We start from the raw sequence: 56,516 nt of genomic DNA, 5'->3' as shown, positions 1-56,516 counted from the left end.
TTTGTGTAGGGTAGGTCGGATTCATCCTGACCCTAAAGGGTCAGGCATTCTCCTTGACTCTCTGTAACTGTTGAGGTCACCGATGTGAGCGAGTCAGTCGGCTTCGCAGATGTGGTTGAGCGAAAACCCTACTACGAATAACAGAGGCTGGACATCGGTCTTGGTACATTTGATTAGCGGTTAGAGAAACTCGCGTCCTGAGCGGGCGTGGAACCCAAGATCGTACTACACGGGCGGGATATAGACACTGGCTTCGCCCATGACTTCCCCGAGATGGTTCCGAGTGCGGTGCGTGAAGTGACACTCGTAACAGAAGTACCCACAAGCGTCCCCAGTATCGTACTCCGCGACGAGTGGGCCACGCGACCCCGTCCAGACGTCGTCTTCACACTCGACGCAGGCCGATGAGTGAAGATCTGCTGGCGTCGGAGGTTGATACTGTGTCTGGCTATTACACCCAGTCGGTCGCTCCGGCCAGACGCCTTGACTCTCCCAAAACGAGCGGACGTGACCAAGCCCGTGCCGGACCGTTGCTCGAACCGTCATATGGCTATAGCGTCGCGACCGCTGTCGTCCCATCCACTATCCGTCCAGAACTCGCCGAACTGCGCACCGCGATGGAGTCCGTTCCAATCGAGGCCGACGATGTCGGCAGGTGGGTCGCCCGCCAGCGTCGGTTGCGTCAGTTGGTGGATGGCAGTGAGTTGCTTGGGTGGACTGCCTCCGAGGATATGGACTCGACGGCCTCGCCAATCGACTGGGTCTGAGAACTCGTGCGCTAAGATGTCCGCGTAACCACGGGAGTAGCCGACGACGATGCCATCTGGTATCTCCTCGAGTGCCGCTTTGCATTTCGGGACGATGACGAACTCCGTGTCGGGAACACGCTCTTGGAGGTCTCGCACCGCCCGAACGTACGACTGAGCCTCTGCACTATCGTAGGCGTCTCCGATGATGCCGACGTCGGGTTCGTGGTCCAGGACTCGTTCCGTGTAGCGGTCGAGATCTGGATTTCTGAAGTCATTGTCGAGCATGCCGACTGGTAGGTCGAGATTGAGGAACTGCTGTTGTTGGTAGCTGCAGTCCTCTCGAAAGCCGGTGAGGAAGCTGAGGTTCAACGCGTCGATGGCGAATGGGACGCGATGGAGAAACGCCACATAGTCGGCCTGTCGAGCGTCGCCGTAGGTGTTTGTCGCGCTGTCGCTGGTTGCGCCGGAGAAGTCGTGAATGGACACAGGGAGTCACCTGCGAGGCACCGCCGCCCCGCAGCTCTCAGGGGCAATAAATATCGCCGCGGGATGCATTAACCAACAAGGCTGGAATCGGTCCCACTCTGTTGGTTAATCTTCAAACAAGCAGCGAGCGGCCGCCTCGGTGCCGGAGAGCGTTTGCTGATTCTCGTCGGTATTGAGGTGCTGTTGTTCTCTACAACAACATTCATCATGATGTGGTGCATAACAACACTAGATGGTCGGGAATGGCGCGAAACGAATCATCGGTCAAACAATCGACTATCCGGAATCGGATCGCTTCGCGCATATCTCGGTGTGGTCCGTTCCCGGGTCAGAAGCCTACCCTGAGGGAATCAAGTACAGTATGCACTACGGGAATAAGCCGGGAGACACGATTCTCGGTTACGACAATGCCCATCCGGAGACGAAAGGCCATGAACGTCACGATGGCGGGGACATCGACGGCGACTACGAGTATCCCGGCAGTTACGTCGAGGTCCTGCAGCGATTTCGACGCGAGGTGAATGAATATGAGCAAGACTGAACCAACCAATGATGGAGCGAACGACCGCCGGACGCTGACCGTTCGAGTCGGCACACCTGACAATGCTTTCGATGCGGTCGAAGCACAGCTCGCAGCCCTTGAGGCGGGCGATGAACCAGAGCCACTCTATGAGGTCGTCCTCCAGCGGGAGGAAGATCTTCAACGATTGCTGTCAGCGAGAAACGTCCAGCTCCTGCAAACCATTGCTCGCGAAGAGCCACAGAGCATTCGTGAAGCTGCACGATTCGTCGGTCGCGACGTCCGGCAGGTTCATGACAACCTCTCGGAGCTCGAAACACTTGGACTAGTTGAGTTCGAGCAGGTTGGTCGCTCGAAGAAGCCGACGGTGTGGTACGATGATATCAATATCGAACTCCCGGTTGCGATCACTGATACAGAACCAGTTGATGATAGCGCGAAGGCCTGAGATATCTGCTTGTCTCTCACCGATACGATTCATTCCTCCTGTGTCCGAATCTCCTGTGCTCGGTGTTCGAGCCGCCGGAGAATCCGCACGCGCTGTTGATTCGCGTTCTCGTAGGCGACACAGGCTCGAAGCGTCGCCATGTCGTGGATGGTCGAGATACCTGCGTCGACGAGGTGGGTGGTTGGTGCTTCGAGACGCTGCTCGGGTGTGAGGCCGGTCGATGCTGTTGGTTCGGCTGCGTCGTTGCTCATTGAGTTTCGCCTCCAGCCATTCTGGAGGCGCGAAAAACCAGCTCTCTTAGCACCCTGCTCTGCCTCGTCGTCGGGGTGAATCTGCCGAACGTCCTCGGCGAGGTTGTGCAGATACTGTGTCCAAGTCGTCATGAGTCTCTCCAAGTGTTCGTGTCTTGACTTTGGCCGTCAGCTCGTCTTGGTCTCTCGTCGCCGTTCCACGTTTCAGTTTCACCGTCAACGAGACACCAGCGTCACTGCGCTCAACGTATTCGGTCTGGGTTGCTTCCTCTCGATTCGACTTCGTCGCTGGTGGGTTGTCGTCAGTCATTGGTCTACTGCGACGGCTCTCTGTCCCCCGCACTCCTCTGGAGGTGAAAAACTCACTCGGCGCTCACCGAATTCGCAGGGCCGTCATCTCATTAACCAACAGAAACGGCGGTAGTTGCGCTCTGTTGGTTAAGACCATAGTGCCTGTTCAGTTGGGCGATTTCTGGCTCAGTAGTGGACGTCCGCCGGAATAATCCACACCTGCTCGTCGGACTCGAGGACACGATCGAGCTGGTCGCGATGGCGGATCGCCCCGCCGTACTCATCGTACAGGAAGAGCGACGGGCCATGGTACGCTCCGAGATTGTAACAGGCGTGTCGAGCGAGCTCTTTGTCGCGCATGAGTTCCTCAGTGTCGAACTCGTCGACGGCGGTTCGTACTCGTTCGAGATTCCGTTCGAACTCTTCGGTCGTTGCGTTCCATCCTCGTTCAAGAAGTTCCGATCCTTCGTCGGAGTCGACCGGTGCCACCACGGGTAGTTCACCCCACCGTGCCTTCCCGGCGACAGACGTTGTCTCGTCGTCGAACGTGACGTAGTAATCAAAGACGGCGTCGGTGTCGGGGCCGACGCCAACGAGACGGTCGAACGCTGCGTTACCTTTGGCGAGGGCATTGTCTCTATTCGGTGCTTCAACGAGCGCGTAGATGAGTTGGTGCATTGTGGTTCTCGGAACGCGATGTGTGTGACGCCCCGCAGCCTTCGGGGGCAGAAAAACGCTCTCCGGTGCGCTCCAGCTCGGTTGTGTTTCGTCGCTCTCGTTTACCCCTCAATCTGTGATAGGTTTCTGAAGCCGTGCTGAACTCAGCGCTCGAGTCGGTCACGAGTCAGTTGTCGTGTGGTGTCGGAACGCAGTGATAGACTCATATGAGGTAGTTCACGAGCGCCGGTTAAGTGACACACCCCACAGCAAGCACACAATACTTGCTATGAAATAAACGATAGCAGGAGGAGTGTACGTGAAAACATTCGTCCATTGGGCCACAGCATATACGGCGGAAAGGAGACCAAGACCTAATAGTAGTGCTATCTCCACTCGGCCCACGCCTTTCTTTTGTCCACTGTTCGTCATTTCATAGCCACCTACGTTAGTCCGGCATAAGAGTATACGTACGTACGTACTCCCTTTCCAACGGCTGGTTCAGCAGGAGGCGGGAGGTAATAAACAGACTCGTCGCGCTGACTACACCCTCTAAGTTCAGCACGCACCTTCTGTCACCACTTGGAGAAATACACCGATAGCTGCTCGCCTCGTGAGCCGTGAGCCGGTGCTACTCCGGCAGTGTTCGCTTCCCCGTTCGATAGCACTCCCAGCAGGGGAACCCGTCGCCAAGGTCTGCACAGTCGCACTCGTCTGTCTCGCCAGCGTCACCATCGCTCACGACGGTTCCGCCGTCGGCGACCGCCTGCGTTGCAGCGGCATCGAGGAGTGGAGTCCGAATCGCAACTGCAACACGGTGCTTACACGCCGACGAGTACTTCGCGTCGGCTGGACACTCACACGCCACCGGGATTCCGTCGTCGACGGTGACGTGGTACTCGTGATCCGCTGGCTCGGCGTGACTGCAGTTTTTGACGCGAATACCACCATCACAAAGTTCGAACTCGAATGCCTCATACTGGGCTCGTTTGACGACTCTCCAAGTACTGTCGAGGTTTGCAAATGCATTCGTCATGGGTCGACGAGGCACTTCTCGAGTGCCCCGCACCCTTCAGGGGATGAAAAAATCTCCGTGGCGTTTAGCGTTGCAGAGGTTTGACCCCGATAAGCCCCGTTGACCTCTCGAACATGTCCACTACACTTTCCTCCCGATTCTTGAGTTAGTCAGCGCTAGCGGGAGTACTGTCTGCGTCGACGTCGTCGAGGAGCGGATAGTCGATGTGCATCTCGATCTTATCGAAAGGAACGACTGGTTGGATTGCCCCACCGGGGCCACCTTCTTTGAGTTCGAGGATACCGAGTACCTCCAGATGTTTCAGGTCTGCATGGACATCAGAGACGTCGCGATCGACGAGTCGGGCTGCCTCACGCATACTCGAGGGCTGCTCTGTCGCAATTGCTTGAATGAGTTCGAGACGGAGTGGGGTGAGGCTATCGACGAGGTCGTCGTAGGATCCAAACTGAAGGACTGCTCGGTCATCCTCCGTCATTCCCTTGTCGGACTCTGTGCCCTGAACGAATTGCAGGGTGTCCTCACGGAGCTGTGCTCGGTCGCCGACGGTAATATGGAGTGTCGTCATGGTTGTTTCAGTTGGTGTTGTGATTTAGTATGACCGCGGTGGGCTGCCCCCGATGACATCCCAATATTCGTCAGCGCTGGCCCAGAACTCGACGAGGAGTTCTTCCATACCCTGGAACTCAACGTCAGTATCGCCGGCTGCGGTATGGAGTTCGTGGCCCTTCGTATCTTCGTTGGCGTTGTCGTACCGGATGAGCGTGAGGTCTTCGAGCGTTCCGAGGTGAAGCGTGTACTTCCATCCGGATGGGTAGGCATCTGTATCGGTTGTTCGCCGGATGACGACGTTTTCGACGAGTCCGGCTTCGACGTGTGTATAGCGACGCGTAAGTTCCTGACCCATCCGTTACCTGTTGGGATGATTCCCAACAGCAAAAGTGTGTTGGGCTAGACTCCAACACGCTTTGAGTGTACTCAAAGTCATAGTTCGCACACTAGGAGTCAAAATTTATAGGTCGCGACGTCGGCCGACTCACACACTGAACACGAGTCGTCGGTGCTGTTGAGTGTCGTTCCACAGTGACGACACTCGTGGATAACAGTCTCGTCAGTAGCGAATAGATGTGCGATTAGCCGTTTCATCGACCCACACCCTGCCGTGCGACGCATTTCATCTGACATCCGGTGTTGCTGAGGGCGGCACGGTGGCTGCTCTTGAGAGGTGTCTGACTGATGGTGTCTCTTGTTGTCATTGCTTAATCTTGGGACGAGTATTTCTGAGCGCCTCGCACCTCTCGGGGGCGGATAAATCTCTCAAAGAGCGACCGACAGCAACCAATATTCTCCCGACATCTCTCTGTGTGAGCTTACTGACTCGCTCCGGAATCAGGCCCAAAGCACGGAGTTCCACACAGATCGCACTTCCAGATTGGCTGTCCACTCCACGCCTCGTCGGGACTTTCCTTGAACGCTGAGAACCGATGTGTCGTCTCTCGGCCACACTCCCCACACTGCAGCGACGTCTTCGTTGGTATCGAGTGCTCTTGAGACTCAGAACGCGTCTCCATGGGAGAGCGTTGGAGTGCAATCGCTGGAACGAGCCAGCCGTCGTCGCCTGCGCTCTCGAGGAGCGTCGAGAGTTTCGCTTGATCTCGAATGGCGCTCCCACTCTCGTCGTAGAGGTACGTCGCGTGTTGATTCAATGAGCGAGCTGTGCTTCCCCAGGTCGTTCGCTGACGGGCAACTGCAAGCACCTCCGCACCATGCTTCGAAGCAACTCGAACCGCAGGAGAGAGCGCTGGCCACGCGTCGGTCAACCGTGCAGCCGGTTCTTCGTCGAAGTCGTAGATAAGCTGGCACTCGTCGACGGCGGGGTCAGACCCATTTGTCGCAAGCAGTCTCGCTGCAGCGGCTCCTTTTGCGATGGCGCCGTAGTACGTCGTCGACTCGACGAACAGGTGCACGACGTGCAGGAGCGACAGCTCGGTATCCGAGTGACGCTGCTCGTTCGATGGATCGAGATGGTGAGTGAGACAGAACCGGCACTTTGGCTGGCCGGGTGGAATCGACGTCCCACAAGAGGCACAGTTGATCTCTCGCTGTTGGGCCTCGGCTGGGTAACCTACGAGAGACTCTTCTCGATTTTGAGCGTCGAAATGAGCACCGAGTTCGCGATCCGGCATCCGGGTTGCTTCACCCACAGGACGAAGTGCTTCGTAGTCGGCGTAGTGGTCAGTCATCGGCTTGTCTCGATTTCGTCCGGCATCGTACTTCAATATCGAGACGGACCCCGACGAACCGCACTCGGGTTGCGTACAGTCGCAAAACCACTCGTCTTGTCTGTCGACGCCGAGCTCCCTCGAACCCTATGGCGATGCGACTTGGACCTCCCCGTCAATCAGCTCGGTAAGTTCTGCACGTCGCGCTCGAAGTGTCGTCGGCGTCGTTCCAGCGGCTTCAGCAACCTGTGTCTGTGTCAGCGACTGACCATGTTCACGACCGGCGAGATAAAGACAGGCTGCAGCAACCCCAGACGGCTGATAGCCGTTCGTAATGGACGTCTCATGCGCACGCTCGGCAAGCGTTCGCGCTCGACGACGAATCCGTTTCCCGACACCGAGTTCCGAAGCGAGTTTGGGAATCAGCGATTGTGGGGCGACGGGCTGTGTCGGGAGTCCCAACTCTTTATTGAGCGTTTTGTACGCGTTCGTGACACCCGAGTGGTCGACTCGAGCAACGTCGACGAAGTCATCACGGGCGACTGGCCGTCCGTGACACCGACAGACTCCATAGACGCTGGCGGCAGCGATTGCTTCAATCGACCGACCAAGCAAGAGGTCCTCGCGTTGGGCACTGCGAAAGAGCTGACACGCTTGCTCTCGAACCGAGTCAGCAAGTCCGAGGGCACTCGTGATTCTTCGGATCTCACCCAAGCCGTGTGCGAGGTTGCGCTCGGCTTTCGACTGGAACCGCCCCCGCGTCTGCTCACGTCGCAGTCGGGCAAGCTGACATCGTTTCGACCCAGAGAGCGTGCGTCCCTTCGCATCAGTTCTACGCCCGATCGTAGTCGATAAGCCCCGGTCGTGACGGGCCGCTGTGAGAGGAGCACCCGTCCGTTCGCGGTTGTTGTCGCCGTCTTCGAACGAGCGCCACTCGGGGCCGTGGTCGATCTGCTGGTCGGCGATGACCAGCCCACAGTCTTCACAGGCCGTTTCCACTGCGTTGGTCGCGACGTGCCCGTTGCATTCGGGACAGTAGTTCGAACTGGACTCACACTGGACGTCTTCGTCGAAGGCCGTTTCGTAGATATCTCTCGTTGCCATGGTACTCACGAGGGACACTAGACGAATCGCGAATCTCTTGCGCCCCTCACCCCTCAGGGGCAGAAAAACAACACTGCGGTCTCGTCTAATTCCTCGGAGTCTGACAGAAAGTGCGTGCTGAACTTAGAGGGTGTAGTCATCAAAGACTATCTTCCATGTCGAATGTGTATCCGGAAGCATGAATATCGAGAAGAAAACTCGGGAAGAGGTCTGCCGACGGATTGACCGGTTACAGGAAGGGTACGGCCCGTTCCCTGTTCACGAAGAGACTGTCGAGAATAACCCGGATTACTTCAAACAAGGGGAGGAGATGGCAGAAGAGGGATGGATTGGCGACGCTGGTGCGTGGATAACTGATGATGCGAATCGGGTGCTATTGATTCGACATGAAGGTTCACCGAACGAGTGGGGGATTCCGGGTGGCGGACACAAACCGGGGGAAACAATGGAAGAAACCACACGTCGGGAAGTACGTGAAGAGACTGGAGTCGAATGCACCATTACGGGCGTAAACTATGCCCGGCGGAAGACCATCGTGCTGGCACCCAATCCCGGTGAGCGGTACTGTATGCTGACGGTCATTTTCAATGCAGAGTACGACGGTGGTTCCATCTCGATCAGTGACGAGGAGGTGTTGGAGGCGAAATGGTTCTCAGAACTTCCAGAAAACGTTCTTGACTTCGTGGAGGAACACGTCTCAACGTGGGACAGTCACTGACCGACTCGCGCCCTGAGTTCAGCACGGCCTCAGAAACCTGTCACCACTCGATAACAATTCAAGACCGCCGATACGGAGCGAACTCGCTACCGAACGATAGCGAAAGCCCGGCGGCTCTGCGAGTTGCCCGGAACGTGGAGGTTGGGTGGGGCGGCGGGAAGTGGGCGAACGGGCACGTAGCAAAAAAGAAGGCCACGTCGTCCGGCTATTCCCACCACCGACCGCGCTCAGGGAAAGTGAGACTCGACCACCCGGTGACGGCCAGGGAGACACGTCCTTCGTACCAGTTCCGCGCCGCACCATCGATGCGCACCTGCTCGCCCTCGTCCATCAGGGGTGCATTCGACGCTTTCCAGACCGTCACTCTGGTTTTTCCACTATCGTCGGCGATGAGGCCCACTTGAGCGATACTCGGATGCGAGGGAACCCACAGTGTCTCGACACGCCCCGCAATACGCACCTCTTTGCGATTCACGTCCTCGAGCTTCCCGATGGGAACTACCTGTCCCGGCACCGTCTGCAACGCCTCGAACACACTGACGACCGCGCTCATCATGTCCTTCCCACCGACCACGGCCTCACCGAGTCGCCGCCCAATCGCCGCTCGCGACCAGCCATCGAGCTTCTCGCTCAATCGCACCGCCTGGGTGTTCACCGCCGCCAACTGCTCCTTCGTCAGTTCTTCACGCGGATCGCCTCTATCTGGATCTGCCCACACATCCACGCTCGCCGCTCGCTTCTGGAACGCCGTCCGTCGCTCCTCATTTCGTTTCGCCGCCACGTCTCGCGACCGCTCTTCTCGTCCCGCTTGCGTTCCGAACGTCGCTCGTGCACTGATGCGCTCCAGCTCTTCCTCGCGGCCCCGAATGCGCTCTTCCTGTTCGAGGGTTGCCCCGTAGATGCGCTCCTCGCTCGTGTCGACGATTCCGTCCGGGTGGTTCGCATCCACCTTCGCTTGCACTTCCATCTGCACCGTCGCTCTGAATTCCGGCGTCTCATCGACGACCTCGAAGCCGTCCTCGTCGACCGCTGCTTCGCTTTGTTTCTCGAACGCCTGTTCATCGACCGAAACTACATTACTCGTTGCGTTCTTACTTGACATTGGATCTCACTGATCCGAAGGCGCACACGCGCCCGACACCGCGATGCACCAACATCGCGGTTTTCCGACGACAACGCCCGACAGAACCTTCTACGCGCTCTCGCTCGCGCCTTCGTGAGCGCCCCCTGGGGCGCGAGCGAGAGCGCGCCAAAGGAAGGTCACCCAACCAGCACCGCGCGCCGACCCGCCCGGAGCGAGCGTCCAGCTTTAAGCCGTTTCTCGTGTCCGGCCCGGACTGCGAGTCCGTGTCCAGGGCGACGGTCGTGAGCACGGCGAGTCGTGGTATGACTCGCCGCGCGGAACGGCCCAAAGCGCTGGAACGCGAAAGCCCGCGAGGGGCGCAACCGAAAACGCGCTTAATGCTGGCGTCGAGACCAGATTCACTTTAGCCCGGAACGCCGAGCTTGCTCGGCGCAGCCCGGAATGGTCGGTCGCGAGCGACGCGGAGGGCGGAATGCGGCGAGCGGTGCGTGCCGTATAGTACCACACCAGTCAACCGATGGGGATCACGAGCCTAGCAACAGACTCCGGGCGGGACTGAAAGGGGCCGGACGCCCGACGTGCCCCGACGACGCAAGCACCGCAGGAACGAGGCGCACAGCGAGTCACGGCCGGCGAGCGTCCGGGGGCTTTCGAGGTGACCGCACCAAACGCTAGCAGCTGTTTGTCCCTCCAGAAGACGTTTGACACAGTGTTGTCCACTGTTCATATGGTCTCGCTGACGCGTCGGCACCTCCTCCGACAGACTGTGGCTGGCGGAAGTGTGCTGGCTCTGGCCGGGTGTACCGCCCCGAACGTCCCCGGCCTCTCAGGTGGGGAGTCGGTGCCGAAGCCGTTCACGAACGACGCGTACATCGCGAGCTACACGACGTCTGGTCGTTGGCTGATGGAGGGACACGATGGCGGCCGAACCGGCTACGCGGCCTCCACAGTCCCACACGGCGACGTCGACGTCGCTTGGCTTCGGCGGCCGGGGAACGACCCACATGGCGCAACGGCCCCGGTCGTCGGCCCGGAGCGTGTCTACCTCGCCTATGTCGAGTCACCGGATGACGCTGAGCATTCGGTCGTCTACCTTGCAGGGTTCGATGCTGAATCCGGCGAGCAGCAACTAGATGTGCAACTTGAAACGGGCCGTGCAGTCGGACTCGCACTCGCGGACGACACACTCCTGGCCGTCACGCGTGGTCCGGACTACGAGCAGGCGGCCTTGACTGCCCTCGCCCGCGACGACGGGTCGATCCAGTGGACGGAGACGATTCCGGACGTGACTGGCTCGCCAGCAGTCGTGGACAGAACCTGTTACTTGGCGACGCGAGACGAGGACAACGCGGTGTACGCCTACACGCTGGATGGCACCCAACAGTGGCGCACACCTATCGACGGGGAGTGCTACACAGCGATCTGTGCGGACCACGACGGCGTCTACGTCGGATTAACTGACGGACGTATTGCAGCACTTGATGCGACGACCAGTGAGAGACAGTGGAGCAAACAGATCGCCACACCTGACGAGTGTTGTCCGGATATTCAGGGCACACCGACGGTCGCCGAGGGCCGTCTGTACGTCCCGGGCATTGCCGAGGAACTCGTCGCCGCCGATACCGCTGATGGAACCGTACTGTGGCGGACAACCGTCGTCGACGAGGACTACGGGAACGCGATACCCTCACCAGCGGTCACAGGAGATACTGCGTACGTGAATACGTATCACGGAGGGCTCGTTGCAATCGATATCTCGGACGGGGCGATTCGCTGGCGGTCGGCCGAGAGTGGGGACAACCAACCCCCTGCCGCCGGTGACGGTGGCGTGGTCGTGCCGCGGAACGACTCCGTCGTTGCCTACGAGACGAGTGACAGCCAAGCGTGGAACCTCGAGATCACAGTCCCCGACATCGGGATGGCGGGCTACATCATGGATACTGAAGTCACACTGGCACACGGAATGTGCTACGTCGGAATCGCTGATGGACGGATCTACGCGATTGGTGCCAGCGAGTGAAATAATTCATTCTTAGCAATCCAAAATCGACTATTGATAGATACAGAGAGTGAGATCTGCACACAGGCCGATTTCACCCGCTGGGTTTTACAATTCGCCGAACAGCAACGCCGCCAGCAAATCCCAGAGTTCCGACTATTACGGCATAGACTAGACCGATCACGCCCGCCGATAGCACAGCATCGGCAACACGGTCGCTCGTTCCCGATTCAAGAAATCCTTCGAGATATACTGCGAAGGGGATACTGAATGCGATGAGCCACGCGATTACGAGCCCATCGTTCTGGTATGCGAACCACGCAATCCCCGAACAGATGACGAGCGAGACACCTCCAATGAGAATCTCAAACGGAATCTGTGTGAGGTATGGTTGGAGGTTCAGCACGCTGGAACTGACGAAGAACAAGACGAAGAGGCCGATCGAAATTCCGACCCCGGCTTTCGAATGGTTAGGTCGGGATCCAAAAAGCAATCTGTTGGCAGTGGAGGGCATGTTACGTGACGAGGGCTGGGAACGAAATAACGATTGAGTACGCTCATATCGAATTTTGAGCGTTCTCTCTGTTCGAGTACCAGTTCCACCCGATCCATAGACCCACCAGAAGAAGACTGAACAGGCCGCCGATAAGGAAACCAATCGCCAGCGGGAAGCCGGTTACTTGTCCAGCCGATGCGTTCATCTGGATTCCGAATAGCATTGAATCATCAACGACGATGCCGATGGCGAAGCTTGTCGCAATCACAACTCCAACAGCGGAGACGAGTTGCTTCAGCCGTGACAGGAGTCCAGCTTGACGTTCCTCGGTTCCGACAAACAGGACAATCGGCTCGTCTGAAGGTCCATAGATCCGCATCTCTTGACCCTTCTCCGAATATCTAGTATCAGCGACTTCGATCGCTCCTGCGTCTTCGAGCTTCGTGAGATGATACGAGACGTTCTGCACCGAACCGCCAGTCCGATCTGCGATCTCTGAGGGTGTCGCTGGTTCGGTGTACACCTCAGTGAGGATTTTACGGGCAGTCGTGGACGAGATCGCGCTCAAGACCTCGTTCGTTTCCTCATCGTCCATCCCAAGGACCTGAATCTCTCCTTTCTGGCGAGCGTCAACGTCTGTGTCAGAGTATGGTAGAAGAGACATATTTCAGTTTAGTCCGATGTGCTACTGAAACTCAATTGGGATGTCGGTCAGCAGTACCTACCGATTCGGCTGGCTTTGTTGAAATCCTGTCGGTCAGATGCTATCGCTCGTAAAACAGCCGCTACGTAGAGATTTCATTTCCTGCGCTGGGGAGCCCTATCGGACAGGACGGCGTGTCGTTCCCGAAGTGGCCAGTATCACGCGCTTGCGGCTCGTTGCTTACGGCGATATTCCAGCCTCCCTGTGACACCCGCAAGAGCGACGACGCCCACCCAGAGGAGGATATACAGAGCAAATGGTGTCGGCACAGCAGATGGTGGACGAACAGGGCCCGCTAGCCACGAGCCGAATCCTGAAAGGAGCAGGAATGCAGCGACGATGATGGCAGGTGAGATGACCTTCTCACCAACGTAAAACAGGACTGGAACGAATCCAAGGAGAAACATTCCAAGGAGGATATACGCTCCATTGAGTGGTTTGGTCATGAGCAGTTCCCACAGATTATCGAACCAACGATTCCAGAGCAAAACAGCCACACCTGCGTGGACCAGTCCACCAACCAAGCCGCCGATAATCGAGGTTCTTGTTACGATCGATTGCGTTGAGGTACGTGACATACACGTCAGTTGACCACCAGGGCCCTTAGTACGATGTTTGGGCCAAAATTAATTTTGACAGATGAGGATGTCGACCATCTACCTGTTCCGGGCCCACCACAGGACGACCAGTCCAAGGACGAACAGTCCCCCGAGGAGGAACTCCAGTCCCGGGAAGGAGAGGAGTTCCAGAATCGTCGGCGTATCACCTGCACCACCTGGCTGTCCAAATGCCTGAAAGACAAACAGGAAAGCAGAGACGAGGAACAGAAGCCCCGTCGCGCCGACGAGCCGCTTCAGTAGGTCGAGGAGTCCCGTTTTACGTTCCGTGGTGCCGACGAAGACGACGACGGGGTCGTCTGCGGGTGCATACACGTTCATCTCTTTGCCCTTCTCTGAGTACCGGGTATCAGCCACACGGACCACGCCTGCCTCTTCGAGATTGTCGAGGTGGTAGGAGACGTTCTGCAGGGACAGATCGAGTCGGGTAGCAAGTTCAGATGGAGGTGCCGGATCGTCGTAAATTGCAGTCAGGATACGCCGCGCCGTTTCCGACGAAAGGGCCTCAAACACGTTTGCTGTCTCATCTTCATCCACACCGAGAACTCGTATGTCGCCCTCTTGCTCGGCAGTCACGTCGTCAGTGGAGGGCAACAGAGACATGCTCTCTTGTCCATCTCGTACTGTCATAAGTCCATTGTGTCCGCGTGATACAGCCTTCTCTAGTCAGTAGCCTTATTCTGGAGATAGAGCTGTACTTGGAGTACGTCCGAGTAATGCAAGCGTCCAGCGGGTCGACATCCACTCCACACAATGGAAGCGTCCGCTCGCTAGCGTCAAGGACGCTACGGCGGCACCTCGCGGGTCTGTGCGCTATTCGTTGGGCGACACTGCGGCACCCTCAACGGGAAACCACTGGTGATCGTCCCACTGGAACCGCACGGGCCGTGCCGTCGGCCTGACTGTTGTGTTCGTTGCTCGTTCGAGTAATGTTCTCGAAGCAACGAGGTCGGCGTGGCCGTCGAAACCACACGGACAGGTGAGCGTCTCTCGATGCCGGCGTGTTCGGTCCCGTTCGCCACATTCTGGACAGGTCTGGGACGTCCACGCCTCCGAGATTGCTTCTACGTCGATTCCATACTCTTCACAGACTGATCCGAGTCTATCAATACACTGCCGATGCGCCCAGAAGGTCCGTGCTTTGAGATTCGCCTCCACCGACCAGTACTCACCGAGCACTCCGGTGAGATCGCCGTGGTAGAGCGTTGTAACACCAGCTTCGTCTAACCGTTCAACTACGTCACGGAGGAGCGCGTTCACCGCATGATCGCGCCGTCGAGAGCGCTTGCGATAGAGACGCTTGATTCGCTGACTGGAGTGTTGTCCGTCGGGGAGTTTCGCTTGGGCGTTGGCGATAGCGTTAGTCGTCTCTCGGAACCGATCGAACGGGGTTTGTCCACTGTAGAGATACTGCTCCCCGGTCGTTGTCGTACAGGCGACGAGCACATTCGCACCGAGATCGAGTGCAGCGGACTCGGAGCCATCTGATCTGCTCTCTTCGACGTCGTCGATGGTTACGGATTGATGCACACGGTACGTCTCTTCGACCGAGTCGTACGAGATTTCGAGGCGGCCAGCGTCTCCACACCACTTTGGATCGCCCCGAACCGGTAGCCGAAGCCGCTCGTACATCCCGAACCCGTACTCGTCTTTGAGGTCCATTCCGATGGGTATCTCCAGTCGTGAGCGCTCGTTCCACTGGAGCGTGTATGCGTCGTTTCGAATGTAGGTTCGCAGCTCTCGGCCATCGTCTCGATTTCCCCAGTAGCCGGGGGGACTCGGATCGTATTCTGGCTCGTCGAGAAGCTCGAAGAAGGACCGCCACGCGGTATCGTTCACGCGGGCAATCTGCTGGGTCGTCGCACCGCCGAGTACGTCGACATACTCGTCGTAGTAGCCATCGCACTCCCAGACACTCTCTCCTTCGAAGAACTGCTGTCGGCGGTCGTAGGTGAGTGTGTTCCAGAGGCTTGCCGAGGCGTCTAGCACCCGTACGAGAATCTCTTCTGTCGTCTCGGACCGGGGAACGATATCGAAGGTATTCGTTCGTCTCATGTGTGATTCCTCTCTGGTGAAGGCCCGATCACGTCGCGCCCCCGCCCGTTACGGGCGCAAAAAACACAGCACGAAAGTCGGGGTGTATCATCGGTCGTTGCGTCCCCACATCCGTGGGACGTACCCGAGCTGTTCGATGTCGTCGGCGTAGTCATGAAGGAGTCCGACGAGAACGATCTCGGGAACACCCGCTTCGGCTTGGTCGACCAACCACTGCTCCAGTTCGTCTTCCGCCTGCTCAACCCGGCCAAGGTCAACCGCCATCTTGTCGATCCTCCTCTGAGTGACGATACGCCTGTCGCTGGTGGTGTTGTTCCATCAGAAATCACCTAGCTCCTATGCAGGCGTGTTCAAGCCGCGCCTGCACCCATTGCAGGCGCTAAAAACTTACCGACGTTGTTGAGGGCAGGTCAGAGACTGATATGCTCGCTCGTGTCCGGCCCGATGCGCGGGACCGTGTCCAGGGCGACTGTCGTCGAGAACGCGCGCCGCCGTGTGGCGCGCGACAGCGCAGGCGGCACAAAGCGCTGGAACGCGAAAGCCCGCAAGGGGCGCAACCGACGGGGATACCCGCTGGCGTCGAGACCAGATTCATTTTAGCCCGGAACGGGCGCTCGCGGTGCGGAGAGCGCCCGCACGCCCGGAATGGTCGGTGGCGAGCGACGCGGAGGGCGGCAGCGGCGAGCGGGGCGTGCCGTAACATAGAACCTGTTCAACCGGGCTCGACGCTCAGTAACCCAGCCGACATCCTGGCGGACTCAGAAAGGGCGAGGCCGTCTCGGTCGTCCCCCGACCCTGCAAGCACCGCAGGCACGAGGAGCGCAGCGGTGGTCGCGGGATGCCGAGCGGCCAAGGGCTTTCAAACAGAATCTATGCTTGTGAGACGAGAATTGCTACTCACCGACAACCTCGGGTTATTCCCCGATCAGGACATCTACACCTGTCGGTGGTACATCGAGTCAATTCTACTGGCTGGCGAAAAATGACTCTCAACTAGCGGCTTGGGGAGCAAGATACTTCAGAATATGTGACAATGTACCTATCATCTCTATGGGGAGCGTCGATGGCGATTATGTTTCAGACATCGTGTTCCAGCGCTCAATCTCTGAGCAGTTTGGTGCAGAACTTGCGATTGGACCCGCACTTGCACTGGCTGTTGGGCAGATTCCATCATCAGGCTACAGACAGACCCTGCTTTCAGTAGCGATGGTGGTGCTGGTCTTCTCGTCTGTCTTCAGATTTCTTGCGTTCACAGATCGATTTGCCGACCCAGAACGTGTTTCTCGACTTACGGTTCGACCCCTCCAAATTAGCGCCATAATTTGTTTGGTACAGATTGTCCAGTTTGCTAGTATCGAACTCTCAGCGTTTGTCCCAAGTATAGAGACAGTTGGCCTGAGTTTATTGATTACGCTACTCGGGACCGTTTTGTTTATACTCGGGTACGAATCGGTATTTCAGACGTACCGGTTCAGTTGGGGCGTTCTGTACTACGTCAAGGTGGTTTCTATCACCCAATCTATTGGTATGGATTTGGGAGACGTTGATGCAGTCACCGAATTCATAAATTCTGAGGACTCGATTGGGGACTCGATGAAAACCGCGGTTTCCCTCCTTCTCATTCAAGTTCTTCGGGCAGTCTATGTTTCTGTGGCTTACTTTCTTCTACGAAACTCAATCCCAGAAGAAGAGGACAATCCGTACATCGATGAGCTTCAAACTTGGGTTGATACTCACCGTGACCAGAAACCGATCAGTGATCGAGCTTCTATAGGTTTTGCACTCGGAATTTCGGGTATGGTGGTCTTCCCGGTTTACTTCGTTTTATCGTGGACTCTTTCATGGATTCTTGGACCGGTCCTCACCGTTCTCGGGGTGGTGGTTGTAATGAGGCTTCTACAGCACGTAGTCAACGTCGCGTACATCTCCTTTGGCGGACTCCGATATGATCAGGTACTCACTACGAACGCAAGATCAGTGGCTATCGATGCCATGTATACGCTTGTTGTCTGGGTGATGCTAGTCTGGCTTCCATTCGGTTAATTGAGCTTACTCCCGGTTCGATTTACTACGTGCGCCCAGTCACCTACCTAACCAGCTGTTTCACAGAGAGATCTATGGGATATTGGGCGACAACATTAACTCAAATTGACGGTCGCGTGCGACATGGGGGGCGGCAGCGGCGCTGCATGGTGGGCCGTAACAAAGAACCTGTTCAACCGGGCCCGACGTTCAGTGATACAGCCGACATTCTGGCGAACTCAGAGTACGAAGCAACCTGTGGCGAATCAAGGTGGAATATCTAATCCAGGGCCGTCGCCACCTGCTTCAACCGCTATATTACAGGCTATCTCAAGTGATTCCACGAGTGCGTTTACATCCCCTTCGCTAGAAATCACGCTTCTGTTGCCGTGCATCACCTTGTTTCGATACTTCTCAACAGTGTCGAACGCCTTCTTACACTGAGTCTTTGAGGAGAACCCCAATTGATCGAGGAGGTCCTCGTTACCTCGAATAACTTCTTTCAGGTCTGCGATGGACATGAACTCAACGGGATGAAGATTCACGTTCTCATCGACAGCGTTACGCCATCGACCTATTGCGCCTCCTCTTGGACGGACATCCTCATAGACTTCCTGGAGCTCTTCAACGCTGTACTCAGCTTTGATTAGATCAGCAACTGCTTTCGCAGTCTCTGCATAATAGGTGAACAGGAACTCCTTCGCAGTTCTTGTATTCAAATCTGCAGCTGTGACGATTTTCCAGGAGTCCGGGTCGGGATGGGTAACTAGTGCAAATGGGTACTCAGTCAGGATATTGATACAGTGCAGCATTATCTCATTGTACCTGACGCACTGTTTCTTATTGGTAGAGCGGACTTCGCCGGTCTTCACCTCGTAGTATTCGAGTGAACGGTATGGCCTGAGAGGTGCATAGTCGTATCCGTTCTCTTCAAGCTCGTTGACGAGCTCCGCCATCACTTCATCTTGGTCAAGCTCATTCTGGGCAATGAAATAAATCTCAGAAGCAAGCTCCTCTGCGCTGCCTTCGCTGGGATAGCGAATGTAGTCCTTGACCTCCTCTTCGTTCCAATACATATGCAAGAACGGTGGGACAGGACATGAAAATACTATCTGTCGGTCTGCATTTAATCAAGCAGATTCTTCTTCAGCTCTGCGTTGATTATGCTTCATTCACATCATAGAAAAGCCGATGCCGAGCGGCCGAGGGCTTTCATTCGGTATGCCCACGTCCTCGACAGAGTCCGCTCTGTGTTGCAAAATACCGAACTCATTTATATATTGGTTCGCTAGTATGCAACAGTATGCTCACAGAAGGCGAGGTTCGCGCCCTTACAGCCCTCCACGGTGAGCAGACGGTCTCTGACTTTGCAACGAATCTCGATCGGAGTCTCAGCTACACGTCAGAACTCGTCGAGCGGCTCGAAACGGCTGGCCTCGTCGAGACACGTCGACAGGGGAAAACAAAGCGGATTCGACTGTCGGACGCAAAGGCCCTCGAGTTACTCACGAACCTCACACAGCAGTATTCACACATCGACTGGCCGGAGCTGTTGTCAGGGGCAGCCCTCCGTGTGTGCTACTACCTCGACACCCCACGGACCGCGACCGAACTCGCACGCCGCGCCGACGTCCACCGAAGTACCGTCCACCGTACGCTTGCCCCGCTTCAGCATCGCGGAATCGTCTACCAAACTGACGACGGGGCGTACGCACTGAACGACGGCTTCGAACAGTTGAGCGTATTCGCTCGTGAGCTTGCCCATCACGTCCACCGTCAGACTGTCGAAGCACAGACCGACACCTACACGATTCTGTGGGAGTCCCTCGACGAGTTCCTTGTCCAGACACCGACTGAGATCACCGACGAACACTTCATTCCGACAGGACCAGACCAATTCCAGCGATACGGTCTCCCGCTGTTGGCACGTGATCGTCGATACTACCTCTATTCGGAAGCGACGAGCGAGCTCTCCCCGGAGATGTTGTGCTGTCACATGCTCGTGATTGATTCCGGCCCACGAACGCAGTCATACTGCCTGCTCCTGCTCAGTCACGTCGACATCGACCGCGGCGAACTTCTAGCCCAAGCCACCAAGTACGGCGTCGACGACGTCGTCGACGACCTCTACACGTATCTCGACACCAGCGGTGCCCAGCGGACGTCCCGACTTCCCGAGTGGGAGGACTTCCAGGAACTGGCTGACGAGTACGAGGTGACGCCATGAGGCGGCGGTTCGATAGCTCATACATCCGGTCGGAACTCGAGCGCATCGGCCAGCAGCTGGACAACCCACTTACTGTCTTCTTGATTGGCGGTGGGTCGATGGCCTTTCGCGGACTCAAGGAAACGACCAAAGATATCGACCTCATCGTTTCCTCCGGCGACGATCTGAGCCAGTTACAAGCGGTGCTCCTCGAGTTGGGATACGATATCGTCCGGGAACCGGACGAAGAGTACGAAGAACTCGGTGCCCAGCGCATCTTCGAGAACGATGACGGGTGTCGTATCGACGTTTTCAACCAGCAGGTAATCGGCAAGCTGATTCTGTCTCCAGGCATCCGTGAGCGGAGCGAACGGTATCTCGATCCTGGGAATCTCGTGGTCGAGCTCGTGAGCCCAGAAGATATCTTCCTGTTCAAAGCGGTTGCCGGTCGGGTGGACGATATCGAGGATATGTTCTCGTTGATGCAGACCGGCCTCGAGTTCGATGTCGTCGAAGCGGAACTCGAGACGCAGGTCGAACTCTTGGAGCAAGAGCTGTTCGTGACGTACGTCAACGAAGCGTTGACCGATCTCACCGAACAACACAATGTGACGACGCCGTTGCACGGCCCAGTGGCGGAGATCACCGAACGCGTCTACGAAGAGCTCGAAATGCTGCACGCGCTTGACGAACCGAAGTCGGTGGCTGACCTGCAACAGGAGCTTGATCGGTCTACAGCGGACGTACAGGAGATCGTGATACGACTGGAAGAGAAAGACGCTGTTGCGGTAACCGATGGGCGCGTCGAACGTCACTCAATGACGATCTGACCACGGAGGGGAGGAAGTGAGGCCGTGACTACGCTGTGAGCAAGTCTACACGGCTCTGTTGAAACCTCCAGACCTTGGCAGAAAGTGCGTGACACATACAGAGGGTGTATTCAGCACGCGACTGCGATTCGTTTCACCCCGTTGGTTGCGAAACAGCCGTTCAGTAGAGACGTGTGAATTGACCGGTGCTTATTTGTTAGAACACTATAAAGTCGGTCGGACGATGGTTCTTGAGCTCATAATTCCGGCCTTGGTTGGATTCGCATTCGTCATGATTTCTGCCTATGCTGGGGCACTACGAGCGTTGGAAGTTTATTTTGACCCAAACCAAGACAGCATCTTCCTCTCAGACGATTCTGAACCACCAAATATGCAGTGAATCGCCTCCTCTGAGCAATTCGATTCTCTCATACTGTGCGTTGTGTCAGTTACCGACTCGCGCGCTGTATTCAGCACGAGCGCAGAAACCTCGCTGAGCCCTGTCAGAAGTCGCGTGTAACATACAGAGGGTAGGTTCAGCACACACTCATGGAACGTCATTCGTTCAACTCTCGGAAGTTCCGTACGGCTGAGTTTTCGACGGAGGCTGCTGACGTGGTACTATCGGGTGGCGATGATGACACCGACCGACTTAGTGATGATCTCGATATCGGTGATCGTGAAGCCTGCATCCACGAGGAGATCGGCGACGGTTCCCATCGGTGGTAACGTCTCGTAATCGCTTGGGGACTGCACCGGTGCGAAGCGCATCTTGTCGGCGATCACTATGCACCGCGAATTCAGCGACGCGAGACCGCCGATGGCGGCGCGTAATTCGTCCTCGCCCCCTTCGTCGTAGGCCATGTAGAGGGCATAGCTGGCGATGACGACGTCCACTGGTTCGTCAACGTTCGGTTCACGGAACGACCCGTGGCTGAACGAGACGTTCTCTATGCCACGCTGCTCGGCCTTCTCACGGGCGTACCGGGGCCACTCGTCGTAGATATCCCGCCCTATCACGTGGTCACACTTCGACGCAAGTTCGAAAGCGACGATACCGGTACCCGTACCGATGTCAAGCACGACGTCGTCGGGCTCGATAGGCGCGTGTGCAAGCAGATACGACAGACACCGCTGGTACACCTCGTCTGCCTCGCTGTCCGAGTCGTAGTCCATCGGGGTGTACCCGTGACAATCGCGTTCTGTGTCGGTCATCGGTAGGGCGAGTAGGCTGTACTGATGGATAAGGGTCTCACGAATCATCGCTGACACGTACGACCGACTACGACTCTGTATCAAGGCTCACTAACGAGATGGTCGCCTAGGTCCCGCGTCCAGTACGTCGCGGGCCCATCGGGACTACATCTCGCACACAGCTGTAGTGGACCTTCCAGGTGGCCGAGTTCGACACGGAACCGTGTGAGGGCTGCAAGCGCATCGACGACGAGGCCACAGCTATCGCAGGCGTGGTGGTCACGCTCGTCGGGATCGGGATTCGACTGGATCGCGCAGTCGACGCAGATCGGGTGTGTGACTCGTTCGTCTTTGCCCCAGGTATGTGCCTCTCCCACGTCTGTACCGGGAACCGCATCGCAGAAGGCACAGCCAGCAAGTGTCTGTTGCATCACTCTCCTCCCTCGTCGGTGTCGCGAGCGGCGGTCCAACCTCGATGGAAGACCGCGAGTTGGAGTATCGAGTCGAATGCCTCGTCGCTTGGCTCGTGGACGAGGACCCGTTCGTCGGGGATGGGAGTGATGACGTCGTCGTCGACGAGGTCATTGACCAGAGAATGGGCTCTCCTCTCGTCAATATCCGCTACCGAGACGCGGGCGGCATCTTGATCCTGTGCGATGAGATCTGCTTCAAACCGTTCGTGGTCGGCTGATGCATCGTCGAGTGCGTCTGTACCGGGCATGGGAATCACGTCGGCGCGAATCTACGCGCCTCGGCCTCTCAGGCGCGGACAAACTGCTCTCTGCTACGTGTTAACCAACGCTGCAAGGGGGCTATGATTCTGTGTTGGTTAACCTGCGGCGGAGTGCTAAAACGGTTCGCGATACAGGTTCACCTTTGGGACATCCCTTACTCACTCCACAGGGCCGCTATCCGGTCTTCAATTTCGCCGAGGACGAGCCGAAGCACGTCTCGATGGTCGGTCGGCCACGAAGCGTCGTCGCCGGGGGTGGGGGCAGCGGGTGGAGGGTGGAAATGGTCTCGGGTATTGTGGGGGTTTGGGTGGCGATCCCACCGACATTCCCAGGAGCGGTCTGACTGAACCTCCCGGTAGTGAATTTTGAAGTCGTCGTTCGTGTACCAGCGAACAGCCAGAGTCGCCTCCTCGACGGAGTCTGGATAGTACGATGGTGTGAGTGTCACACGAAGTTCGAGATGGCCGCCCGCGTCGGTGATGAGTGCTGTTGCGACCTGACCCGTTGCTCGAAGACGTGTTTGCAGGAACTCGAGTGTCGGGCGATCGATAGGTTCAGGGCTTCCGCCGTCCCCTGTTGGCGGCACCATCGATGTGGTTACCCGGATACCTGTTCGGTCTCAGTGCTCGCGCGTTGCTGACGGGCACGTTCGTAGCGTGTTCGCTCGTCCCGAGCGGTTGCCCAGTCGCCGAGGTCACCGTAGACGTCATCGATCGTCCGGTCGTCGCTCGATTCTGCGGTGTCGACTGCGTCGACGGCCGCTGGCGTCGGGGCACCGTACGTGTCCTCGTACTCCTCGATCCGTGAGCTCAGTTCCCGAACGCGCTGCTGGAGGTCTTCGACGGAGTGGTCGGCCGCTAGCTGGTTGATTCGCCGCCACTCGAAGTAGGCGTCGTTGCGCTCGTAGGTGGCCGGATGGCCGTTGTGGCGCGTGACGATACCGAGTTCACTGAACCAGCCCAGATATTTCCGAGCAGTTTTCGGGTCACAGTCGGCAACGTCGGCGATGGCGCTTGCTGTCGTCGGCTCGCGAGTCTGGAGAATGGTCCCGTAGATGCGTTGCTCAACGTCGTCGCCACGAAACGCATCCTCGAAAGAGGGCGGGCCGCCTGGAGACTCGCTGTTGGACATACTCGTTCTTGCGCGGCACGGGATATAGTTCTTACTTCGAGGAATAGTTTCTTGACTTTGTGCGGGGCGGAATCCACCAGCGGACCACAAACTTAACCAACAAGCGTTATTATCTTGTACTATTGTTGGTTAAGACGTCACTCCCGAATTCACAGCTCCCGAACGGGCATCACCTTGAATTTGTCTTGATCGTCGACGACGCCATGCTGACCCACACCACTGCCCAGTGACGACCGCTGTGTGAGTCGATTGACTAACTCCTCACGAACCGCTTCACGGCTGACTGTCGTTTCGTGCCAGCCGAGACGCTCGTCGAAATACCGCTTCTTGAACCGCTGACCGATGTCGTCGACGGCGATGAACTGTGTCCGCTTCACGCCTGCTACGCTCGTCGAGACGAACTCGGCTCCGACGTCTTCGTGGGTGAGTTCGACGAGTGCGCACTCGACAAATGAGACGATGCCAGTCGGACTTTTGCCGTGCGGGAGCGTCAGTTCGAGATCTGTCCACGGTTCTTCGCTCGGTTGCTCAGCCTGCTCGCTAGAGAGTCGTGATTGCTGTTGCTCGTGTTCGGAAGACATGATTGTTGAGTGGGTACCTACGACGGCCCCCTCGCCCCTCTCGGGGGCGACAAACCCCACCGCGGATCGCACTCCCATCTAGTGAGTTAATTCTGACATATTGGCTAGAGACGGTCGTCGTTTGATGGCCCTTCGGCCGGAGAGAGCCAGCGGCGTTTGCACCGGTGTACCCTAGCCTTCCTTTGGATGATTTGGAAGGTACAGAGTGGATTATGACCAGCCCAGATTGGCTTAAAGAGGTGTCGGGCAGTTCTCAGGCGGTAATAGGGTCCTCGACGAACCAGAAAATGCGGTGGTTGGGAAGAATTGTGCTTGACGGTGGGGTGAAAGACTCGATTTCGGGGGTATTGGTGCTCTAGTGTGAGCAGGCTTGGGCAGCATCTAACCAAGGAAATTGATGGCTCGTTTGATGCCTCTGCAGATGATCTCCCCGTCGCTCTCGAAATCAGGCGATACAAGCTCTGAAAAGTGCATGACGGGATTTTAGACAGGGTTGCGCACTTCTCTCAGAGAAATATAGATAATATGGTGGGTTTCTGTGGGACTATGGTCTGAGTCGTTGCTGAAATCCCAAACGAGCGCATTATGAGAAATGGTGCTGACTTGAAAATCTCAGTACCAGTGAACTCTGGTTTTCGTCGTACTATCGGTTGTCATGCCCTACAGCTGTCCGTGGGGATAGCCCCGGTGCATCGGATTCAAAGAAGTCTTTCTCTATGAGTTCAGATTTCACTTTTCGACCGAGCTTTATCTTCCCAGGAACGAGGCCAGCCGATCGAATGAGATATTTGAATCTGGGATTTTCGGCCATCCGACTAGCCTCTGCGTCTCGTCGTCGATATCGGCGCTCGTAATCGACTATCAGCTCAATCACCAGCAGCGCGATACCCTCGATTCGTTTCTGGTTGCCGAATACTGTGAGATCTAATAGTAACATCCCGCGAACTGCATCCGCTTGCAGGTGTCGTGGAACGTCCAGCTGATTACAGTAGGCCTGCGTAATCCGCTTCTTGTCGATTGTCGCTAACCGGGATGCTTGGTTTCCATCTGATGGGTGTCGTCCTTCTTGATGCAGTGCGAGTCGTGTCTCAGGAACTTTGAATCGAGCGAACCGGCTGGCCTTCCTTCGCTCTGCTTCGACCCCAATCGACGTTGCACCAATCGGCTCGTAGCCAACTGACCACGGACTGAGTTCCACGTCCCATGCCGGCGGAAGATCTGCAGCAGCGTCATCTGGCGCGTCTGATGCTCGGTAATCGAGTGGCGGGTGCTCATCGTTTGCCTTCGAGGTCTGCTGGCTGTGCGTTATGGATCTATCTCGATAAGCCGCTTCCTCGTCGTCCAGTTTCGGAACCCGAACCACCCGACGCATCTGCTACAGCGTTCCGTGTCACCTCTCTTTAATATACCTGCAAGTCATCGAGATTACCCCCCTTCTACCCTTCAAAATCATTCAGTAACTCACACATAACTTACAAATTGATTATCTTTTATATGTCCTTCAGCAACAATACCATCACGTGAGGGAGACGGTCGGTGACGGCCAGTGGCCGGAGCAGACCCTACAACTGCATCGAACCATTTGGTTCGGAGCGTATTCGACTGCTTTGAGAGCATTGTCGCCATTAGGCGACGAGAATTAGTACCATTGCAATTCGAAGCGATGCTCCTTCGCTTAGCGTATGGTATCGTGCGCGAATTCGCGCCCGCGTTCAACCCCTTTGGGCTTCCAGCCATAGCGGAGATGCAGACTCTTACTCGATTCAGGGACCTACGGTCCCACTGAGAACCCCTACAACGCGTCAACAGTGCTCCAGGAGAGCAATTAGTAGCGCGTGTTGAGTTGGGGTTTGAGGACCGACTTCCCCCTCGAGATTGATGCGCTGTTCGTCTACTGGTGAGTGGCAACGCTGTCCAGGCGACGAACGATGCATCAGAGCTAGATTATCATGAGTACGAAAAACCTGACCTTCGAGCACTGCCTACCGACGATTACGAACCACGCTGCTGAGCAGTGGGAAAAGCGAGTCCGCGTTGACGAGCCTGAACCACTGGCGGCCGCGATCCACGATACCTTTGAAGTTGATTCGCTGGTTGACGGCGATACGGCATTCTACCACGCTGAGTACGACATGCTGCTGGTGGTGAAGGCGTGGCACGTGGTGACCGTGCTGTATGCGGATCACGACCGGATGGACACGACGAGTATGCGACGGTGTGAGTGTGGGTGTCTGGTGGATCTGTTTGAGCACGATGCCTGCCCCCGCTGTGATGACCCGGTCGACGGAAAGATAACTGTCAGTGGGGGGTGGTTCTGATGGCAGTTCGACAGGGTCGGACACGGCTCAACGAGATGGACGGCTCCGGTGACAACGTGTTCGTCATCGCAACGGTGACCCACATTCAGGACCTGGCTAGCCACAAGCCGTACCAGAAGGGACTGCTTCGTGACGGATCGCTATCGAGTGACGATGTCCGGCCGTTCGTGGTGTACGATCCAGATATCAAGCTGGAAAAGGGTACCCGGTACAAGCTAAACGGTTTCGATCACCCGTATGAACGCTTCGACGAGATTCAGCTGCTGCTCGGCGAGGGTGCCTATGTGGAGGCATTCGAGAAGTGAGGGGTCACTACCCCCCTTTTCGTCAAAATAGAGGCGCGGGAGGTGGACGAGAACTCTTTTTCAACTAATTGCCAAATTGAACGCCAGAGATACCTCGCCTTGGACGCGAGTACCGATGCTCAAAGCTAGAATTCCTCTCCCGTAGGGCCGTCTTCATCCAGTTGGTCATACATCTCATCCGGGAAGGGAAGGCTCCCCCAGATCGAGTAGGGGCACTGCTCCTGGCCGATGCAGTACCGCTGCATATCGTCATTGTCGCAGTTCATCGGAAGCGGGGTGTCGCCTCCAATGGTGTTCGAGAACTCGTAGCGAATCTGGTAATCGGTGACCTGTTCGTCGTACCAGGGCCACCGCGAGAAGACGTCCTTGAGGTCTGCGACAATCGTCTCGAGGTCACTATCCTGGTACTGGGGCAGCCACATCACCATCCGGGCGAAGTTGTACAGGTCCTTTCGGACAGGCTTCTTCTCGTGGAGGCGCTCGGCCATATTCGCCATACAGGGAAGCTCGAACAGGTCTTCGATTGCCTCGACGTCGAGGGGCTGGACGCCACGCGAAGACTCCTGAATCCGATAGTGGTTCGTATTTCTGTGCTCTCGAATGGTCAGACTCCGGTGGTCCCGCTGGGATGCGAGAAGGTTCCCGAGACTCCGAGGACTCGAGATGCGATTACACACATCTCGCTTCCAGCTCGCTTCCGGATCGTACGCCTCTACTGCTTCAAACAGTTCTTTCGCCGAGTGGAACTCTCCCAGTGAGACGACCTCGTCTGGAGCGTCTCGAATCGCATCCCGGAGTACACGGAAGGTCCGTTCACCGGGATTCCAATCTCGCCAGATCCGTTCGTGGTGTCCCGTCTCGATGAAGCGGTCGATACGCTCTGTGATGGCCGACTCATTCGTCGTTAGCCACGTCAGCTGGTCTTCAGAGAGGTTCTCCTCCTGGACCCGCAGGAGCTTCTTGAACGCACGTCTGGCGTACTCGCGATACTTCGTGTCGAAATCACCGACGGGCACATAGAGGCAGTTGTTCTCGACGCGAGTGAGCAGTTCCTCGGCTTCTCCGGTCTCAGTATCGGCGTGAACAAGGCACTTCCTCGATGCTGCGGCCATCGGGATTTCGAGATACAATCCGTCACCGAACTCGGGCATCTCTTTGATCCCTGTACAAACGCGACCGGGGTGTGGTCCGTCCTCTCCGGGGTCTTTCGCGTACAGAACCTCTGCGATATCCTGTTGGAGACTCCCATCACCGAATTCTCGAAGGAGAGAGGCGAGATTGTTGACGTAGAGTTCGCGAATATCGTAGAGGACCTGCACCGTTCGCGGTGGGGCGTGTTCGAACTTCGGGTGTGCCTTGACGCAGATAGCACTCAACGTCGCGAGAACGGCGAGCGTTCCGGGCTCGTCGACGAAGGGTTCCTCTGTGGCGTTGGCTCTGACGTCTTCTTTGAACGCCGCCGTCCCGAATCGCTCGAGATCGTTCAACAAATCTTCTGGTTGCTCTTCGCCGTCGACGATGTAGCGATTGTAGCCGCGCGTGAACAGCTGGTTGATGCGGGTCGTCCCATATTCGAGCGGGAGCGTCGCAACGCGATAGGCGGTACGCTCGTCCTCGACAGGCGTCGACTGAGTCATTCCTTAACCACCTCCGGTGTCGCAGACCGAACGTCGAAGTTCGGGCTCTCGATGGGCGTGACGATACTACAGACGTCAGCGTGCAACGAGTAGGGGAGCCGGGCGACCCGACGCCGGTCGGCGGTGACCACTGGGTCGATGGGAATCTCGTAGGTGTCTTGCAGAAGGTCGTTCAGCACTTCTCGACTCTTGGCGTCGTACCGATGGGCGGGATCGCTGTCAAGGAGGTAGACGTGAACGCCCTGACCGGTGTACACTACCATCGTCTCTTCGGCGTTGAAGTCGTCCTCGAAGATGTCCCGCACCTCGAAACCGTACTCGATGGCCCGTTCGATATCCTCGAAGGAATACGGGTAGCCTGCTGGCTCTGCGTCGAGAATACCCGCGGCATCGAGTAATTCCTCGCTGTCTTCCGTAGCATCCTCATCTGAGACAGTTTGTGCTGCTCGCTCTCGGGCTATCGTTTTCGCGTCGATATCGATGAGGAGCACCCACGGTCGTTCCCAGTGATCGAGGGCGTAGTAGACCGCATCAGGACGCGGGTCTGGTTTGTCGAGCAGATCAGGATCGGCGAGTGCGAAGTCGTTCCGCCCGAGTGGGTCGTTCCGTGCTGGATGGTGGATGAACTCGAGGACGTCGCCGAAGTCGTGGAACGCTGCCGTGGTTCGGTCACCTGAGACGTTCGTCTGCCACGTGTCTCGACGGATGAAGTCCTTGTCTGGGACTCCGTCTTTCCGTACCGGGTGTGGCTCCTGAAACGCGAGTGCGTACTGTTTCGGCCCCTTCGCGGTGATGAACGACGGGAGTTCGTCGACGTACGAGGGGAACTCCTCTGTGTAGTACCTGTAGATCTCCTCGCGGGTTGCGTGGCGCCACGTCATGTGTTGAACTCCTGGTCGAGTTTGTTGAAGCTCCGAATCGTCGTCAGCCCAGCTGCATCGAACGATTCAACGGCCTCTCGAATGTCCGAGAACGAGCGGGCTGCACGCCCGCTCACGCTGCTTTCTATCCGGTCGGCCTCTGCGAGACGGTCCAACACCTCGACGGCCGTCTCGCGTCTGTTGAACGCCCAGACAGCGTTCGCGTCCACCGTGCTCTGCTTGTCGTAGTCGTCGACCGGCGCGTGTTTGTTGTTACTCGCGAGTTCGGCTTCACCGACCCACACGAGTTCCCCGTCAGCATCGAGACCGACAACGTCGAACACCGTCTCTTCATCGTACTCGTAGTACGGCTCGACCTGTGCGACGTCGTCGCGGGAGTCTAACCACAGTTCGAGCAGCTTCACACCGACCTTGTGCGGCGTCTTCTCACCGACATCTCCCTGACCAGGACCGACCTTGAGCTTCTGACCGAGGAGTTCACGCCCTGCCGGGAGGACAGTGTAGTACTTCCGACCACACGCTCGTCCTTCCTCCAGTAGGTCTTGCTCGACGAGCCGGTGCACATCCAGATCCTCAAAGTCGCTCTTGAACGAACTCATTGAATCCAAGAGTCTGTGATTTGGTGCGTCACCATTCATCACGTCGAGAATGCGGGTTAGGAATCGGATGTCGTCGTGCGTGAGCCCGCGCCGCTGGAGTTCGTCATCTGTAACGGTTACACCACCTGCCTGTACTGGTGACGACTCATTCTCTTCGACATCTGGCTCCACTTCTTCACTGACTGGTTCTTCCGGCTCAGTTGCCCCGGAATCGCCAAACAGCGAGGTGGTGGTGTCCGCGCTTTTCTCTTTCTTCTCTTCATCGGCTGCCGAACCACTGGTTGCCTGTCCGATGAACGACGACTGCGCCGAGTCCGTAGGGCAAGTCGAGTCTGCGGATGTCGAACCTTCGTCGTTCGGTCTACTTCCCCAGCCCTCGTCTTCGGCTGTCTCCGATTCGGTGGCCTCAGCAAGCCCATACTGGGCCTGTGTTCGCTCCGAAAGCCGTGGGAGGGCCACGGTCTCGAAGTGGTCCTCCTGTTCGACAGAGAGCGGCTCGTCGCTCTCTGGATGGCCGGCTGCTATCGGGAGCGGCTTCACCGAGAACGGGGCCGGACCTGTCTCCCCGAATGACGGACTCGGGAGTTGGGCGATCCACTCCCCGCTGGGGAGCGTGTTGATCCGATTTCTGAGGTCGGTCGGGCTCAAGTCTTCGTGGGCCAGCGACTCTGCGAGGTCGCGCTCGATGGAGATGTTCCCGATGAGCTTCGTCTTGATGTTGTTGAGGACCTCGTCGTAGGCGCGTTCGCTCCGATTTCGGACCTGGCCGGGGAACTGCATCACCAGTCCCATGCTCAGGCCGAAGGACCGTCCCTGTGGAAGCAACTGCTCGGAAACGAGTTTCGTTGATGCGACGGGGGCCGCCTCCTCGATGATGAGGTTGGTGAGATTCTCGTAGTCCGTGTTCCCGTCACGTCGACGCACCTGCACTGCGTCCCAGAGGTTACTCAACAGGAGGAGTGTGATCGCTCGCTGTGCCTCCGGACGGAGGTCTCCCAAGTCGAACAGAATCGTGGCGTCTTCGTCGAGGAAGTCGCGGAAGTCGAATCGGTTGTCAACGTACTCTCCGGTCTCGTCCTGCTCCGGAACGTGGCTGAAGATCCGTCGCAGGTGTGCGTCCTCTCTGAGCTTATCGAGGCGGTTCCCGACGGCGTCCATCGACACTTGAAACCGGTGGTCGTCCTTCGCGAAGTGCCGTGTGAGCGACTCCTCGACGTTCCTGTTGGCCGCCGAAACCGGCGGAACAGTCCGCTCTCGCTGCATCCGGAGGGCTGCCGCGAAGAGGTCGTCCAGGCCGAAAACGTCGCTCCCGTACTCCTCGTCGAAGAGGGCCTTGATAAGGTAGCTGAGGATCTCGTTCGCGACGAACGCTTGCCCGTACTGCTCACGGCCCATAATCATCCGCAGGATGTCGTGGAAGTGGTCGACCTTGTCCTGAATCGCGTCCTCACGGTTTCGCCCGGCTTCGAGCGCGGGCCGGATGTCGAAGAAGGAGAACGCGGGGACAGTCTCCGGGACGCGGAACTGGTAGACATCGTCCAACCCGCTGAAGCGTTCGTAGTGACAGCGAAGGTAGTTGGCACACATGCCGTCGCCTTTCGGATCGACGACCACGACGGGGCCACCGGTCGTCTCACGAAGGGACAGCGCATCGTTGATGATTGCCTTCGATTTCCCGCCGCCGGTCGAGGCGAACCGGCCGTAGTGCGTCGTCAAGAGCTTGGGCGGAATCCGAATCGGGTCCGGTTGGGGAGCTCCGTTCTCATCGAGCGCATACCCAATCGCCATCCCCTCCTGAAACTGTTGAACCAGGTCCGGATTGGGCCATGGAAGCGGGTTCCGGCTTTGCTGTTCAGCGCGAGTTCCGCGTGTCCCTTCTACTGTGAGTTGCTTGGAGGAAGGAACCAAGACGAAATTCGCGAGTTCCGTTCCACTGAGGACGAAATCAGGCCGGGTCTTGCCTCTCCCGGTCGTAATCTCTCGATCAAGTAGCCTCCGGAGGGCAGTCCGGGCGTTCTTGTCCTTCGTCTTTTCTCGGAAGCCACCAGCACGGAGTCGTTCTCCCTCGACTTCGTAATAGGGGCCGTCAACCGGGTCGAACACGGGACGAAGTGAGTTCATCTGGGCCGCGAGTTCGTCGTGCGATTCGTCGCCGGTCGGAACACCGATTGCCCTGATGTTGGCAGTGTACGACCGCTTAGGGTTCTTCGCGTCGATGTACTCGATGCGCTTGGCGACTGACTCGCTGAGCTGTTTCTCGTCGTGCTCGCTCCGCTGGTCTTCGACCTCGAGGAAAGAGCCCACGACCTCCTGGAAGAAAGTGTCCCGGCCGTCGACGAGATCCTCTTTTCTGACCTCTGCGTCGGACTGCCAGCTCGCCCGTCGCTGGAACACGACCTGAAACGCCACGGGTGAGGCTGCCTCCATCAGGTGGTCCACTAGTGACGCCAGTGTCGCACCGGGCTGGTCGACAGCCACTAACCCGTCGTCGCCATCGCCAGCGGCGAAGGGCGTCAACGACGTCATCCAGTCTTTCTTCCGGGTGGCTGAACCGGACCAGCGCACGCCAACTGGCGAGACGGCGTCGATGGTGGGCCGAGCGAGAATCGTTCCCTCATCCGTCTCGGTTGGTTTTTCGAGCGTCGTCAGTGGCTTCTCGTCCGGGATTGCGCTCGGTGGTGCGAGCTTGAGGGCGGTCTCACCGACCTCGACGAAGTGACCAGGGGAAGCATCGATTGTGGCACCTCCATCTGCAAATGGGGAGGCTTCAGTCGCCGCCGCTTGGTCTTGGTCACGGTCCTCACTGTCAAGTTCGTACTGCTCGTCGGGGCTGAATTCGTACTGCAGATGCCCTGTTTCGTAGTGTTCGATGAACTCAGCTCGTGTGAATTCGACTGGTTGGATGAGCCGAGCGGCCACGTCGACGTCGACACGCTCGATGTCGAACGTCTCGGGGTAGATCGAACGGAGCCGTTTTTCCAGTGTATCGAGATGCTCGTCGACGCCGTAGAAGAACTCGACAGGGTCGTCCGCTCCCTCACTTAATGCGAGAAACTCGAACCGTGGCGGTGTCTTACTGTGGAGTGGGTTCAGCTTCTGCGCGAGTCCCGTCGACTCTGCCGTCGTCAGTTTGTGCAGGCTTTCGAGGACTCGAGGGATTCCCTCGGGCTCAAGCTCTTCAGACGTTGGCGTGACTCGGAGATATTCACGCATCGTCCTCCCCCTCCATCGCCCCGCCATCTGGTTTCGCAGAGGCGGGTTCGGCTTCTTTCGACTGTCCGTTCGTGGCCTGCTGTTCCAGCTCCTCACGGAACTGCTGTACATCCGTGTCGACTGCTTCCTCGCCAGCGCCGGGGAGTGAAGACCGTACCTGTGTGGTTGGGTCGAAGTCGATGACTTGCTTCTCCTTGGGCATCGCCTCGACCTTGATGCCGCGCCATTCGCCGTCGACGCCGACGAGCGCCTCGGAGAAGCCAGCATCCTCGTTCCCGGGGACCGCGTCCTGCACGTAGCGCATCTGGGCGTAATTCAGCCCGAACTCGTCGGCCCACTGGTCGTCCATCCCGTCCAGACGATGGAACTGCTTGACTGCACACTGATCGAGGATGGCTTCGGATTCGGCGTGCTCGAAGAACTCGTCGACAGTCTGCGTGACGAGACGAATTGAGAGGTCGTGATGGCGGTGATGGCGGAACACCGTCTCGAGGAACGCCAGACTCGCGGCGTCCTGCATGATGTACCGCGCCTCGTCGATGACGAACACGACCTCCTTGTCAGTCTCCTTCGCCCGCTCGTACACGAGCGAGATGAGCAACTGCATCGTCAGCGCCGTGCTGCTGTCGACGCTGCCCTCCTGCTGTGCAAGGTCGAGGTAGATGACCTTCTCGTCACGGATGTCGAACTCGGAGGACTTCCCGAGATTGGCGTGGCGACCCTCATCCTCGAAGGGGCGAAGCTGGTCGAGAAGCCACGTCGCGTCTTCGCGGATCTTCCTGGCCTCCTCGTCGGACCGAACCACGAACGACTCTGGATCGTCGACCATGTCCTCGAAGACGTCCATCATGTCTCGGATGGTCGGACTGGGGTTGCTGTGCGTCGAGATATCGTCGGTGATGTCGTTGCGCTTGTAGGCGCGTTTGAGGCCGAGTTCGAGCGTCGTCCGGCGGTCACCGAGCGAGATACCGCGCAGTGCGAAGAAGTTCGTCAGGAAGCTCATGGCGTCGTCGAGCTTCTCGTTGAACGGGCTCGCGTCCTCGCCCATCGCTCGCTGGACGTGGTCGGGCGTCTGGCGAATCTCCAGGGGATTCAGCCCGAGCGTCCCACCGACCGTGATGCGTTTCGCTCCGAGGGCTTCGGAGACGCCTGCCCAGTTGTTGAGCGGTTCGAGGATGATGCCGATGCGGTCCTTGCTCTGCTCGATAGAGCGGATGAAGTTCTGTTTCGAGCCGAACGACTTCCCAGACCCGGTATCGCCAACGGTGAACATCGCATACCCGTTGTCACGGGCGAACGGGTCGATGACGACCGGACTCTGGTTGTCCTTGTGGATCCCGAACTCGACCCCGCCCTCTTCGAGGATGGTCGCGTTATGGGGCGACGAAAGGAGTGCGCCGACAGCCCCACCAAGGGCGATTGACTCGCGCCCGAATTCGTTGTCTCCGATGGGTGCAGCCGACTGTAGTGCGAGGTCCTGCCGACAGATTGCAGTCTTCGGCGTGAGGTTTGCCGGGTCGTCGCGGAGCGCACTCTTGACCTTCTGGACTGAGTCCCTGAGGTCGTCCTTGTCGTCGGCGCGAACCGTGACGAACATCCCCTGGTCGAAGACGTTCGCACCACTCTCGACGGCCTTGTACGTCGCAGCGGCTTCGTTCGCTCGCTCTTGGAGGTACGCACTACGGACACTCTGTTCCAGATCCGCGTCAACCTGGAGGTCGTCAGCGATGTCCTGCAGTTCGTTCCGCGCACGCTGTTGGTTCTTCGGGGTGATGTGCGCTGTGAGGTCGAACTCGACGTCGGTCAACTCGAAGAGATCGCTCAGATACCCGTCGTTCGGGTAGTCGGCGTAGTCAGCGATGTACAGCGTCGTCGTCCACTGCTCGCCAACCCGAGCGGCTCGTGTCTCCCACTCGATGGCTGCCGGCGCGGTCACCGTCTTGTGGGACTCGGAGATGTCGTCGAGGAGCTGGCCTTCTGCGTGCCCCTCTTCGAGCGTCTCCTCGTCGAGGACGTCCGAGAAGTCGACTTCGGGTTCCTCGTCGGCGGTGTGGCGGTCCCAGAGGAGTTTCCCGACGACTCCGAGGACCACAACCAACAGGAGGTAAATCGCCGCACCTTCGGGCGACGTTGGATTCAGCAGCCACTCTGTGAGCTGGGTGAAGGGCCCACTCCCCGCCTGCAGGACGACGTTACGCATTGGTCTCATCCTCCCGGCGCGAGTGGCCGATAATCGGTTGCTCGCGAACAACACGCTCTGCTTCGTCGTAGTCGTGCTCTCTCCCGTTCCAGAAGTCCATGTTCAGGACGAACAGCTCGACCGTACTGAGCCGACGAGCAGACCAGCCAGAGGCCTGCTGGATAAACTCGGCGCGAACGTCGTTGACGCGGCTGTCCAGCTTCTCGAACATCTGCGCCCGCCGCTCGACATCCGTGAGGTCCTCACGGCGGGTCACGAACGGGTTGAACAGGAACCCGATGACGGGGAACTGCGTCAGTTTCTCGGCAGGTGTACCTTCGTCTCGGTATCTGTCGTAGACTTCGAGCGGCGTGACCTCGACGCCGATGTAGTAGCGGACCTGTTGGATACCTCGGTCACGCATCTCTTTGGGACGCGTCTCACGATACTCTTCGAGGAGTTCCCGGAAGATCGGGTTCTGCTTGACGTCCTCGTCGTTGAGCCGTTCCTCAATTGTTTGGGTGATTTGTTCCACCGGAAATGACCGGGTTGTCGCGTGGAGTTTGAGCTTCGAATCGAGTTCCTTGTTGCCGAACTCTTCACCCGCCTCCTGGAGCTGTGCCCAGTCGTCGGACATGGCGAAGTCCATGTTCCCCGGGTCGATCTCGATGAACGCTTCCATCGTTCCGTCTGCCCGCTGGATCGCTCCAGCACCGGGCCACGCCCGCTTGACGTTTGTGAGGTCCTGCGTTCGCTCATCTGGTTTGAATGGCGTGTAGTTCGCAAGCCCGCCCTCGTTTCGCTCTGTCTCGTTCGTGGTACTATCGGGTTCTTCTGGAGCACTGAACGTGACTCGCGGACGCTTGGCGTAGCGATAGACGTCCTTCGTCCACGTCCACGCGTTCAGGTGGTCGGGAGAGACGTAGATAACGGCAACGCCAAACCCGAATCCTCCCGCGACGAACGGGAGGGCGAGCGATTCGATTCCGGTGAGACCAGCGACGAACAGCCCAATAATCGGGAAGGCAATGAGCACGCCGACGTCCCCCTCCTCGATGTTGAGGTAGGGGATTCGACTCTCTTCACCGAACTGGTCCATGATGCGCCGTGCGGCTGCGTCTTGATCCATCGACATGGGTGCTTAGTAGATTCCAGGGTCGTTCTCGGTCCGCCGGTACGACGGCGTACTGTTCTCGTCGTCACTACTCTCTCCTCGAGCTGCGGCTTTCTGCGCGACAGCGTGACCAGCAGCTGCCTTTGGTCCCCAACGGGCCGCGGTCGTCGCGACGCCAGCGCCACCGACGTACGCACCCGCTGCGACTCCACCGATGAGTGCCGCCCCCTTCGTCGCGCCTCCGACGACCTTTGCAGTCAGCGGAGTCGCGTACTTGAACGTCTTCCAGGTCACATAGAGTGCGACGAGCGGGAGAGACGCAGCAACAAGGTACTTTAGAAACGCGGTACCCGGCGTTAGCGAGCCACCAGCATAGATGAGGTCGTATCCTTTGAGTACCATTGCTGCTGGAAGTGGCAGGACAGCCAAAGGAACAAATCGCTTGGCGAAACCCATCGCGATATCAGAAATGACGGGTATATTTCCATAGGCTAGCGCAAACGCAATCGGCATTCCGTACAGGTAGACGTAGAGCAGGATCTTGCGAATGTAGAAGAGGGCTTCCAAAGCCCACATCGAGATACCACCAGAGAGGGCGAATAATAGCCCCAGACCTGGATTGGTAATAGAGACGCCTAAGAACCGTAGCATCGCTGCAGATACCGAGGAGAGATCGGGCATTAGGGCAATGGTGAACCCATCTACAAGGTACAGGGTGAGAGCGCCGATCCAGTACCATGTGATGATAAGGAAAGCACCGACCCATGCAGTTTTCTTGGTCTTTCGGGCTTCGTAGGCACTGCCCACGTTGAATATTCGAATGGTATGGCGGCCCTGTACGCTCATTACGAGCAGGAGTAGAGCAATGAGCATGATCTCGCCACCAACGAGTCCATCCTGAATCGCTGGCCACGGTGCATTGCTTGGGTCACCGAAGATGAACGTTCCATCAGTCTGTGGCGTTGGTGTACCAAACATCGCCTCAGTCAGGGTCTGATACCCTGACCGGAGTCCATCCATGAAGAGACCGATAACCCACTCAACGACGTCTTTGAACCCTTCCAGTACGACGTCGATCAAGTCAACCATCGTCAGGCCTCCGTGATTGCGACCTCACAATCACTCATCTCCTCAGATCCAGAGTACTCCACATCGAACGCTTTCGTAATCTCGTTCCCGTTGGCCCTTGTCTCAACGAGAACGGTGAATTGTCCGCTATTTCCGCCAGGCGAACACCCCATTCCTTTCTCAGACTCTGAGCCAAAGGGGAACGAATTGCTGAAGAGATCTACTGTCTCTCCAGGGGCAACAACCACTTGCTCTGTTTCGTACATCCCGCTTCCCCGAGGATCTTCGATGGGGTTCGGAACATCTCCAGAGAACACGAGCTCAACAATCGCATCTGGGCCTGTGCCAGCGTTTGATACGGTAACGAACGCTTCGCCATTCTTCAACCGGTCTGTCTCTGTGTCTCCGTAGATTTCATCCCACGGTTTGCCGGGATTGTTTCGGTAGAGTCCAACGTCCTGAATCAGGATTTCCGGTTCGATATCTGTCGTGCTTTCAGCGACTGTCTCCTCCCCTTTCAGTGCAACTAGGCGGTACTCTCCGGGCTCGTATGCGGTTCCGATCTCGAATGAGACCTGCTGGGCCCCTGCAGCCACGTCACGCTTTCCGAATAGCTCTCCGTTCGGCTGGATGAGGTTGACTTGGTCGACGTCGGCTTCTGCCGAGAGCTCGACGACGAGCGTTGTGCCCTCGACGGCGACTCGCGTGAGCGGCCCCTGGCTGTTTGTAGTGGCTGTCCCGTCACTGGGAGTTCCGGAGCTTCCACCGTCGTTCAGACAGCCAGCCACGCTTGCAAGCGCCGCGCCTGCAACTGTTCGGAGGGCGTTTCTTCGACTGATGTGTGGATGGTTTCTGGTCATGGATCTCGTTGGAAGATATCTTCTGGGCCGAGCATTCGGAGCAGACGGCTCCCTGCGTAGAACATCACGAAGAAGGGGATGAACTGCCAGCCGACCTCAAAGATGAATGCGAACCAGCCGTCGATGGTTCCGAGTGGATGCCACCTGGCGGTCGCCGTATCACTCACGTAGGCTGGGTTGTGTCCGAGCCACGATCCCGGATGATATCGGGCGGTGTAGATGCCGGGTTCAGTAATCGTCACGATGGCTACGCCAGAGACGTTGGTCTCGACCTCCCGGTTGGCGATGGTGATGTAGCCATCACGTGGGCTACCCCCGATGGGATACCGGCGGGCGCTGTCGTTGAGGACGATCGGTGCGCCAGTCTGGTTGTCACGCAGTTCGATCCGGAGTGTCGCTTGTGACTGGTTTTGTTGAAGAACCTCCACCGTGAGGTTACTGCGGCGAAGCTGCCGCTCGGAACCGGCGTCGGGCTCGACGATAGATGCGTTCACACCGCGGACGATGCCCGCGACGTGGAGTGCCTCTCTGTCGACGTTCTCGGCACGGACGGCGACACCGTACGTCGTCTCGTAGGACTGGTTGACGACCTCGATGTTGACATTCTCGCCGATGGTCCCCAGCGGAGAGGGACGTTCCGTGCCCCAGGTGTCGATGATTTCCGGGCCGTCGCGAACGGGTTCCGCACGCGGGCCGATTCGGGAGGGATACGCGTGGACGTACACGGGGAGTGCATCGGACTCGACTTCGGCGCTGTCGGTTCGATTCGACCTGACGAGCGTGTCCCAGTTGGTGTTTCGGGCGGTGTAGAATCGCCAGACACCGCGTACGCTCGCGTTCCCCTCGTCGGTGAGCGTGTAGCCTTGCCACGGCCGAGACTGGAAGATGGCAACGCCAGCATCGCCGTTGGGGTACTCGGCGTAGTAGGGGTACGCAGAGAGGTCGTAGATCTCGACGTCGATCGAGTCCGAGACGTTTCGTGTCTCCTCACGGTAGACGACGTCGACGTCGGTGCTGTTCCCCACGTTCGTCCGTATCGTCTTCTTCAGCCGGACGTGGATCTCTGCTTCAAGTGTGAGGGTTGCACTCCAGTCGTCGTCGATCTGGTAGTCGATGGCTGGCGTGTGCGACCCATCGGTCCTCGCGATGGTTTCCCCGTCTTTCTGCAGCCGAACTTCCTCGATCTCGTGGTTCGTAAGCGACCACTCGACAGTCCTGTTTCCCGAGGAACTCCCGTTTGGAACACGGACGCGGTAATCGACGAACCCGCGCATCGTCCCATTCGGTGCGATGTAGAGCGGGGTTTCGCCTGACTCGAGGTGGCCCCGCGTCGACGGCTGAACCGCGAATACGGTTGCATGGGCATCCGCGATGAACACGCCATCCTCAAGTGAGGCGTGGGGCGGATGAACGGACGTATCCGAGTCACCGGCGTCGAGATCCTCGAAATCGTTTCGGGTCCAGGTTGCGGCAGTCGCGGGCGGCCGTTTGAACGTTATATCCGTGCCATTCGCGAGCTGGTGGATGGCGGTCCGCTCGTCACCGTAGCGCTGGCGGTACTCCTCTTGACTGATGTAGTTATCCGCATCGCGAGACCAGAGGGTCGCAGATTCGTTCTCAGAAAGCCCATTTCCTTCCGTACCTGGCCGTGGTGGGCTTGCCGTGACGATACCCGTGACTAGACTCGTCACGAACAGGACGGCCATGAGCACGGAGAGCTCTCGTTGTTCCATGGGGGCTCGCGACGGGGTGGTGGAGTGGCTTACCAGGGGACGAGGTCAACACACTGCGCCAGCGGGAGGCCCATCATCGACCCGGCAACCGTGTACAACGGGCCGAGGACGACGAGGACGACGGCAGACTTCATCGCAGAGCGCTTGTGGCGCTTGAGTCCCTTCTTCTGCTCGGGGTTGAGGGTGAACATCTCGATGAGGGAGTCAGCCTGCCAGACCACGGCAAGGCCGACGATGCCGAGTCCAGTGGTGAGCTGGAAGAACCCCTCAATCATGCTGGGGAGGTTATCCGCACTACAGACCGCGCTGGTCTGTGCTGCGGCGGGTTGGACAGCGAACAGGGTCAATAGTGCGACGGTGAGAACGGCTTGTCTGGGGACCTTGCTCACTACCGTGGACTGATTGTCAGTACGATTCTCAGACGTCTCGGAGGTTGTACTGTCCTGTGTCATAGCGGGTTATTCCTCTGCGTCTTCGACGAGTGCCTTCAGATCGGCGTACCGGTTGGTCTCGTCGGCGATTTCTTCTTTCGTGTAGCCCTGCTCGCGGGCCCGTTCGAGGAGGGTGCGGAGGTCGTCGGGGTCAACATCACGGACTTCCATTTCCTCCCGGAGAGCGCGGCGATAGAGGGCGGAGGCGTTGATGTGGTCGTTCCACATCAGGTACAGGTCATCGATGTCTTCGATGGTGACTGACCGGGTTATCATACGTGCGAGTATGGGTATGCACCAACGGAGTCGTGGTACATATTGACCGAGTATTTTGATGAGAAATAAATATTTTCTGGATTTTGCGAGTGTTACTAAGCTAGAAATAAATCGGGAGGATTTGGCTGGAGGACAGCATCGAACACGTCTTAACCAACAAGGTTGGTGAAGTACCGTCCCACGTTGGTTAAGTTGTTCAGAGCAGGTCCGTCAGTCCAGCTCGATGATCTCGCCATCCCCATCGTTGACGAGCTCGCGGAGCTTCGCAAGCCGACCCTGTCCCTCTTGGAAGAGTTCCTCCCCAGTGGATTTCGAATGGTCACCGGCTTCCAGCTGCTCTATGAGTGTGTTGATTCGCACGACGTTCTCCGAAATCTCTGTGTCTTTAGCCATGGTTACGTGAACAGCCACAATCCGACCACGACCAGCAGGAGCACGACGAGGACCGCGATGATTGCCTTATAGTAGGCCGGGCTCATCCCTGGTGGCCCACCCGCCTCCGCAGCGGCTTGCTCCAGTTCTTTTTCGTGTTCGAACTCCCGCCTGAACGACTCGTAGGCGGCTTCCAATTCTTGCTCTAGCCCGTCCACCTCGCCAGAGAGGAACTGCTCCACGTCAGCAGTAACGTACTCCCCAGCGTCGGTCGGCGTGATCGCGTTTCGATCTGCAACGCGTCCTGCTATTGTCCGGTCTTCTGCGTGACCGACGGCGGCGACAACCGGGGTGTTAGACGTGAAGATGGCCTCTGCGACAGCCTCGTGGTTGAACGCCATCAGGTCGGTGTCGCTTCCGCCGCCTCGACCCACGATGATGGAATCGACGTCCTGGTTGCGGTCAAGATAGTGGATTCCGTTTGCGAGTGACGTCGGCGCGTTCGGTCCCTGGACGCTCGCATCCTTGATTAAGAGGTCAATCGTGGGGTTTCGACCGTGGACCGAGTCCTGAATGTCGTATCGTGCATCTCCTTGGAGGGAAGTGACGACGCCGACTCGGTCAGGAAATCTCGGTGGGTCTTTCTTGTGTTCATCATCGAGCCAGCCACGTTCCGCTAGTTCTGCTTCCAGTCGCTTGACTGCGGCCGCCTGTTCCCCTTCTCCGACTACCCTGATCTCCCACGGTTTGAGGTCGATTTTCCCTCCTTCAGTCCAGTAGTCGATATCGCCCTCGAGGATAACCTCTGTTCCGTCCTCGAGGTCGGCGTCCATGTTTCGGTAGCGGTTCGCCCAAATCATGCAGGGAAGTTCGGCGTTGCCGTCGGTGAGGGTGAAGTAGAGCGCAGTACTGTTCTGGTGGAGGTTAGTGACTTCTCCGATACAGCGGACACCGTGAAGAGCTGGCGCCTCCTCGACGACAGACGCAATCCGGTCGTTCAGTTGTGAAACGCTGAGGACCTCTCTCGTATCGGGTTCAGCTCTCTGCCGTTCGGTATCCGGTGCATCCGTCATACACGTCTTCTAATTTCCGACAAGAACCCTCAAAAAGGTACCTTCGAGAATACGAAACCTCACTGCTCTTGTGGCATAGAACTACTCAGAGATCTCATCGTCATCAAGTTCCTCATTCGCGACCTCAATCAGTTTCTGTAGTCTGTTGTTGAACTGGTCCTCGAATTCGGTGTGGAGCGCATCATCGTACATCCGGAGAGTTCGGCCCAGCCCAATGGCAGCAAGCCAGTCCCGGAACTGATTGCTGTTCATGTCCTCGACGGACATACTCAGCGCATCCGTGTTCGAACCAGCAGCCCATAGGTGGAGAAGATCGAGATCGGTCACCATCGCCAATCGAGCGAAATCAGCAAATGCAGCGCGTATATCCCGAGATAACTGCGTGTAAGAGACTGAGTCATGATCGAGTTCTCGCTCTCCACCCACCAGCTCATTGACGTAGGAAAGCGAACGCATCGACAGGAACCCTGCTCGATCTACCGCCATCGGTGGATCGGATTCCGACTCTGCAAGATCGGATAACGCCTGTCCACAGGATCCGCAGTAGTGGTGAACTGCTTTGACCCGGCTTCCGCAATTCGGGCAATGGGGCATACTGTAAGCTATGGGTCACAGATACTGAGGCTTTGCTGGGACTCACGCTCGTATTGAGCCCAGAAGTTTGACCCGTATGAGATTGAAGCTTGACAGAGAGGAGAGGAAGGTTATTTCTAAATCACGAATGAAGTGATGAGATAGGAATCGATGCCCTTCATCGCCCAACCCTCTGTTGAAGAAGAAGACAATAGAGTTCTTCCAGAAGAGGTAGATGACGGGACAGACGTCGTCTGTCCAGGGTGTGGCGGGACAATGCGACCGCGGGGCCCATTTGACGATGGCCGAGCTCGCCATTTCTACCACGTTACTGCAACCTCTGGAACCTCAACTGCCAATTGCTCCGGAGGAGAATCGGACCCTCACCGGAAGATGAAATCACTTGCAGTCTCGGCGTTGAGACAACACTTTGACCAATATGTTCGCTGTGAACCCGAAGGTACTGTTGCAGTTTCCAACACGCCGACGCTTGCTGATTCTCGCCGTGCTGATGCCATCGTTGAGTTTCCCTCTGATGACGCAAACGACTATCTAGGGCGTGGGTTGATCGTTGAGGTGCAATACGCAAACGAAGAGAAAGACCTCGACGCGGTCACACACGACTATCTCTCAGCCGGATATAGCGTCTACTGGGCCAGCCCTGACGATTTTAGCAACGACCGATTCCGTATTGAGGAGATGGTCGTCGCATTCGACCAACAGGCTGAGACCGCCTTCGCAGCTTCGTGGGCAGATCCTCCGGAAATCGATCCGCCTGAGGAGTATTTGGAGCGGTTCGTGAACTCTGAACCCCTTACCTTCACTGACCCGAATCCGGATTGTAACCATACCTGGAAATACGGAGGGAGTGACCTCCACGATCGAGATTTCTGCAACCACTGTCGGCTTGAGCGCTGGAAAGACACTGCTGTAGAGGCGTACATCTACGATAAGTCAACCATCAAGACGAGTTCTGACCTTGCTGACAGAACTGCTCAAGCGGCGTTTGAACAGCGAGAAAAGGAGAAAAAGAAAGAAGATCATCAACACGTCTGGGAGCCCCGTGGCGAGAATCGCTACAGATGTCGATGTGGCGCCCGCCTCAAAGAGCACAAGGGAGAAGAGATCATCTCAAATGACCCGTTCGAGGATTTCTCTGAGATGACGACTACAGACCCCCAGTACTGCGACCACATCTGGGAACGTGAAGACGGCTGTATGCGCTGTATCTCCTGCGGCCTCGAGGACCCGCTTTAACCAGTTCCGCCTTGTTCGGACCTTCTGACTGGGAGAAATTATTTGCTCACCGAGATGTTTGTTGCCGATATGCCTTTCCGCGGTCGCCGTGACGGTCGCCCGGTCGTCCCTGCCATTATCGACAATGGAGAAGCCGTCACCTGCCCAGTGTGCGGTGGGAAAATGTACCCACGATCCGCGCCGGGGAAGTCTCGACACTTCTACCACGTATCAGACGACACCGGGCGACACTGCTCGAACGGCGGCGAGTCGGAGACCCACGAACGCGCAGTCGCCCGTGCCGAAGTCGCCCTACACCAGCAGTTCGGGAAAAGTGCCGACGTCGAGACAGAGGTGGACGTCGACGTATCTGAAGTGCCGACACCTGTGACTGAACGCCGTGCTGACGTCCTCGCGACGTTCGACGATTGGAACCCTTACTTCGGGGAGGGACTCGCCGTTGAGGTGCAGCATAGCCACGAGAACAAGAACGTCCAGCAGGTTACGCACGACTACTTGGCAGCTGGTTTCTCCGTTGTCTGGATTCGCGCAGGCACAATCCTACTCGATACGTTCGACTACGACACGATTAGTGGCGAGTTCGAACGTGATGACGGCGCTGGATATTCCCAGCGGACGAGCAAGTCCCACCGACATACGAACTGCCAATCGCTCCTCTACGACGGCGAGCACGCGTGGGAACGAGTGCCTCCCTATGCCCACCCCCGCGGCCAGGATGATCTAGTCACGTACGATATCTGTGCTGGCCAGGATTGCGAGCTACGCAGGGTCCACGAACCCGATGGTAGTTACACCTACACCGCGAGCGACGAGTACGGCCCCGACTTTCCCCTGAAAGCACTCAAAAACGCGATTATCCGTGAGTACGACCGAGACCCGTTCTCGAAGTGGGCAGGAAGTCAGTACCATTCCGCGCAGGTGGAGAAACTGCTTGCGACACGACCAGAGATAGAGCGATGCTGGGGTCCGAAGGGGATTCACGAATGGGGACGCCGAGAGACGCTCTGGACAAACCATTCCGACCAGCCGCTAATCGAACTCCGTGAGTGTATGTACTGTCCCGTTCGGATAGTGACCAATCATCGAGGGCGTTCAGGACACAGTACTTTCTGTCTCTACGGTCGAGAACCAGACATCGACTGGGACGACGTGTATTTCCAAGCCAGCCCTCCCGAGTGCGATCACTATCTCTACGATGAGGACGCGATCGAAGATTACTGCCCTAAGTGCGGTGCGACGATGGAAGCACCTGATACAACTCTCCGCGACCACACGAGCTGGATTCCACCGTAAACGGGGAACCAGTAACTCATCCCAGATTGTAGCGGAGGTTTCGACGAGGGCGGAGCGGAGAACGGCGATGTGGAAATTGAATTTATCCAATAGCATCTAAGATCCACGTGTACCGACGATGAGAGTGAAGTAGAGGGCTGCATTGTTCCTGCCGAGATTCGTGATTCACTATAACGCGAACATCCTGAAGTAGTTCGGACATGTCTACGACGTCCGAGATACGCTGATTGAGCTGCTGAACGGAGAGAACCTCGTCAATCTGTGATAACGTCTCAGACCGCTCATCTGGCGATTCCTCCATCTAACTGAGAAATAGTCTTCATTCTGCGAATAAAATTGCATCCCCGCGAGCTATCCGTACTCTAATTCGAATGCCCTCTCCAGTAGATCAACCAGGTGTCGAAGTTTGTTAACGGCGGTTCGGTCTATCTGGACGGTTACAGTCTCCGTGTTTACTGGATGCTTCTTCCCCAAAGTGAGTACGACGTTTCCATCTGAAGAGAGCGACGCAGACAGCCACGCAGTGACGTTCGGAGACCCTGCCAACCATGCAGTGCTTAAGTCATGCCACGGCTGGTCTCGTTCCTTCTCAGGCGGTCGTTCTGAGCCGAATCCCTGATGCTGGAGTTTATCTACAAACTCTCGTAACTCTGCACAATCGCTTCTCTCGACTTGCACTGTGACTCGATGCGAGTCGGCGTTCCAGCCAAATTCTTTCTTTCCCAATTGAAACGTAAGGTGTCCAGTAGGCGATCGAGAAACAGTCGCCCATGCCCGACCTCGTCGACGAAGGCGACACTGCGCCACTGTAATCCACTCACCGCTTTTGTCGAATGAAGCCCAATAATCTGCAGGTATCGGGATCTCCATCACAACACGAGGCGATTTGTCCTGCCACAACCACCGGATGACATCTGAATAACCCTCCGTACCAACCCTGTCAGGGAGAGCATACGGCCAGACGGTTAGAATGCCCGAGAGATCAACATCGTGGCTGGTGAAATCATCTTCCTCAAGCCAGACAACGCTAAACCCACGTTCGAGATAGTGCTCGGTGACTGTCTCGATATCTTTCCCGTGGTTTCGGTACTGCGCCTCGACTGCGATTCCTCTCCCATACGGTGATTGGGGTTCGTCAAACGTCACGAGTACGTCTGCAATCCGATTCTCTACTCCGGACTCTAGTTCAACAGAAGCGTCAGGGAAATCATGTTCCAGTCGAGCATACGCAATCGACTTCATTTTCTGATGCTCGTCAGATTCTCCAGGACAGACACCAGGTCTGTTCAGGTCTGCAAGTGTTGTCTGTCCTGATACCCGTTGGGAGGTGTTCTGATTTCTGTCGTGGTGTCGGAAATGTCGAGAAATGAAAGCAGTACCTCGCTTATGAGATTGTACAACCGACATGGGGCCGCTGCAAACTGGACAGGTGACAGTAGCTCCATCGTCTACCTGTGGAGGGATTACTTTCCGGTCGTCAATGAGGCCGAGGTAAGGCATCTCTAGAGTCCACCCAAATTCGAATCAAGAAGATGTTCACTCCCTGCTCAAATATACGTTACTTGTCAGGTGACCCAGTCGATTCCTACCTTTTCAGATCTCGGTCGGGAAGGGTGACTGCTACCGGCAGGTTTGGCATTTTTGTCCGTCACTCGTCACACAGACTGGATTCGATTCTGAAAGTGTCTCAGAGCAGTTTTGACACCGAACATCTTCAGTTACGCCAGCACCAATGGCGTACGGTGCTCGCAGAGCTGCGGTCCCTTTCCCATTACCAATAGTAAACTCAGCCTCTCCGCGTTCGTAGCTCACGAACGTAATTGCAATGGGAGATGTTATTACTTCGATAGCGTGTCGGTCGTAGATGTCCTCTTTTTTCTGTGAATACCCGCTTTCCTTCTCCTGTAAAATCTCACTAAGTTCGGCTTCGGCTTGTTGTTTCTCTGCTTTGAGTTCGCTTCGCATCTCTAGCGCCTCAACTCGTTGTTGCTCAGAGTCCGCAGTATCTACTTTATCCGCCAATTTCTGGATACGATCGGCTATCGAGTTAATTTCGTTCTGGAGTTCGGGTATTCGTTGTTCTTGGAGTTGGCGGTATTCTTCAAACTCCGAGCCAGCAGATTCAGATGCTGACCGTCTGAGCTCATCAATATCGCCCTCCAAGTGTTCTACCGCATACTCCTGCCCACTTGTGATCACCGTTGTGAGCTTCTCAGACGAAACTGATGGATCTGCATCGACTGACAAGTCTACTCGAGGAACGTTTCGTGGTGCGAAGAACTTGGACAGCAGAATCGAAGGAATCCGTGGAAGAATCGATTCTGACTCCAAATCTACAGCAACGGCTTCGAGAAATTGCGTCTGATACTTACTGACGGTTTCAACGCCTACCTTCACGAATAAGCAAATGGCAGTCTTGTCGTAGTACGGAGTGAACGTGGCATCGATCACTTCAGAATCGCCTGCGGTAATCCACGATGGGGGAGTGTAGTTACGGTCGATGGTATCAGCAGTCAGTGCAACCTCTCCAATAGTAGCCATCTGTGCCGCTTCAGTGAGGAGTTGCTGAGTAAATTCGCTCTCGGGGGTGAGAAGACGTGACGCTTCCTCCGTTTCCGATTCCTCACTATCAAGTACTATCTCAAACTCGCTCCTATCGCTGAACTCGACATCAACGTGAGCCGGTAAGGAAACGTTCCATTGTCGACCATCCTCTCGAATCGTACCCCCCAAACCTTTCAGATACTCTCGGGCAATAGCTTCTATAGCGGATTGGGTCACAGCGTGGGTTGCATCAGTCATCGTCGGCCCCCAGGTCGAATCCCTCGAAAACACCACTGTTGAACTGCTCCACCTTTTGTGAGAGATCCTGCTGTTTCTCTAAATCGATGGCCATTGAGTCGAAATCGTTCTCAAGATCGACTTCCGACCCGGCGTTAACTAACCGATCGAATATCTCATCTTCAAATGTCTTTCCAGAGTCCTCCATACGTGTGAGAATCGTACTCAGTTCACCAACCGTTTGCTGGAAGAGATCTATCTTGTGATAGAGTCGTTCGAGGACGTACTCCTCAATTGTCCCCTTCAGTCCCATATTAAAGATATACACCTTCCGTTTCTGGCCAATACGGTGGATGCGTCCAATACGCTGCTCCACCTTCATCGGATTCCAGGGGAGGTCGTAGTTCACCATAATATTACAAAACTGAAGATTTCGCCCCTCGTTCATTGCGTCTGTCGAGACGAGGACGCCGCCATCTTCACGGAATTGGTCGACGATATCTTCCTTCTCTTGGCTTGAATGCCCACCATGGAAGGCGTGCGTCGTGTAGCCCTGCTCGTCCAGTGCTTCGAGGAGTTGACGCTGTGTTGGACGGAACTGTGTAAACACGATCACTCGGCCCATCTCGACACGTTCCCGAACTTCCTCCACGATATCGAACAGCCGTTCTTGTTTTGTGACGCTCTCTACAGCATCGATTTTGTCGAGAATCGTTTCGAGTTCATCGTCGTGTGTGATCTCTTGCTGATCGTCGAGTTTCTTCCGGACGGTCTGTTCTAGTGCAGCAGGACTACTGACTACCTCTTTCTGGAGGAGCATTAGGACCAATTTCTGGCCTTGGTCCTCAGTATACGCTGCGCGCACATAGTCAGTAACTGCTTCGTACAACTCCTGTTCGGCCTCGTTGGGTTCGAATGTCCGTGTATCGATTATCCGCTCAGTGAAATCGATATCTGTGTCCGCGCGCTTGTTGCGGATCATCACCTGCCCCAGACGACGTTGGAGTTCACTACGGTTCACGAGCGTCTGCTGACTACTGTTCACGAAGTACTGATGGAAGGTGTCGCGACTACCGAACAGACCAGGTCGGAGGAGAGAGACGATGTTATAGAGATCTGTAAGTTCGTTCTGAATAGGTGTCGCCGTGAGGAAGAACGCATAGTCGTACCTGAGTTTTTTGATGAGGTCGTATCGGTCAGTCTCCTCGTTCTTCACATAGTGAGCTTCGTCTAGTACAAGGACGTCCCAGTCTCGGGCGAGCACCGAAGCCATGTGACGCTCACTCTTCGCGGTGTCAATGCTTGCGATGATTCGGTCGTGAGCACCGAATCCTTGAAACTCGTCATCATAGTTGCAGACGAACTCCATTCCAAATTTTTCTCGAAGTTCACCCTGCCACTGCTTGGCCAACTGTGCAGGGGTGAGAATCAACACTGAACCGTCGGTCTCACGGTAGTGCATCTCCTTCAAAATCATACCAACCTCGATTGTCTTTCCAAGACCAACTTCATCCGCGAGAAGCGCTTTACCGTCCATTTCAAAGAGGGCTCGGTGGGCAGCGTTGACCTGGTGTTCAAGGAGCTTGACCTGTTCTTCGTCGACGCCAATGAGAGACCGCAGTTCAGTATCGGGCTGTCCTGCAAGCAAACGGTTCGCGATGACTGTCTGCCGGTGGAAAGAGAAATCTGCAATGCCAGACGAATATGAGTCGATAACGTCGTCTGGATCACCGTGCGTGACCTCGATATCAACGAGGTCCTGTTCGTCCATGTGTCAAGCGAAACAGTATGTCGTCAAATAGGTTGTGCAGTATCGAATTACGTGTCTAATTTCGTCGAAGAGCGGTCAGAGAGTGTATTAATCACCGAGAGAGCCGCAGATATGTCCAGAGCGGGATTTGGATGACTGGCTTTGAGCCAGCTTCGATTACGTAGACTCCCTGCTCCAACGCATCCCTTGCGTTCGTCAATACGATTCCAAACGGAGGTTCGCTGTCGTAGACTAGGGCCTCATCGTCATCCAGACGGCCAGCATACTCGTTTTGCTGGACATACTTGCGTCGCTGCTCAGCAAATTCGTTCGTCACGGACGTATACAGTAGTTCGTCAACTCTGTCTCTCTCGGTGGCATATGCCTCCCCATCGAGGAACTCCTGTAGTGCGTCAAACCCAGGTGTGTCTGTGCTATGATAGAGTTCGTCCAAACCTCTACTGTATGACCAGAGGATCGGAATGGGTGTCCCATTGATCTTGAGAACGAAGTCGACCGTCCCTTTCGACCCCACCCAGAACTTGATGACGCCTCGTTTCGGGTCGTGGATATGGTTCAATTCGCTTGATAATCGAACGGTGTGGTCGAATGTGACCGCCTTTGCGAGAGCTTCGTCCAATCCAGGCTGACGACGAAGGACATCGTTGAGGTCGTTCTGACAGAACGCATTGGTAATCCCTGGGTTCCGGAGGTAGAATCGAATCTTGCGAGGGCGTTGGTTGTCGTATTCCTGCGCTGGCGAGAGGAGGTGGAGCCGTGAGAGGTTGCTAAGATACTTGTCACGGAGTGTTCTGCGGTCGATGTTAAGTACCGCAGTCAAGTCATCGAACGAGACGTCATCGATCGGGTGTTCATGTGCGGCGAGAGCGCAGAATCGCTCTAAGCCAGATGCGTCCTTCACCCCTCCCAGATACGTAGCGGCGCGGATTAGGTCGTCTCTGAAGTCGTCGAGCGTTCTCCGCTGTATGCTATCGAAATCGACATTCCCACGACTCCGAATCACGTCGGTGAATCGGTCATCGTTTAGTGAGATTCCTTCCTGGGCAATCCGAAGTGCGACAGTCCCCCCTGTAGTACAGTAATTTGCAATCTCTCGCCGAGCGGTAGAGGAGTCGATGACTGATCCGGATTCTTGCGAAATAAGCTCCGAGACGATTGTATCCGGGGTTGCTTGAATAACACCTTCCTGAATCGCCGCCATGGCTGACTTCTCATCAAAGCGCTCAGAAGCCGGTGCAAGTTCGATATCACGGTATCGCATACGAAGAAAATCACCGAACCCGAGAGGATATACATCAAAATGATTGCCAGGTATCGTATGGTTCGAGCCACCTACAGTGACAGACGCTAATCGCTTTCTCACGTCCTCCATTGAGAGGCCTGAAAAAACAATTCGGCGCTCCTCGTGTTCATCCAGTAACTCGGTTAGCAGCTGTTCCCAGCGACCCACCTCTTGATTGCCACGCTTGTTGGGTCTTTCAACGACGTGGAGATCATCAAAGAACAGGTAGTGAGTGGAAGACTGGTGTTGTCGAAAAACGTGTGTCTCGAAGTGGTCGACAGCTGCCCGGAGTTGTTCTTCCGGGTGTAGCTGAAATACTGGGTCGTCTCGAAGTGGTATGTAGAGAACGTTTGATGGAGGAATTAAGTTTGATTGAGCCAGTTCACGGCTCTTCGAGTCGCGAAAAAACTTCTCGACGAAGTTTGGGTCGATATGCGCCGCAATCAGCTGGCTAAGGAGGCGACTCTTCCCAACACCATCTGACCCAGTTGCGGACAGTAACCGAGCTTCTCCTTCGTGGAGTGCGTTGTACGATCGATAGAACGTGCTCCGAAGCGACGAGAATTCACCGGACGTTGATGCCTCTCTCCCGAGTTCCCACCATGGGTTGTATTCATCAAGTCGTTGAATCAGGGAGTGTCCAGAGGTGATCGAGTCCGGATCAAACGTCATCGATGATTACCTCTATCCGCGTAAGCCACATAGTAATGCACGTTTCTGGAAGGCCAGTCCGTCGGCGAAAAGTTCTCAGACGTGATTTCCGTAGCACATGTTGTTTTATTGTGCCCCCCGACATTCACCAGATAATGAGTAGTGGGAAGCCGAGTTGGAAGAACTTTGATCGTGAGGAAGCAGAGCAGTATAGCGGTTTTATTCTTGGCTCGGCCTCAACTGCGGAGTATTTTATCGAAGAGACATCCGATCCAGATGCGTTACGGTACTTAGTCGAATCACTCACCGTCGACCGAGATGTCTCTGGTGATAGTGACGTCGTTACGCAGGCTCTGCTGACGTCTCGGACGACCCCATTCGATGTCAAGCAAACCGTCGCTCAACGAAACTACAATCTCAACGAGCCGCTTGTTCCCGATACAGTCAGGAAGAACGCTCTGACTGCGATCAAGGTCGGAAAACCAATCGTCCTATACGGTCCAACTGGAACTGGGAAGACCTACTTCGCAAAGCAGCTCGCATTAGAAACTTGTCTTGACTACTCTATCCATACCGCAACTCCGACGTGGACGCCTGCAGATATTACTGGGAGCATCCAACCAGAGACGGAGGGGGGAGAGATACAGTACCACCGTCAAGCGGGCTGCGTCTCACAGGGGATCCAGAAAGCCAACGAGTATCATGACAACTGGGGAGTGATAATCGACGAGATCACACGAGCAGACATCTCTCAGGTATTCGGCCCTCTGTACACTGCCATCGAGGACGAAGAACAGGTTATCTTCAAGGACGAAGACGGAACCCCGCTTACGCTCAACGACGACGTCAAGATAATCTGTACGATGAATATGTCGGACCGCACGGTGAATGAGCTGGATAACGCAATCACCCGTCGATTCGCCATGATTGAACTCAGCCGGTACGGCGACGAAGAGCGGTCTGAACTCTTCAAAGGGTGGATTGGCAAGCTGGGTTCAGAGGTAGATATCGACACCGACGAGCTTCGAGAACTCTTCGAGCGCCATCATCAGGGGATAAACGAGGGAACCACAACTACGGGCGAGAACGGCATCATGGAGTTCGGACCAATGCATTACAGAGACGTCACCGAGTTCCTCACACACGCCTGCGGGAGCGGTGGTCCGTATGTCGGCGAAGAGGCGGTCGCTGTCGGTCAAGCGTTCGCGACGTACATCACACCTCGGCTGCTGAATACTGCAGCTCTCCCCCAGATCAATCGCCTAGCTAGTCACTACGAAACTCTCGACGATCAGTTCGAGGCATTCGACCTTAGTCCAGCGGTCGACCTCGCAGAGCGCCAGGCAGAAGCTGAGGAACGCGAGATGGGCGTCAGCGCCTATGAGTGATGCCGTACGGCACGACTACGGAACTCCCCTGTGCTCGGTCCAGGAGAGTAAGAAGCTCATCGTCGAAGAGTGTGATCCAACCACGATTAAGGAGGAGCTTCGCGCTGCCAACTTCGTCAGGAAAGGGAGCAAGTTCGTAAAGAAGCGCCCGCGACTTCGGTCTCGACAGAGTGGGAGAAGACCGGACACGAGCTCGCTTCAGGTACTTTCAGTGCGGGTCGTCGACGACAAGCTCCACGTCAAACCCTCGGACGTGGTTGGAATCGTCAGACTGGTACCCGGCATGAGCGTCCAGATTGAGCCAAAAGTTGACTGGGAGCACGTGCTCGAGATGCTCCTCACCGTCTACGACATCGACCGAACGCAATCATACTTCGGAGTCCCTCTCGACGAAATACTCTCCAGCGGCGTTGAGTCGACTCGCATTATTGCGATACTGGCAATCAACTACGTCCACGGTGTCCGGACAATTCGTCGCAACGGGTTTATTCGGAATCTCAATATCCGTCGGCGGAACGGATTCCATGGACTCGGCTCTGTGGACGTCGAACAAACTCTGATGAACCACGCGACCGGGAATCCAGCCCCGTCATGGGTTGAGACAGAGATCGAGTATTCCGATCTTGTGAACTCGGCTATCCATATGGCGGGGAAACTCCTCCTCCGACTTCTCCAGCAAGACCGAGTAGGAAATCGCCACCCCCGGCAGGACATCCTTCTTTCGATGGTGCATCAAGAGGTGGAACGGATGGAAGAGATGGATATTCGAAGCAGCCAGAAGCATATTGGAAAATATCGACGTCTGTCTCTTCACGACCTTCCGCGACAACGGCACTACTACCGACGGGCATTCCATACGGCTCAGTCCATACTCTCGTCAACGCTGCTTGGTCAAGCAGGCGGCGGTCCACAGGAATTGCTTGTTGATTATGCATTGAGCATGAACACGCTGTTTCAGGATTACTCACATCGAATCCTCAACAGGGAGATAGAGTCTATCCGGCAGATCGACTTCCTCGACCAATTGACGGGGGTCAAATGTAAACCGGAATATCCGATCTATCCCTTCGAAGGGAACTCCGATGCTCGCCACGAACCCGATCACCTTCTGGTGAACGCAGAAGAAACCCTCGCAGTATTGGATTCAAAATATTACCAGGAAGGGAAGAATCCGATAAACGACTCAGACTCGCGGTCGCGGATGTTTGCATACGCATATCTCACCGAAAGTAACCGAATGGCTTTCTTGTGCCCACAGTATCGCCCCGTTCGGCTCCCGGTCCAGTACACTGACGCTGAAATCCAAGTCATCTCGCCCGAGAGCGAATTTAGCTGTGACGAGTATCGGGGATTAATCAAAGAGTACATTCTGGACACGCTGGCTCTCAGATATCCTGAACTCCAAGCCTTCGATGCAGCTTCCAGTGGCCACCTATGCCTTAGTGGGACTTCAGAAGGAGATCTATCGCGGGTGCACGAAACGAGTGGGCCGTTCAGCATCAGTAACGCTGCCACGTTCGCAGATCGAGTCATCTCTGCAATCGTCTTCTCGTCATATGGTCCAAACAAACCCGAGTTAGATGACCAAGGGCGCTGGACGAAGTCCCGAATCAAGGATGCCTGCCAGAAGACGGACGAAGAAGACCACCCGCGGTACCCACAACACGAGACAACGTGCGTGCCCGTTTATTCTCCAGATGGGAATGCCGAACACGGGACGGTCACACTGTATTTCATTCGTTCGACAGATGACGATGTTACAGTGGAGACAGAAGGGCCGTGGGCACTGATGTGAGATGTGACGAGCCTACACTCGGAGCGGAGCGACAAGCCAGCCCGAGTCTCGCTTTTTGATCTGGCGACCGAATACAGGTTGGAGTGAGTAGAACTCCCCATCAATGTCTACTTCATACGAGTCACCAGCACCTTGCAAATCACCGTCGACGACAAATTGGATCGCTGGAAGAGGACGTTGACTGTTGAGATAATCCATTTCCTGCCGCATTGTCGAGACTAGGCGGTTACGGAGCTCTTCATTCTCTGTGAGTACATCCTCAAGTCCGGCTACGCAAATCTCGTTGGGGAGATTCCTGTTCTCCAACTTTGTAACAAACTCTTCGACGGGGACGCGGTACTCTGCAGACTCTCGCTCACTACTGACGATGATATTGTACATACCCGCAACCGCGTCGATGTCACTCATGTCATTCTGAACGACTCACTGGGGTGTGAAATACGTTAGTCCCTCAAGAGCCGACGATATTCCTCATCACCAGTGAGATTCGCAAGGTCTGTTGCTACGTCGAGCATCGCCCCAGTGACTTCCATCCCGCGAAGTTTCTCTATCGTCGATGTCTCTTGAGCCGCTTCGTACCGAAGGAGCTGTACTCTCTCCAAGGCAGAGAGCGAGTCCACAGTCTTCTCCTTGAGATAGGCGAGGCGTTTCTCATCGTCCCATCGAGCCAATTTGAATTCGGGCTCTGGATCGAAAAGCGCCCGGCTACGTAGGTCAGCGGGTTTGACGTTCGTACCCCGGCAGAGGCGGGTTACATCCTCGATCGTGGGTGCTTCCATTGCTAATAGATCGAGGTAAATCTGGTCAGGAGTGACGTCTCCAGCGATGATATCGTATATTTGTTCAACGACTTCGGTGGCGTTCATCACGGCCCCTTCTCGATGAACTTTTTTGTGGTGCTTGGAGTATTCACGGAAACATCGGCCAAGCTCGACAACACTGATGTCTCCCTCAGATAGGGTTTGACCCTCTCGTATGTTCTCTCGGGCCTGACGTGCTTCTCTGTGCATTCGTCGCCGTAGAGAGGACCAGCTAACTGGTTCGCGCTTTCCTGCAGGACGAGCAACGACGATGACGCTGAAACTGAGTCCCTCCCCCATTACGAACTCGCTGAGGTTTGCTGAAATCGGATACGTTGCTGTGACGTCAAACCCTTCATCGCACAGCGACTGTAACAGCGCTCCCCAGGACTTCTTCCCTCCGTGACGGTACGTGAACACGAGAACGCCATCGTCCTTCAACACCGTTCGCAATCGCGAGAACGACTGTTTGATCTCTGCCTCGAAGCTGGTGTCGTCCTTATTCACAGCAGGGTTTGCGACGACACTCTTCTGTCGAGGGGTGTTTTCAGCGTCAAAGCAAGGGTACTCATCAGCTAAGAGGAGCCGTTGCCATGCGTAGAAGAAGTCTGAAACCTCAGAGTAGATCACATTGTCATAATACGGTGGGTCAGTGATGATGGCATCATAGTCCGTCTCGAGATCGACTTCTCGAACATCTCCTTGCAGTAGGGTGTAGTCTCCACCAACAGGGGTCTCGAACGGGTCTGTTTGCTT

General features: G+C 56.4%; 54 protein-coding genes and 2 pseudogenes (1 of these 56 only partly in view). 13 read left to right on the top strand and 43 right to left on the bottom strand.

The genetic code is table 11. From position 1 onward, the window contains the following. Positions 1 to 225: 225 nt before the first annotated feature. Positions 226 to 1,235, bottom strand: a pseudogene (locus BLR57_RS16180) (DUF6610 family protein). Positions 1,236 to 1,467: 232 nt separating this feature from the next. Between BLR57_RS16180 and BLR57_RS16175 the strand changes: the two are divergent. Both BLR57_RS16175 and BLR57_RS16170 read left to right on the top strand, forming a co-directional pair. Continuing rightward, positions 1,468 to 1,776 (top strand): toxin-antitoxin system TumE family protein, encoded by a 309-nt coding sequence (locus BLR57_RS16175; RefSeq protein WP_089699288.1) that lies wholly within the window; start codon positions 1,468 to 1,470, stop codon positions 1,774 to 1,776. Further along, positions 1,763 to 2,203 (top strand): HVO_A0114 family putative DNA-binding protein, encoded by a 441-nt coding sequence (locus BLR57_RS16170; protein ID WP_089699287.1) that lies wholly within the window; start codon positions 1,763 to 1,765, stop codon positions 2,201 to 2,203. The genes BLR57_RS16175 and BLR57_RS16170 overlap by 14 nt, the downstream gene beginning before the upstream one ends. 29 nt (positions 2,204 to 2,232) lie before the next feature. Here the strand turns inward: BLR57_RS16170 and BLR57_RS16165 are convergent, their stop codons facing one another. The 8 genes and pseudogenes from BLR57_RS16165 to BLR57_RS16130 all read right to left on the bottom strand — a co-directional run bounded on the left by BLR57_RS16165 (position 2,233) and on the right by BLR57_RS16130 (position 7,761). Continuing rightward, entirely contained in the window at positions 2,233 to 2,454 is a 222-nt protein-coding gene (locus BLR57_RS16165; protein ID WP_089699454.1) for a DUF8129 domain-containing protein, read from the bottom strand. A gap of 57 nt (positions 2,455 to 2,511) precedes the next feature. Continuing rightward, positions 2,512 to 2,764: pseudogene (locus BLR57_RS19775) on the bottom strand (DUF7389 domain-containing protein); the annotation flags it as partial. A gap of 167 nt (positions 2,765 to 2,931) precedes the next feature. Then, on the bottom strand, positions 2,932 to 3,423 hold the full coding sequence (locus BLR57_RS16155) for a DUF7995 family protein (protein WP_089699285.1): 492 nt from the start codon (positions 3,421 to 3,423) through the stop codon (positions 2,932 to 2,934). A 610-nt stretch (positions 3,424 to 4,033) separates the two neighbouring features. Continuing rightward, positions 4,034 to 4,438 carry an SWIM zinc finger family protein gene (locus tag BLR57_RS16150; protein WP_089699283.1) on the bottom strand — a complete coding sequence of 135 codons (405 nt, stop codon included), beginning with the start codon at positions 4,436 to 4,438 and terminating at the stop codon, positions 4,034 to 4,036. A gap of 145 nt (positions 4,439 to 4,583) precedes the next feature. Then, positions 4,584 to 5,003, bottom strand: a complete 420-nt coding sequence (locus BLR57_RS16145) for an HVO_A0114 family putative DNA-binding protein (RefSeq protein ID WP_089699281.1) — start codon at positions 5,001 to 5,003, stop codon at positions 4,584 to 4,586. Between the two features lie 24 nt (positions 5,004 to 5,027). Then, positions 5,028 to 5,342: a toxin-antitoxin system TumE family protein gene (locus BLR57_RS16140; protein ID WP_089699279.1), complete on the bottom strand. Its 315-nt coding sequence runs from the start codon at positions 5,340 to 5,342 to the stop codon at positions 5,028 to 5,030. Between the two features lie 463 nt (positions 5,343 to 5,805). Then, positions 5,806 to 6,678: a biosurfactant protein 1 gene (locus tag BLR57_RS16135; RefSeq protein ID WP_089699277.1), complete on the bottom strand. Its 873-nt coding sequence runs from the start codon at positions 6,676 to 6,678 to the stop codon at positions 5,806 to 5,808. 126 nt (positions 6,679 to 6,804) lie between these two features. After that, positions 6,805 to 7,761 (bottom strand): transcription initiation factor IIB, encoded by a 957-nt coding sequence (locus tag BLR57_RS16130; RefSeq protein ID WP_089699275.1) that lies wholly within the window; start codon positions 7,759 to 7,761, stop codon positions 6,805 to 6,807. Positions 7,762 to 7,939: 178 nt separating this feature from the next. Here BLR57_RS16130 and BLR57_RS16125 point away from each other — a divergent pair, with 178 nt between their 5' ends. After that, positions 7,940 to 8,479 carry an NUDIX hydrolase gene (locus tag BLR57_RS16125; RefSeq protein WP_089699273.1) on the top strand — a complete coding sequence of 180 codons (540 nt, stop codon included), beginning with the start codon at positions 7,940 to 7,942 and terminating at the stop codon, positions 8,477 to 8,479. 205 nt (positions 8,480 to 8,684) lie between these two features. On the opposite strand, the gene BLR57_RS16120 is transcribed toward BLR57_RS16125, so the two are convergent. Further along, entirely contained in the window at positions 8,685 to 9,581 is an 897-nt protein-coding gene (locus BLR57_RS16120; RefSeq protein ID WP_089699272.1) for an SOSS complex subunit B family protein, read from the bottom strand. A gap of 709 nt (positions 9,582 to 10,290) precedes the next feature. On the opposite strand from BLR57_RS16120, the gene BLR57_RS16105 reads away from it, so the two are divergent. Continuing rightward, positions 10,291 to 11,583: an outer membrane protein assembly factor BamB family protein gene (locus BLR57_RS16105; protein WP_089699270.1), complete on the top strand. Its 1,293-nt coding sequence runs from the start codon at positions 10,291 to 10,293 to the stop codon at positions 11,581 to 11,583. A gap of 73 nt (positions 11,584 to 11,656) precedes the next feature. Here the strand turns inward: BLR57_RS16105 and BLR57_RS16100 are convergent, their stop codons facing one another. From BLR57_RS16100 to BLR57_RS19510, 6 genes are all read right to left on the bottom strand, one after another. Further along, on the bottom strand, positions 11,657 to 12,076 hold the full coding sequence (locus BLR57_RS16100; RefSeq protein WP_089699268.1) for a hypothetical protein: 420 nt from the start codon (positions 12,074 to 12,076) through the stop codon (positions 11,657 to 11,659). Between the two features lie 43 nt (positions 12,077 to 12,119). Further along, positions 12,120 to 12,722: an ArsR/SmtB family transcription factor gene (locus BLR57_RS16095; RefSeq protein ID WP_089699265.1), complete on the bottom strand. Its 603-nt coding sequence runs from the start codon at positions 12,720 to 12,722 to the stop codon at positions 12,120 to 12,122. 197 nt (positions 12,723 to 12,919) lie between these two features. Further along, on the bottom strand, positions 12,920 to 13,339 hold the full coding sequence (locus BLR57_RS19060) for a hypothetical protein (protein WP_139173382.1): 420 nt from the start codon (positions 13,337 to 13,339) through the stop codon (positions 12,920 to 12,922). A gap of 78 nt (positions 13,340 to 13,417) precedes the next feature. Beyond that, positions 13,418 to 13,981: an ArsR/SmtB family transcription factor gene (locus BLR57_RS16090; protein ID WP_089699264.1), complete on the bottom strand. Its 564-nt coding sequence runs from the start codon at positions 13,979 to 13,981 to the stop codon at positions 13,418 to 13,420. A gap of 210 nt (positions 13,982 to 14,191) precedes the next feature. Next, entirely contained in the window at positions 14,192 to 15,433 is a 1,242-nt protein-coding gene (locus tag BLR57_RS16085; protein ID WP_089699261.1) for an RNA-guided endonuclease InsQ/TnpB family protein, read from the bottom strand. 87 nt (positions 15,434 to 15,520) lie between these two features. Continuing rightward, complete coding sequence (locus BLR57_RS19510) at positions 15,521 to 15,697, bottom strand: hypothetical protein (RefSeq protein WP_170830673.1); 177 nt, start codon at positions 15,695 to 15,697, stop codon at positions 15,521 to 15,523. Between the two features lie 786 nt (positions 15,698 to 16,483). Between BLR57_RS19510 and BLR57_RS16075 the strand changes: the two genes are divergently transcribed. Then, positions 16,484 to 17,476, top strand: a complete 993-nt coding sequence (locus tag BLR57_RS16075) for a hypothetical protein (RefSeq protein ID WP_139173380.1) — start codon at positions 16,484 to 16,486, stop codon at positions 17,474 to 17,476. 245 nt (positions 17,477 to 17,721) lie between these two features. Here the strand turns inward: BLR57_RS16075 and BLR57_RS16070 are convergent, their stop codons facing one another. Further along, entirely contained in the window at positions 17,722 to 18,531 is an 810-nt protein-coding gene (locus tag BLR57_RS16070) for a hypothetical protein (protein ID WP_089699255.1), read from the bottom strand. Positions 18,532 to 18,758: 227 nt separating this feature from the next. Between BLR57_RS16070 and BLR57_RS16065 the strand changes: the two genes are divergently transcribed. After that, positions 18,759 to 19,682, top strand: a complete 924-nt coding sequence (locus BLR57_RS16065; protein ID WP_089699253.1) for a helix-turn-helix domain-containing protein — start codon at positions 18,759 to 18,761, stop codon at positions 19,680 to 19,682. After that, on the top strand, positions 19,679 to 20,491 hold the full coding sequence (locus tag BLR57_RS16060; protein ID WP_089699250.1) for a DUF6036 family nucleotidyltransferase: 813 nt from the start codon (positions 19,679 to 19,681) through the stop codon (positions 20,489 to 20,491). The genes BLR57_RS16065 and BLR57_RS16060 overlap by 4 nt, the downstream gene beginning before the upstream one ends. Before the next feature lie 600 nt (positions 20,492 to 21,091). Here BLR57_RS16060 and BLR57_RS16055 read toward each other — a convergent pair. The 7 genes from BLR57_RS16055 to BLR57_RS19055 form a co-directional block, all read right to left on the bottom strand. Beyond that, on the bottom strand, positions 21,092 to 21,685 hold the full coding sequence (locus BLR57_RS16055) for a class I SAM-dependent methyltransferase (protein ID WP_211603301.1): 594 nt from the start codon (positions 21,683 to 21,685) through the stop codon (positions 21,092 to 21,094). 80 nt (positions 21,686 to 21,765) lie between these two features. After that, on the bottom strand, positions 21,766 to 22,095 hold the full coding sequence (locus BLR57_RS16050) for a DUF7558 family protein (RefSeq protein WP_089699246.1): 330 nt from the start codon (positions 22,093 to 22,095) through the stop codon (positions 21,766 to 21,768). Beyond that, positions 22,095 to 22,385, bottom strand: coding sequence for a DUF8069 family protein (locus BLR57_RS19505; RefSeq protein ID WP_170830672.1), 291 nt, complete (start codon positions 22,383 to 22,385; stop codon positions 22,095 to 22,097). The genes BLR57_RS16050 and BLR57_RS19505 overlap by 1 nt, the downstream gene beginning before the upstream one ends. A gap of 167 nt (positions 22,386 to 22,552) precedes the next feature. Continuing rightward, positions 22,553 to 22,987 (bottom strand): toxin-antitoxin system TumE family protein, encoded by a 435-nt coding sequence (locus BLR57_RS19995; RefSeq protein WP_089699243.1) that lies wholly within the window; start codon positions 22,985 to 22,987, stop codon positions 22,553 to 22,555. A gap of 8 nt (positions 22,988 to 22,995) precedes the next feature. Next, positions 22,996 to 23,529, bottom strand: coding sequence for a DUF7342 family protein (locus tag BLR57_RS16035; protein WP_089699240.1), 534 nt, complete (start codon positions 23,527 to 23,529; stop codon positions 22,996 to 22,998). Positions 23,530 to 23,678: 149 nt separating this feature from the next. After that, a complete protein-coding gene (locus BLR57_RS16030) occupies positions 23,679 to 24,110 on the bottom strand; it encodes a DUF8030 family protein (RefSeq protein ID WP_089699238.1) in 432 nt (143 codons plus the stop codon). A gap of 643 nt (positions 24,111 to 24,753) precedes the next feature. After that, positions 24,754 to 25,482 (bottom strand): hypothetical protein, encoded by a 729-nt coding sequence (locus BLR57_RS19055; protein WP_139173379.1) that lies wholly within the window; start codon positions 25,480 to 25,482, stop codon positions 24,754 to 24,756. A gap of 577 nt (positions 25,483 to 26,059) precedes the next feature. On the opposite strand from BLR57_RS19055, the gene BLR57_RS16020 reads away from it, so the two are divergent. Then, positions 26,060 to 26,428, top strand: a complete 369-nt coding sequence (locus BLR57_RS16020) for a DUF8122 domain-containing protein (RefSeq protein ID WP_089699234.1) — start codon at positions 26,060 to 26,062, stop codon at positions 26,426 to 26,428. Beyond that, entirely contained in the window at positions 26,428 to 26,733 is a 306-nt protein-coding gene (locus BLR57_RS16015) for a hypothetical protein (RefSeq protein ID WP_089699232.1), read from the top strand. The genes BLR57_RS16020 and BLR57_RS16015 overlap by 1 nt, the downstream gene beginning before the upstream one ends. Positions 26,734 to 26,858: 125 nt before the next feature. On the opposite strand, the gene BLR57_RS16010 is transcribed toward BLR57_RS16015, so the two are convergent. From BLR57_RS16010 to BLR57_RS15950, 13 genes are all read right to left on the bottom strand, one after another. Continuing rightward, on the bottom strand, positions 26,859 to 28,370 hold the full coding sequence (locus BLR57_RS16010; protein WP_089699230.1) for a primase-associated protein: 1,512 nt from the start codon (positions 28,368 to 28,370) through the stop codon (positions 26,859 to 26,861). After that, the gene (locus BLR57_RS16005) at positions 28,367 to 29,251 is read right to left on the bottom strand and encodes a bifunctional DNA primase/polymerase (protein ID WP_089699228.1); all 885 of its coding nucleotides are present in this window, start codon (positions 29,249 to 29,251) and stop codon (positions 28,367 to 28,369) included. The genes BLR57_RS16010 and BLR57_RS16005 overlap by 4 nt, the downstream gene beginning before the upstream one ends. Next, positions 29,248 to 33,063, bottom strand: a complete 3,816-nt coding sequence (locus tag BLR57_RS16000; protein WP_089699452.1) for an ATP-binding protein — start codon at positions 33,061 to 33,063, stop codon at positions 29,248 to 29,250. The genes BLR57_RS16005 and BLR57_RS16000 overlap by 4 nt, the downstream gene beginning before the upstream one ends. Continuing rightward, entirely contained in the window at positions 33,056 to 35,263 is a 2,208-nt protein-coding gene (locus tag BLR57_RS15995) for a VirB4 family type IV secretion system protein (protein ID WP_089699226.1), read from the bottom strand. Before BLR57_RS15995 ends, BLR57_RS16000 begins: the two co-directional genes overlap by 8 nt. Then, positions 35,256 to 36,377 carry a TraC-like domain-containing protein gene (locus BLR57_RS15990; protein WP_089699224.1) on the bottom strand — a complete coding sequence of 374 codons (1,122 nt, stop codon included), beginning with the start codon at positions 36,375 to 36,377 and terminating at the stop codon, positions 35,256 to 35,258. The genes BLR57_RS15995 and BLR57_RS15990 overlap by 8 nt, the downstream gene beginning before the upstream one ends. A 6-nt stretch (positions 36,378 to 36,383) precedes the next feature. Continuing rightward, complete coding sequence (locus BLR57_RS15985; RefSeq protein WP_089699222.1) at positions 36,384 to 37,445, bottom strand: TrbL/VirB6 family protein; 1,062 nt, start codon at positions 37,443 to 37,445, stop codon at positions 36,384 to 36,386. 2 nt (positions 37,446 to 37,447) lie between these two features. Next, positions 37,448 to 38,284: a hypothetical protein gene (locus BLR57_RS15980; RefSeq protein ID WP_089699219.1), complete on the bottom strand. Its 837-nt coding sequence runs from the start codon at positions 38,282 to 38,284 to the stop codon at positions 37,448 to 37,450. Then, entirely contained in the window at positions 38,281 to 40,017 is a 1,737-nt protein-coding gene (locus BLR57_RS15975; RefSeq protein ID WP_089699217.1) for a DUF8186 domain-containing protein, read from the bottom strand. Before BLR57_RS15975 ends, BLR57_RS15980 begins: the two co-directional genes overlap by 4 nt. Before the next feature lie 29 nt (positions 40,018 to 40,046). Further along, positions 40,047 to 40,469, bottom strand: coding sequence for a DUF7985 family protein (locus tag BLR57_RS15970; protein ID WP_089699215.1), 423 nt, complete (start codon positions 40,467 to 40,469; stop codon positions 40,047 to 40,049). 6 nt (positions 40,470 to 40,475) lie between these two features. Continuing rightward, entirely contained in the window at positions 40,476 to 40,724 is a 249-nt protein-coding gene (locus tag BLR57_RS15965; protein ID WP_089699213.1) for a hypothetical protein, read from the bottom strand. Positions 40,725 to 40,934: 210 nt separating this feature from the next. Next, positions 40,935 to 41,117: a hypothetical protein gene (locus BLR57_RS15960; protein ID WP_089699211.1), complete on the bottom strand. Its 183-nt coding sequence runs from the start codon at positions 41,115 to 41,117 to the stop codon at positions 40,935 to 40,937. 2 nt (positions 41,118 to 41,119) lie between these two features. Then, positions 41,120 to 42,169 (bottom strand): exodeoxyribonuclease VII large subunit, encoded by a 1,050-nt coding sequence (gene xseA / locus BLR57_RS15955; protein ID WP_089699209.1) that lies wholly within the window; start codon positions 42,167 to 42,169, stop codon positions 41,120 to 41,122. An 81-nt stretch (positions 42,170 to 42,250) separates the two neighbouring features. Continuing rightward, complete coding sequence (locus BLR57_RS15950; protein WP_089699207.1) at positions 42,251 to 42,655, bottom strand: hypothetical protein; 405 nt, start codon at positions 42,653 to 42,655, stop codon at positions 42,251 to 42,253. A 258-nt stretch (positions 42,656 to 42,913) separates the two neighbouring features. On the opposite strand from BLR57_RS15950, the gene BLR57_RS19050 reads away from it, so the two are divergent. Together BLR57_RS19050 and BLR57_RS15940 are read left to right on the top strand one after the other, a co-directional pair. Then, positions 42,914 to 43,999, top strand: coding sequence for a competence protein CoiA family protein (locus tag BLR57_RS19050; RefSeq protein WP_139173378.1), 1,086 nt, complete (start codon positions 42,914 to 42,916; stop codon positions 43,997 to 43,999). Positions 44,000 to 44,068: 69 nt separating this feature from the next. Next, on the top strand, positions 44,069 to 45,292 hold the full coding sequence (locus BLR57_RS15940; RefSeq protein WP_089699203.1) for a competence protein CoiA family protein: 1,224 nt from the start codon (positions 44,069 to 44,071) through the stop codon (positions 45,290 to 45,292). Positions 45,293 to 45,643: 351 nt separating this feature from the next. Here BLR57_RS15940 and BLR57_RS15935 read toward each other — a convergent pair whose 3' ends face one another. From BLR57_RS15935 to BLR57_RS15920, 4 genes are all read right to left on the bottom strand, one after another. Next, complete coding sequence (locus BLR57_RS15935; protein ID WP_244510061.1) at positions 45,644 to 46,438, bottom strand: hypothetical protein; 795 nt, start codon at positions 46,436 to 46,438, stop codon at positions 45,644 to 45,646. A 474-nt stretch (positions 46,439 to 46,912) separates the two neighbouring features. Beyond that, positions 46,913 to 48,094 carry a hypothetical protein gene (locus tag BLR57_RS15930; RefSeq protein ID WP_089699199.1) on the bottom strand — a complete coding sequence of 394 codons (1,182 nt, stop codon included), beginning with the start codon at positions 48,092 to 48,094 and terminating at the stop codon, positions 46,913 to 46,915. Beyond that, positions 48,087 to 49,844, bottom strand: a complete 1,758-nt coding sequence (locus tag BLR57_RS15925) for a DEAD/DEAH box helicase (RefSeq protein WP_089699197.1) — start codon at positions 49,842 to 49,844, stop codon at positions 48,087 to 48,089. Before BLR57_RS15925 ends, BLR57_RS15930 begins: the two co-directional genes overlap by 8 nt. A gap of 91 nt (positions 49,845 to 49,935) precedes the next feature. After that, a complete protein-coding gene (locus BLR57_RS15920) occupies positions 49,936 to 51,798 on the bottom strand; it encodes a DUF4143 domain-containing protein (RefSeq protein WP_089699195.1) in 1,863 nt (620 codons plus the stop codon). A 134-nt stretch (positions 51,799 to 51,932) separates the two neighbouring features. Between BLR57_RS15920 and BLR57_RS15915 the strand changes: the two genes are divergently transcribed. Continuing rightward, positions 51,933 to 53,165, top strand: a complete 1,233-nt coding sequence (locus BLR57_RS15915; protein ID WP_089699194.1) for an AAA family ATPase — start codon at positions 51,933 to 51,935, stop codon at positions 53,163 to 53,165. Beyond that, positions 53,158 to 54,960, top strand: a complete 1,803-nt coding sequence (locus tag BLR57_RS15910) for an McrC family protein (RefSeq protein ID WP_089699192.1) — start codon at positions 53,158 to 53,160, stop codon at positions 54,958 to 54,960. The genes BLR57_RS15915 and BLR57_RS15910 overlap by 8 nt, the downstream gene beginning before the upstream one ends. Before the next feature lie 12 nt (positions 54,961 to 54,972). On the opposite strand, the gene BLR57_RS15905 is transcribed toward BLR57_RS15910, so the two are convergent. Then, complete coding sequence (locus BLR57_RS15905; protein ID WP_089699190.1) at positions 54,973 to 55,368, bottom strand: DUF8076 family protein; 396 nt, start codon at positions 55,366 to 55,368, stop codon at positions 54,973 to 54,975. A gap of 35 nt (positions 55,369 to 55,403) precedes the next feature. Beyond that, positions 55,404 to 56,516: the 3' portion of a DUF1156 domain-containing protein gene (locus BLR57_RS15900; protein WP_089699188.1), read on the bottom strand. The gene runs 1,515 nt beyond the window's last position; only the last 1,113 of its 2,628 coding nucleotides appear in the window; its start codon lies beyond the right edge, outside the window — the gene reads right to left on this strand; the stop codon is at positions 55,404 to 55,406.

The organism is Halogranum gelatinilyticum (assembly GCF_900103715.1).
In the GTDB taxonomy this organism is placed as follows: domain Archaea; phylum Halobacteriota; class Halobacteria; order Halobacteriales; family Haloferacaceae; genus Halogranum; species Halogranum gelatinilyticum.
Note: the sequence above shows the minus strand (reverse complement) of the source record. Positions and strands in the feature narration are given on the sequence as shown.

Excerpts from the sequence above, each read along its gene's own strand:
- BLR57_RS16175 (WP_089699288.1), top strand. The coding sequence starts at position 1,468 with ATGGTCGGGAATGGCGCGAAACGAATCATCGGTCAAACAATCGACTAT.
- BLR57_RS16170 (WP_089699287.1), top strand. The coding sequence starts at position 1,763 with ATGAGCAAGACTGAACCAACCAATGATGGAGCGAACGACCGCCGGACG.
- BLR57_RS16165 (WP_089699454.1), bottom strand. The coding sequence starts at position 2,454 with ATGAGCAACGACGCAGCCGAACCAACAGCATCGACCGGCCTCACACCC.
- BLR57_RS16155 (WP_089699285.1), bottom strand. The coding sequence starts at position 3,423 with ATGCACCAACTCATCTACGCGCTCGTTGAAGCACCGAATAGAGACAAT.
- BLR57_RS16150 (WP_089699283.1), bottom strand. The coding sequence starts at position 4,438 with ATGACGAATGCATTTGCAAACCTCGACAGTACTTGGAGAGTCGTCAAA.
- BLR57_RS16145 (WP_089699281.1), bottom strand. The coding sequence starts at position 5,003 with ATGACGACACTCCATATTACCGTCGGCGACCGAGCACAGCTCCGTGAG.
- BLR57_RS16140 (WP_089699279.1), bottom strand. The coding sequence starts at position 5,342 with ATGGGTCAGGAACTTACGCGTCGCTATACACACGTCGAAGCCGGACTC.
- BLR57_RS16135 (WP_089699277.1), bottom strand. The coding sequence starts at position 6,678 with ATGACTGACCACTACGCCGACTACGAAGCACTTCGTCCTGTGGGTGAA.
- BLR57_RS16130 (WP_089699275.1), bottom strand. The coding sequence starts at position 7,761 with ATGGCAACGAGAGATATCTACGAAACGGCCTTCGACGAAGACGTCCAG.
- BLR57_RS16125 (WP_089699273.1), top strand. The coding sequence starts at position 7,940 with ATGAATATCGAGAAGAAAACTCGGGAAGAGGTCTGCCGACGGATTGAC.
- BLR57_RS16120 (WP_089699272.1), bottom strand. The coding sequence starts at position 9,581 with ATGTCAAGTAAGAACGCAACGAGTAATGTAGTTTCGGTCGATGAACAG.
- BLR57_RS16105 (WP_089699270.1), top strand. The coding sequence starts at position 10,291 with ATGGTCTCGCTGACGCGTCGGCACCTCCTCCGACAGACTGTGGCTGGC.
- BLR57_RS16100 (WP_089699268.1), bottom strand. The coding sequence starts at position 12,076 with ATGCCCTCCACTGCCAACAGATTGCTTTTTGGATCCCGACCTAACCAT.
- BLR57_RS16095 (WP_089699265.1), bottom strand. The coding sequence starts at position 12,722 with ATGTCTCTTCTACCATACTCTGACACAGACGTTGACGCTCGCCAGAAA.
- BLR57_RS19060 (WP_139173382.1), bottom strand. The coding sequence starts at position 13,339 with ATGTCACGTACCTCAACGCAATCGATCGTAACAAGAACCTCGATTATC.
- BLR57_RS16090 (WP_089699264.1), bottom strand. The coding sequence starts at position 13,981 with ATGTCTCTGTTGCCCTCCACTGACGACGTGACTGCCGAGCAAGAGGGC.
- BLR57_RS16085 (WP_089699261.1), bottom strand. The coding sequence starts at position 15,433 with ATGAGACGAACGAATACCTTCGATATCGTTCCCCGGTCCGAGACGACA.
- BLR57_RS19510 (WP_170830673.1), bottom strand. The coding sequence starts at position 15,697 with ATGGCGGTTGACCTTGGCCGGGTTGAGCAGGCGGAAGACGAACTGGAG.
- BLR57_RS16075 (WP_139173380.1), top strand. The coding sequence starts at position 16,484 with ATGGGGAGCGTCGATGGCGATTATGTTTCAGACATCGTGTTCCAGCGC.
- BLR57_RS16070 (WP_089699255.1), bottom strand. The coding sequence starts at position 18,531 with ATGTATTGGAACGAAGAGGAGGTCAAGGACTACATTCGCTATCCCAGC.
- BLR57_RS16065 (WP_089699253.1), top strand. The coding sequence starts at position 18,759 with ATGCTCACAGAAGGCGAGGTTCGCGCCCTTACAGCCCTCCACGGTGAG.
- BLR57_RS16060 (WP_089699250.1), top strand. The coding sequence starts at position 19,679 with ATGAGGCGGCGGTTCGATAGCTCATACATCCGGTCGGAACTCGAGCGC.
- BLR57_RS16055 (WP_211603301.1), bottom strand. The coding sequence starts at position 21,685 with ATGACCGACACAGAACGCGATTGTCACGGGTACACCCCGATGGACTAC.
- BLR57_RS16050 (WP_089699246.1), bottom strand. The coding sequence starts at position 22,095 with ATGCAACAGACACTTGCTGGCTGTGCCTTCTGCGATGCGGTTCCCGGT.
- BLR57_RS19505 (WP_170830672.1), bottom strand. The coding sequence starts at position 22,385 with ATGCCCGGTACAGACGCACTCGACGATGCATCAGCCGACCACGAACGG.
- BLR57_RS19995 (WP_089699243.1), bottom strand. The coding sequence starts at position 22,987 with ATGGTGCCGCCAACAGGGGACGGCGGAAGCCCTGAACCTATCGATCGC.
- BLR57_RS16035 (WP_089699240.1), bottom strand. The coding sequence starts at position 23,529 with ATGTCCAACAGCGAGTCTCCAGGCGGCCCGCCCTCTTTCGAGGATGCG.
- BLR57_RS16030 (WP_089699238.1), bottom strand. The coding sequence starts at position 24,110 with ATGTCTTCCGAACACGAGCAACAGCAATCACGACTCTCTAGCGAGCAG.
- BLR57_RS19055 (WP_139173379.1), bottom strand. The coding sequence starts at position 25,482 with ATGCGTCGGGTGGTTCGGGTTCCGAAACTGGACGACGAGGAAGCGGCT.
- BLR57_RS16020 (WP_089699234.1), top strand. The coding sequence starts at position 26,060 with ATGAGTACGAAAAACCTGACCTTCGAGCACTGCCTACCGACGATTACG.
- BLR57_RS16015 (WP_089699232.1), top strand. The coding sequence starts at position 26,428 with ATGGCAGTTCGACAGGGTCGGACACGGCTCAACGAGATGGACGGCTCC.
- BLR57_RS16010 (WP_089699230.1), bottom strand. The coding sequence starts at position 28,370 with ATGACTCAGTCGACGCCTGTCGAGGACGAGCGTACCGCCTATCGCGTT.
- BLR57_RS16005 (WP_089699228.1), bottom strand. The coding sequence starts at position 29,251 with ATGACGTGGCGCCACGCAACCCGCGAGGAGATCTACAGGTACTACACA.
- BLR57_RS16000 (WP_089699452.1), bottom strand. The coding sequence starts at position 33,063 with ATGCGTGAATATCTCCGAGTCACGCCAACGTCTGAAGAGCTTGAGCCC.
- BLR57_RS15995 (WP_089699226.1), bottom strand. The coding sequence starts at position 35,263 with ATGCGTAACGTCGTCCTGCAGGCGGGGAGTGGGCCCTTCACCCAGCTC.
- BLR57_RS15990 (WP_089699224.1), bottom strand. The coding sequence starts at position 36,377 with ATGTCGATGGATCAAGACGCAGCCGCACGGCGCATCATGGACCAGTTC.
- BLR57_RS15985 (WP_089699222.1), bottom strand. The coding sequence starts at position 37,445 with ATGGTTGACTTGATCGACGTCGTACTGGAAGGGTTCAAAGACGTCGTT.
- BLR57_RS15980 (WP_089699219.1), bottom strand. The coding sequence starts at position 38,284 with ATGACCAGAAACCATCCACACATCAGTCGAAGAAACGCCCTCCGAACA.
- BLR57_RS15975 (WP_089699217.1), bottom strand. The coding sequence starts at position 40,017 with ATGGAACAACGAGAGCTCTCCGTGCTCATGGCCGTCCTGTTCGTGACG.
- BLR57_RS15970 (WP_089699215.1), bottom strand. The coding sequence starts at position 40,469 with ATGACACAGGACAGTACAACCTCCGAGACGTCTGAGAATCGTACTGAC.
- BLR57_RS15965 (WP_089699213.1), bottom strand. The coding sequence starts at position 40,724 with ATGATAACCCGGTCAGTCACCATCGAAGACATCGATGACCTGTACCTG.
- BLR57_RS15960 (WP_089699211.1), bottom strand. The coding sequence starts at position 41,117 with ATGGCTAAAGACACAGAGATTTCGGAGAACGTCGTGCGAATCAACACA.
- xseA (WP_089699209.1), bottom strand. The coding sequence starts at position 42,169 with ATGACGGATGCACCGGATACCGAACGGCAGAGAGCTGAACCCGATACG.
- BLR57_RS15950 (WP_089699207.1), bottom strand. The coding sequence starts at position 42,655 with ATGGCGGTAGATCGAGCAGGGTTCCTGTCGATGCGTTCGCTTTCCTAC.
- BLR57_RS19050 (WP_139173378.1), top strand. The coding sequence starts at position 42,914 with ATGCCCTTCATCGCCCAACCCTCTGTTGAAGAAGAAGACAATAGAGTT.
- BLR57_RS15940 (WP_089699203.1), top strand. The coding sequence starts at position 44,069 with ATGCCTTTCCGCGGTCGCCGTGACGGTCGCCCGGTCGTCCCTGCCATT.
- BLR57_RS15930 (WP_089699199.1), bottom strand. The coding sequence starts at position 48,094 with ATGACTGATGCAACCCACGCTGTGACCCAATCCGCTATAGAAGCTATT.
- BLR57_RS15925 (WP_089699197.1), bottom strand. The coding sequence starts at position 49,844 with ATGGACGAACAGGACCTCGTTGATATCGAGGTCACGCACGGTGATCCA.
- BLR57_RS15920 (WP_089699195.1), bottom strand. The coding sequence starts at position 51,798 with ATGACGTTTGATCCGGACTCGATCACCTCTGGACACTCCCTGATTCAA.
- BLR57_RS15915 (WP_089699194.1), top strand. The coding sequence starts at position 51,933 with ATGAGTAGTGGGAAGCCGAGTTGGAAGAACTTTGATCGTGAGGAAGCA.
- BLR57_RS15910 (WP_089699192.1), top strand. The coding sequence starts at position 53,158 with ATGAGTGATGCCGTACGGCACGACTACGGAACTCCCCTGTGCTCGGTC.
- BLR57_RS15905 (WP_089699190.1), bottom strand. The coding sequence starts at position 55,368 with ATGAGTGACATCGACGCGGTTGCGGGTATGTACAATATCATCGTCAGT.